The organism is Klebsiella sp. TF21-TM (genome assembly GCF_019753495.1).
Lineage (GTDB): Bacteria > Pseudomonadota > Gammaproteobacteria > Enterobacterales > Enterobacteriaceae > Klebsiella > Klebsiella quasipneumoniae.
The window spans coordinates 1-57151 of record NZ_JAIJYL010000014.1 but is presented as its reverse complement, the minus strand read 5'-3'; the positions used below and the strand labels follow the sequence as shown (position 1 = coordinate 57151).

General features: G+C 58.8%; 52 protein-coding genes, 1 tRNA gene, 1 other RNA gene and 1 pseudogene (1 of these 55 cut by a window edge). 28 read left to right on the top strand and 27 right to left on the bottom strand.

The features are described 5' to 3' along the window. The 3 genes from secB to cysE all read left to right on the top strand — a co-directional run. A protein-coding gene (gene secB / locus K5R89_RS14900) for a protein-export chaperone SecB (protein ID WP_002922428.1) crosses the window boundary here: on the top strand, window positions 1-341 show its 3' portion. It extends 127 nt beyond the left edge of the window; 341 of the gene's 468 nt are visible here — the last part of the coding sequence; its start codon lies beyond the left edge, outside the window; the stop codon is at window positions 339-341. Further along, on the top strand, window positions 341-1360 hold the full coding sequence (gene gpsA, locus K5R89_RS14895; protein WP_004205045.1) for an NAD(P)H-dependent glycerol-3-phosphate dehydrogenase: 1020 nt from the start codon (window positions 341-343) through the stop codon (window positions 1358-1360). Before secB ends, gpsA begins: the two co-directional genes overlap by 1 nt. A 73-nt stretch (window positions 1361-1433) precedes the next feature. Next, the gene (gene cysE, locus K5R89_RS14890; RefSeq protein WP_002922426.1) at window positions 1434-2255 is read left to right on the top strand and encodes a serine O-acetyltransferase; all 822 of its coding nucleotides are present in this window, start codon (window positions 1434-1436) and stop codon (window positions 2253-2255) included. A 101-nt stretch (window positions 2256-2356) separates the two neighbouring features. Here cysE and trmL read toward each other — a convergent pair whose 3' ends face one another. The 5 genes from trmL to K5R89_RS14865 all read right to left on the bottom strand — a co-directional run bounded on the left by trmL (window position 2357) and on the right by K5R89_RS14865 (window position 7189). Continuing rightward, a complete protein-coding gene (gene trmL, locus K5R89_RS14885; RefSeq protein WP_023291348.1) occupies window positions 2357-2830 on the bottom strand; it encodes a tRNA (uridine(34)/cytosine(34)/5-carboxymethylaminomethyluridine(34)-2'-O)-methyltransferase TrmL in 474 nt (157 codons plus the stop codon). 104 nt (window positions 2831-2934) lie between these two features. Beyond that, complete coding sequence (gene lldD / locus K5R89_RS14880) at window positions 2935-4119, bottom strand: FMN-dependent L-lactate dehydrogenase LldD (RefSeq protein WP_032454357.1); 1185 nt, start codon at window positions 4117-4119, stop codon at window positions 2935-2937. Then, the gene (lldR, locus tag K5R89_RS14875; protein WP_004205041.1) at window positions 4119-4892 is read right to left on the bottom strand and encodes a transcriptional regulator LldR; all 774 of its coding nucleotides are present in this window, start codon (window positions 4890-4892) and stop codon (window positions 4119-4121) included. Before lldR ends, lldD begins: the two co-directional genes overlap by 1 nt. Then, window positions 4889-6544, bottom strand: a complete 1656-nt coding sequence (gene lldP, locus K5R89_RS14870; RefSeq protein ID WP_023291347.1) for an L-lactate permease — start codon at window positions 6542-6544, stop codon at window positions 4889-4891. The genes lldR and lldP overlap by 4 nt, the downstream gene beginning before the upstream one ends. 282 nt (window positions 6545-6826) lie before the next feature. Then, entirely contained in the window at window positions 6827-7189 is a 363-nt protein-coding gene (locus K5R89_RS14865; protein ID WP_002922410.1) for a YibL family ribosome-associated protein, read from the bottom strand. Between the two features lie 272 nt (window positions 7190-7461). Between K5R89_RS14865 and K5R89_RS14860 the strand changes: the two genes are divergently transcribed. Further along, complete coding sequence (locus K5R89_RS14860) at window positions 7462-7686, top strand: hypothetical protein (protein ID WP_044525039.1); 225 nt, start codon at window positions 7462-7464, stop codon at window positions 7684-7686. Here K5R89_RS14860 and mtlR read toward each other — a convergent pair. The 3 genes from mtlR to mtlA form a co-directional block, all read right to left on the bottom strand. Further along, window positions 7675-8271, bottom strand: a complete 597-nt coding sequence (gene mtlR, locus K5R89_RS14855) for a mannitol operon repressor MtlR (protein ID WP_002922401.1) — start codon at window positions 8269-8271, stop codon at window positions 7675-7677. The two genes, K5R89_RS14860 and mtlR, sit on opposite strands and share 12 nt — an antisense overlap. Then, window positions 8271-9419 carry a mannitol-1-phosphate 5-dehydrogenase gene (mtlD, locus tag K5R89_RS14850; RefSeq protein ID WP_023291346.1) on the bottom strand — a complete coding sequence of 383 codons (1149 nt, stop codon included), beginning with the start codon at window positions 9417-9419 and terminating at the stop codon, window positions 8271-8273. The genes mtlR and mtlD overlap by 1 nt, the downstream gene beginning before the upstream one ends. Before the next feature lie 100 nt (window positions 9420-9519). After that, window positions 9520-11427: a PTS mannitol transporter subunit IICBA gene (mtlA, locus tag K5R89_RS14845; RefSeq protein WP_217259437.1), complete on the bottom strand. Its 1908-nt coding sequence runs from the start codon at window positions 11425-11427 to the stop codon at window positions 9520-9522. 538 nt (window positions 11428-11965) lie between these two features. Here mtlA and K5R89_RS14840 point away from each other — a divergent pair. The 7 genes and pseudogenes from K5R89_RS14840 to K5R89_RS14815 all read left to right on the top strand — a co-directional run bounded on the left by K5R89_RS14840 (window position 11966) and on the right by K5R89_RS14815 (window position 18231). Further along, the gene (locus K5R89_RS14840) at window positions 11966-12334 is read left to right on the top strand and encodes a DUF3302 domain-containing protein (protein WP_032454354.1); all 369 of its coding nucleotides are present in this window, start codon (window positions 11966-11968) and stop codon (window positions 12332-12334) included. Window positions 12335-12337: 3 nt separating this feature from the next. After that, the gene (locus tag K5R89_RS14835; RefSeq protein WP_023291343.1) at window positions 12338-13474 is read left to right on the top strand and encodes an HlyD family secretion protein; all 1137 of its coding nucleotides are present in this window, start codon (window positions 12338-12340) and stop codon (window positions 13472-13474) included. Window positions 13475-13566: 92 nt separating this feature from the next. After that, the gene (locus K5R89_RS14830) at window positions 13567-14175 is read left to right on the top strand and encodes a glutathione S-transferase (RefSeq protein WP_044525035.1); all 609 of its coding nucleotides are present in this window, start codon (window positions 13567-13569) and stop codon (window positions 14173-14175) included. A 105-nt stretch (window positions 14176-14280) separates the two neighbouring features. Continuing rightward, window positions 14281-15669 (top strand): L-seryl-tRNA(Sec) selenium transferase, encoded by a 1389-nt coding sequence (gene selA, locus K5R89_RS14825; RefSeq protein ID WP_023291342.1) that lies wholly within the window; start codon window positions 14281-14283, stop codon window positions 15667-15669. Beyond that, a complete protein-coding gene (gene selB, locus K5R89_RS14820; RefSeq protein WP_087827805.1) occupies window positions 15666-17507 on the top strand; it encodes a selenocysteine-specific translation elongation factor in 1842 nt (613 codons plus the stop codon). Before selA ends, selB begins: the two co-directional genes overlap by 4 nt. 33 nt (window positions 17508-17540) lie before the next feature. After that, window positions 17541-17636 (top strand): annotated as a pseudogene (locus tag K5R89_RS27445) (IclR family transcriptional regulator); the annotation flags it as partial. A gap of 109 nt (window positions 17637-17745) precedes the next feature. Next, entirely contained in the window at window positions 17746-18231 is a 486-nt protein-coding gene (locus K5R89_RS14815; protein WP_217259438.1) for a 4Fe-4S dicluster domain-containing protein, read from the top strand. Window positions 18232-18273: 42 nt separating this feature from the next. On the opposite strand, the gene avtA is transcribed toward K5R89_RS14815, so the two are convergent. Together avtA and K5R89_RS14805 are read right to left on the bottom strand one after the other, a co-directional pair. After that, window positions 18274-19530, bottom strand: coding sequence for a valine--pyruvate transaminase (avtA, locus tag K5R89_RS14810; RefSeq protein WP_023291339.1), 1257 nt, complete (start codon window positions 19528-19530; stop codon window positions 18274-18276). 167 nt (window positions 19531-19697) lie between these two features. Further along, window positions 19698-21731, bottom strand: coding sequence for an alpha-amylase (locus K5R89_RS14805; protein WP_044525030.1), 2034 nt, complete (start codon window positions 21729-21731; stop codon window positions 19698-19700). A 313-nt stretch (window positions 21732-22044) separates the two neighbouring features. Between K5R89_RS14805 and K5R89_RS14800 the strand changes: the two genes are divergently transcribed. Beyond that, complete coding sequence (locus K5R89_RS14800; protein WP_060589859.1) at window positions 22045-22863, top strand: protein bax; 819 nt, start codon at window positions 22045-22047, stop codon at window positions 22861-22863. Window positions 22864-22924: 61 nt separating this feature from the next. Here the strand turns inward: K5R89_RS14800 and xylR are convergent, their stop codons facing one another. From xylR to xylF, 4 genes are all read right to left on the bottom strand, one after another. Beyond that, window positions 22925-24103, bottom strand: a complete 1179-nt coding sequence (gene xylR / locus K5R89_RS14795) for a D-xylose utilization transcriptional activator XylR (protein WP_023291336.1) — start codon at window positions 24101-24103, stop codon at window positions 22925-22927. A 233-nt stretch (window positions 24104-24336) separates the two neighbouring features. Beyond that, complete coding sequence (gene xylH, locus K5R89_RS14790) at window positions 24337-25518, bottom strand: xylose ABC transporter permease XylH (protein WP_023291335.1); 1182 nt, start codon at window positions 25516-25518, stop codon at window positions 24337-24339. Next, the gene (locus K5R89_RS14785) at window positions 25496-27037 is read right to left on the bottom strand and encodes a xylose ABC transporter ATP-binding protein (protein WP_044525029.1); all 1542 of its coding nucleotides are present in this window, start codon (window positions 27035-27037) and stop codon (window positions 25496-25498) included. The genes xylH and K5R89_RS14785 overlap by 23 nt, the downstream gene beginning before the upstream one ends. A gap of 64 nt (window positions 27038-27101) precedes the next feature. Further along, window positions 27102-28097 (bottom strand): D-xylose ABC transporter substrate-binding protein, encoded by a 996-nt coding sequence (gene xylF, locus K5R89_RS14780; RefSeq protein ID WP_023291333.1) that lies wholly within the window; start codon window positions 28095-28097, stop codon window positions 27102-27104. Between the two features lie 496 nt (window positions 28098-28593). Here xylF and xylA point away from each other — a divergent pair, with 496 nt between their 5' ends. The 4 genes from xylA (at window position 28594) to yiaA (ending at window position 32480) form a co-directional block, all read left to right on the top strand. Next, on the top strand, window positions 28594-29916 hold the full coding sequence (gene xylA, locus K5R89_RS14775) for a xylose isomerase (protein WP_023291332.1): 1323 nt from the start codon (window positions 28594-28596) through the stop codon (window positions 29914-29916). A 92-nt stretch (window positions 29917-30008) separates the two neighbouring features. Continuing rightward, the gene (xylB, locus tag K5R89_RS14770; protein WP_087827804.1) at window positions 30009-31463 is read left to right on the top strand and encodes a xylulokinase; all 1455 of its coding nucleotides are present in this window, start codon (window positions 30009-30011) and stop codon (window positions 31461-31463) included. Window positions 31464-31631: 168 nt separating this feature from the next. Continuing rightward, a complete protein-coding gene (gene yiaB / locus K5R89_RS14765) occupies window positions 31632-32003 on the top strand; it encodes an inner membrane protein YiaB (protein WP_032454341.1) in 372 nt (123 codons plus the stop codon). Between the two features lie 33 nt (window positions 32004-32036). Beyond that, window positions 32037-32480, top strand: a complete 444-nt coding sequence (gene yiaA / locus K5R89_RS14760; RefSeq protein WP_044525027.1) for an inner membrane protein YiaA — start codon at window positions 32037-32039, stop codon at window positions 32478-32480. Window positions 32481-32507: 27 nt separating this feature from the next. Here yiaA and K5R89_RS14755 read toward each other — a convergent pair whose 3' ends face one another. After that, the gene (locus K5R89_RS14755) at window positions 32508-33503 is read right to left on the bottom strand and encodes an acyltransferase (RefSeq protein WP_101989343.1); all 996 of its coding nucleotides are present in this window, start codon (window positions 33501-33503) and stop codon (window positions 32508-32510) included. A 179-nt stretch (window positions 33504-33682) separates the two neighbouring features. On the opposite strand from K5R89_RS14755, the gene K5R89_RS14750 reads away from it, so the two are divergent. From K5R89_RS14750 to K5R89_RS14730, 5 genes are all read left to right on the top strand, one after another. Beyond that, a complete protein-coding gene (locus K5R89_RS14750; protein WP_072096573.1) occupies window positions 33683-33982 on the top strand; it encodes a YsaB family lipoprotein in 300 nt (99 codons plus the stop codon). A gap of 127 nt (window positions 33983-34109) precedes the next feature. Next, a complete protein-coding gene (glyQ, locus tag K5R89_RS14745) occupies window positions 34110-35021 on the top strand; it encodes a glycine--tRNA ligase subunit alpha (RefSeq protein WP_217259439.1) in 912 nt (303 codons plus the stop codon). Between the two features lie 9 nt (window positions 35022-35030). Continuing rightward, window positions 35031-37100, top strand: coding sequence for a glycine--tRNA ligase subunit beta (gene glyS / locus K5R89_RS14740; protein WP_087827802.1), 2070 nt, complete (start codon window positions 35031-35033; stop codon window positions 37098-37100). Window positions 37101-37427: 327 nt separating this feature from the next. Then, a complete protein-coding gene (gene hokA, locus K5R89_RS14735; RefSeq protein ID WP_032454338.1) occupies window positions 37428-37580 on the top strand; it encodes a type I toxin-antitoxin system toxin HokA in 153 nt (50 codons plus the stop codon). Between the two features lie 301 nt (window positions 37581-37881). After that, the gene (locus tag K5R89_RS14730; protein ID WP_217259440.1) at window positions 37882-39501 is read left to right on the top strand and encodes an ATP-binding cassette domain-containing protein; all 1620 of its coding nucleotides are present in this window, start codon (window positions 37882-37884) and stop codon (window positions 39499-39501) included. A gap of 98 nt (window positions 39502-39599) precedes the next feature. Here the strand turns inward: K5R89_RS14730 and cspA are convergent, their stop codons facing one another. The 4 genes from cspA to K5R89_RS14710 all read right to left on the bottom strand — a co-directional run bounded on the left by cspA (window position 39600) and on the right by K5R89_RS14710 (window position 42235). Then, window positions 39600-39812 carry an RNA chaperone/antiterminator CspA gene (gene cspA / locus K5R89_RS14725; RefSeq protein ID WP_000014594.1) on the bottom strand — a complete coding sequence of 71 codons (213 nt, stop codon included), beginning with the start codon at window positions 39810-39812 and terminating at the stop codon, window positions 39600-39602. 252 nt (window positions 39813-40064) lie between these two features. After that, the gene (locus tag K5R89_RS14720; RefSeq protein WP_004205010.1) at window positions 40065-40355 is read right to left on the bottom strand and encodes an HTH-type transcriptional regulator; all 291 of its coding nucleotides are present in this window, start codon (window positions 40353-40355) and stop codon (window positions 40065-40067) included. A 244-nt stretch (window positions 40356-40599) separates the two neighbouring features. Then, window positions 40600-41955, bottom strand: a complete 1356-nt coding sequence (locus tag K5R89_RS14715) for an MFS transporter (protein ID WP_023291321.1) — start codon at window positions 41953-41955, stop codon at window positions 40600-40602. Next, on the bottom strand, window positions 41948-42235 hold the full coding sequence (locus tag K5R89_RS14710) for a hypothetical protein (RefSeq protein WP_217259443.1): 288 nt from the start codon (window positions 42233-42235) through the stop codon (window positions 41948-41950). Before K5R89_RS14710 ends, K5R89_RS14715 begins: the two co-directional genes overlap by 8 nt. Before the next feature lie 160 nt (window positions 42236-42395). Here K5R89_RS14710 and K5R89_RS14705 point away from each other — a divergent pair, with 160 nt between their 5' ends. Beyond that, complete coding sequence (locus K5R89_RS14705) at window positions 42396-43106, top strand: DUF3053 domain-containing protein (RefSeq protein WP_002921929.1); 711 nt, start codon at window positions 42396-42398, stop codon at window positions 43104-43106. A gap of 107 nt (window positions 43107-43213) precedes the next feature. On the opposite strand, the gene ghrB is transcribed toward K5R89_RS14705, so the two are convergent. The 6 genes from ghrB to K5R89_RS14675 form a co-directional block, all read right to left on the bottom strand. Beyond that, the gene (gene ghrB, locus K5R89_RS14700) at window positions 43214-44185 is read right to left on the bottom strand and encodes a glyoxylate/hydroxypyruvate reductase GhrB (RefSeq protein WP_023291320.1); all 972 of its coding nucleotides are present in this window, start codon (window positions 44183-44185) and stop codon (window positions 43214-43216) included. 24 nt (window positions 44186-44209) lie between these two features. Beyond that, a complete protein-coding gene (locus K5R89_RS14695; RefSeq protein WP_004205006.1) occupies window positions 44210-45490 on the bottom strand; it encodes an MFS transporter in 1281 nt (426 codons plus the stop codon). 104 nt (window positions 45491-45594) lie between these two features. Beyond that, window positions 45595-46530, bottom strand: a complete 936-nt coding sequence (locus K5R89_RS14690; protein WP_008806889.1) for a sugar kinase — start codon at window positions 46528-46530, stop codon at window positions 45595-45597. Window positions 46531-46533: 3 nt separating this feature from the next. Beyond that, complete coding sequence (locus K5R89_RS14685) at window positions 46534-47283, bottom strand: sugar phosphate isomerase/epimerase (RefSeq protein ID WP_049013063.1); 750 nt, start codon at window positions 47281-47283, stop codon at window positions 46534-46536. 111 nt (window positions 47284-47394) lie between these two features. Beyond that, a complete protein-coding gene (locus K5R89_RS14680) occupies window positions 47395-48411 on the bottom strand; it encodes a LacI family DNA-binding transcriptional regulator (protein WP_023291318.1) in 1017 nt (338 codons plus the stop codon). Between the two features lie 103 nt (window positions 48412-48514). Continuing rightward, entirely contained in the window at window positions 48515-49177 is a 663-nt protein-coding gene (locus K5R89_RS14675; protein WP_044525021.1) for an OmpA family lipoprotein, read from the bottom strand. Between the two features lie 167 nt (window positions 49178-49344). Between K5R89_RS14675 and K5R89_RS14670 the strand changes: the two genes are divergently transcribed. Further along, window positions 49345-51675, top strand: a complete 2331-nt coding sequence (locus K5R89_RS14670) for a molybdopterin guanine dinucleotide-containing S/N-oxide reductase (RefSeq protein WP_217259441.1) — start codon at window positions 49345-49347, stop codon at window positions 51673-51675. Here the strand turns inward: K5R89_RS14670 and K5R89_RS14665 are convergent. Both K5R89_RS14665 and tag read right to left on the bottom strand, forming a co-directional pair. Then, window positions 51644-52084 carry an N-acetyltransferase gene (locus K5R89_RS14665; protein ID WP_032454332.1) on the bottom strand — a complete coding sequence of 147 codons (441 nt, stop codon included), beginning with the start codon at window positions 52082-52084 and terminating at the stop codon, window positions 51644-51646. The two genes, K5R89_RS14670 and K5R89_RS14665, sit on opposite strands and share 32 nt — an antisense overlap. Then, complete coding sequence (gene tag / locus K5R89_RS14660; protein WP_044525019.1) at window positions 52062-52643, bottom strand: DNA-3-methyladenine glycosylase I; 582 nt, start codon at window positions 52641-52643, stop codon at window positions 52062-52064. The genes K5R89_RS14665 and tag overlap by 23 nt, the downstream gene beginning before the upstream one ends. A gap of 142 nt (window positions 52644-52785) precedes the next feature. Between tag and K5R89_RS14655 the strand changes: the two genes are divergently transcribed. The 5 genes from K5R89_RS14655 (at window position 52786) to K5R89_RS14635 (ending at window position 57149) form a co-directional block, all read left to right on the top strand. Then, window positions 52786-53430 carry an autotransporter outer membrane beta-barrel domain-containing protein gene (locus K5R89_RS14655; RefSeq protein WP_254242827.1) on the top strand — a complete coding sequence of 215 codons (645 nt, stop codon included), beginning with the start codon at window positions 52786-52788 and terminating at the stop codon, window positions 53428-53430. A gap of 241 nt (window positions 53431-53671) precedes the next feature. After that, window positions 53672-54877 (top strand): MFS transporter, encoded by a 1206-nt coding sequence (locus K5R89_RS14650; protein ID WP_023291312.1) that lies wholly within the window; start codon window positions 53672-53674, stop codon window positions 54875-54877. 242 nt (window positions 54878-55119) lie between these two features. Then, window positions 55120-56814: a kdo(2)-lipid A phosphoethanolamine 7''-transferase gene (eptB, locus tag K5R89_RS14645; protein ID WP_023291311.1), complete on the top strand. Its 1695-nt coding sequence runs from the start codon at window positions 55120-55122 to the stop codon at window positions 56812-56814. 91 nt (window positions 56815-56905) lie between these two features. Beyond that, a tRNA-Pro gene (locus K5R89_RS14640) sits at window positions 56906-56982 on the top strand. 34 nt (window positions 56983-57016) lie between these two features. Continuing rightward, a non-coding RNA gene (locus tag K5R89_RS14635) (RtT sRNA) lies at window positions 57017-57149 on the top strand. Window positions 57150-57151 lie beyond the last annotated feature (2 nt).

The following is a 57151-nucleotide window of genomic DNA, read 5'->3' as shown; positions in this document are numbered from 1 at the left end:
ATCTGGATACCGCCTCCACCCAGCTGGCTGAAGGCGTTTATGAAGTGGTGCTGCGTGTAACCGTGACCGCCGCGCTGGGCGAAGAGACCGCGTTCCTCTGCGAAGTACAGCAGGGCGGTATTTTCTCCATCGACGGCATCGAAGGCACCCAGATGGCGCACTGCCTTGGCGCATACTGCCCGAACATTCTGTTCCCGTACGCGCGCGAGTGCATCACCAGCCTGGTTTCCCGCGGTACCTTCCCGCAACTTAACCTTGCGCCAGTGAACTTCGATGCGCTGTTTATGAACTATCTGCAGCAGCAGGCTGGCGAAGGTGCTGAACAACATCAGGATGCCTGATGAACGCACTTAATGCTGCAATGACTGTGATCGGTGCCGGCTCTTACGGCACCGCTCTTGCCATCACCCTGGCAAGAAATGGCCACCACGTTGTGCTCTGGGGCCATGACCCGAAACATATCGCGACGCTGCAACACGATCGCTGCAACGCCGCGTTCCTTCCCGATGTGCCTTTCCCGGATACGCTGCATCTTGAAAGCGACCTGGCCACCGCCCTGGCCGCCAGCCGCGATATTCTGGTGGTGGTGCCAAGCCATGTGTTTGGTCAGGTGTTACGCCAGATTAAACCGCTGATGCGTCCTGACGCGCGTCTGGTATGGGCGACCAAAGGTCTCGAGGCTGAAACCGGTCGTCTGCTGCAGGACGTGGCGCGTGAAGCGCTGGGCGATGATATCCCGCTGGCGGTGATCTCCGGGCCAACCTTCGCCAAAGAGCTGGCCGCCGGCCTGCCGACGGCGATTTCGCTGGCGGCGACGGATCCGCAGTTTGCCGAGGATCTGCAGCACCTGCTGCACTGCGGCAAGAGCTTCCGCGTCTACATCAACCCGGACTTTATCGGCGTCCAGCTCGGCGGCGCGGTGAAAAACGTCATCGCCATCGGGGCGGGGATGTCGGACGGCATCGGCTTCGGCGCCAATGCGCGGACGGCGCTGATTACCCGTGGCCTGGTGGAAATGTCTCGCCTTGGCGCGGCGCTGGGCGCCGACCCGGAAACCTTTATGGGCATGGCCGGTCTCGGTGACCTGGTGCTCACCTGCACCGACAACCAGTCCCGTAACCGTCGCTTCGGCATGATGCTCGGCCAGGGGATGGACGTGCAAAGCGCCCAGGAAAAGATTGGCCAGGTGGTTGAAGGCTACCGCAATACCAAGGAAGTTCGCGTTCTGGCACAGCGTTTAGGTGTCGAAATGCCAATAACCGAGGAAATTTATCAGGTATTGTATTGCGGAAAAATTGCGCGCGAGGCAGCATTGACCTTATTGGGTCGCGCCCGCAAGGACGAGCGCAGCAGCAATTAGCTTTCCTTTGTCACCTGAATGACCCTGCCAGCGTAGAACTGGCAGGTCATTACCATATCGCCTGGAGTATGCAATGCCGTGTGAAGAACTGGATATCGTCTGGAATAATATTAAAGCCGAAGCCCGGGCTCTGGCGGACTGTGAGCCAATGCTCGCCAGTTTTTACCACGCAACGCTACTCAAGCATGAAAATCTGGGCAGCGCGCTGAGCTATATGCTGGCCAACAAGCTGGCTTCCCCGATTATGCCGGCTATCGCCATTCGAGAAGTGGTGGAAGAAGCCTACGCCGCCGACCCGGAAATGATCGCCTCGGCGGCCTGCGATATTCAGGCGGTGCGCACGCGTGACCCGGCGGTGGATAAATACTCGACGCCGTTGCTCTATCTGAAGGGTTTCCATGCCCTGCAGGCCTATCGTATCGGCCACTGGCTGTGGACTCAGGGCCGGCGTGCGCTGGCGATTTTCCTGCAAAACCAGGTGTCCGTCTCTTTCCAGGTGGATATCCACCCGGCGGCGAAAATCGGCCGCGGGATTATGCTCGACCACGCCACCGGTATTGTGGTCGGTGAAACGGCGGTGATTGAGGATGACGTCTCTATTCTGCAGTCGGTCACCCTCGGCGGTACCGGTAAAACCAGCGGCGACCGTCACCCGAAAATTCGCGAAGGCGTGATGATTGGCGCCGGGGCGAAAATCCTCGGCAATATCGAAGTCGGGCGTGGGGCGAAGATTGGCGCCGGTTCGGTGGTATTGCAGCCGGTTCCGCCGCACACCACCGCCGCAGGCGTGCCGGCGCGTATCGTCGGCAAGCCGGAGAGCGACAAGCCGGCGATGGATATGGATCAGCATTTCAACGGCATCCACCACACTTTCGAGTACGGCGACGGGATTTAACGTCTTGCCCGGTGGCGCTGCGCTTACCGGGCCTACGATCTCTGCCCGCCAGCATGTCGCCCGGATAAGGCGCGGTGCGCCGCCATCCGGGAAGGGGTCAGTTAGCTGCGCAGCACGGCGCCTGGATACCCCAGCTGCCGCCAGGCCTCGTACACCACCACCGACACCGCGTTTGACAGGTTCATGCTGCGGCTGTCCGGCATCATCGGAATCCGAATTTTCTGCTCCGGCGGCAGGGCATCAAGGATGCTGGCCGGCAGACCGCGGGTTTCCGGACCAAACATCAAGAAATCGCCATCCTGATAGCTCACCGCGCTGTGCGCCGGCGTACCTTTGGTGGTCAGGGCGAACAGACGCTGCGGCTGCGCGCTGGCGATAAACGCCGCGTAATCGGCGTGGCGCTGCACGGCGGTGAACTCGTGATAGTCCAGTCCGGCGCGTCTCAGGCGCTTATCGTCCCAGGTGAAGCCCATGGGCTCAATGATATGCAGACTGAAGCCCGTGTTGGCGCACAGGCGGATAATATTCCCGGTGTTCGGCGGGATCTCTGGTTCGAATAACACGATGTTCAGCATACTGCCCCCTTAATTGCGGGGGGCAGAATAGCAGATATTTGGTCAACCCTCACCCCGGCCCTCTCCCTGAGGGTGAGGGCCGGGGGAGAGCAAAACGGCGCAGCTTATGCCGCGTTATGCTGCTTCAGCGCATCGAAGGTCTGCAGCGCCTCCGTGTTCTGCACCAGCGAATCACGGCTAATGTCCGCGATGGTTTTTGCGCCGGTCAGGGTCATCGCCACCTTCATCTCTTTCTCGATCAGATTCAGCAGATTCGCCACCCCCTGCTTGCCATGGGTCGCCAGGGCGTACAGGTAAGCGCGGCCCAGCAGTACGCTGTCGGCGCCCAGGGCGATCATTCGCACGACGTCGAGACCGTTGCGGATGCCGCTGTCGGCGAGAATGGTAATGTCGCCTTTCACTGCGTCGGCAATCGCCGGCAGGGCGCGGGCGGAGGAGAGCACGCCGTCAAGCTGGCGGCCGCCGTGGTTGGAGACCACAATGCCGTCGGCGCCGAAGCGCACCGCGTCGCGGGCGTCCTCCGGGTCGAGGATCCCTTTGATCACCATCGGTCCGTCCCAGAAATCACGGATCCACTCGAGGTCTTTCCATGAAATCGACGGATCGAAGTTATTCGCCAGCCAGCCGATGTAATCCTCCAGGCCGGTCGGCTGGCCGAGATAGGCGGAGATATTCCCCAGATCGTGCGGACGGCCGTTGAGGCCAACGTCCCATGCCCACTGCGGATGGGTGACCGCCTGCCAGTAGCGGCGCAGGGCGGCGTTCGGGCCGCTCATGCCGGAATGGGCGTCGCGGTAGCGGGCGCCGGGAGTCGGCATATCGACGGTAAAGACCAGCGTTGAACAACCCGCCGCCTTCGCGCGCTCCAGCGCATTACGCATAAAGCCGCGGTCGCGCAGAACATACAGCTGGAACCACATCGGCCGCTTGATGGTCGGGGCGACCTCTTCGATCGGACAGACGGAAACGGTGGAGAGGGTAAACGGAATGCCTTTGTCATCCGCTGCGCCGGCGGCCTGCACTTCGCCGCGGCGGGCGTACATTCCGCACAGCCCCACCGGCGCCAGCGCCGTCGGCATCGCCAGCTTCTCGTTGAAGAGGGTGGTCTCGAGGCTCAGATCCGACATATTGCGCAGAATACGCTGGCGCAGCGCCACGTCGGAAAGGTCCTCGACGTTGCGGCGCAGGGTATGTTCGGCGTAAGCCCCGCCGTCGATATAGTGGAACAGGAACGGCGGCAGGATACGCTGGGCGGCGGCGCGATAGTCGCTGGCGGCGGAAATAATCATCACGAATTCTCCCTGGAATTATCAATAGCATCGCCGGGCAGGCGGGTAATTCGCGCCTGGCGGGCCTGGTCTTCATCAAAACGTTTAATGGTGGCGTGGACAAAACCTAAGTGGGCCATCATCGCCTGGCGCGCCGCCTCGGCGTCGCCGGCGACAATCGCCTCCATGACGGCCTGGTGCTGTTCGGTCAGGCGGGCAAAAACCGGCGGCACCAGATACATCCGCTGACGGCTCTGCTTGACGGAGGAGTGCAGCAGGTCGAAAAAGCCGCGCATGGTTTGCAGGAGCACCACGTTATGCGAGGCTTCGGCGATGGCCAGATGAAAGCGGACGTCCGCCTGCGAGGCGATATCCGGGTCTTCGCTCTGGGTCGCTTCAAAGCACAGGCGAATTTTTTCTTTATCGGCGTCGGTGGCCCGCATCGCCGCGTGCCACGCGGTGCTGGCCTCGATGGCGTGGCGGGCCTCGAGGATGTCGAAGCTGTAGTCAGGGTCATCGGCCAGCAGCGTCTTCAGCGGCTGGACGATGTTTTGCTCCGACCACGGCTCATGCTGAAAGCGGACGAAAGTGCCGCCGCCGCGACGGCTCAGCAGCACCCCTTCATTGACCAGCATCGCCAGCGCTTCGCGCAGGGAATTGCGCGAGACGCCGAGCTGAGCGGCGAGCTGGCGCTCGGCGGGCAGTCGCATGCCCGCCTCCAGCTGTTGTTCTTCAATCAGCGCCCGGACGCGACGCGCCACGTCGTCGGCCAGGCGTTTAGGCATCACTATCACGGTATCATCCAGGTTAAAACGTAGGCCTGCAGCGTAGTGATCAGACCCACCATGCAGGTGAAGATCAGGCTGTGTTTGACGGTAAAGCGGAACAGATCCGACTCTTTACCCACCAGGCCTACCGCGGCGCAGGCGATGGCGATCGACTGCGGGGAAATCATCTTGCCGGTGACGCCGCCGGTGGTATTGGCCGCGACCAGCAGGATATCGGAGACGCCAATCTGCTGCGCCGCCGTTGCCTGCAGCGCGGCGAACAGGGCGTTAGACGAGGTGTCCGAACCTGTCAGGAATACCCCCAGCCAGCCCAGGAACGGCGAGAAGAAGGTAAACGCATGGCCGGTATGGGCCAGCGCCAGGGCCAGGGTCGACGACAGCCCGGAGTAGTTGGAGATAAAGGCGAACGCCAGCACCATGCCGATAGAGTAGATCGGCAGCGCCAGGTCCTTCAGCGTTCCGGCGAAGGTGGTCAGCGCGTCTTTCGGCTTCATGCGCAGCCAGACGATGGACAGCAGGGCGGCGAACAGAATGGCGGTGCCGGTTGCCGACAGCCAGTCAAACTTATAGATGGCGGCGTAAGGCGTCGCGGCGCTGACCACCGGCGGCATGCGGGCGACCATTTTGTCGAGGAACGGCACCGAAATATTGATGACGAAGTCATACATCGCGCCGCCCGGTGCGAACAGCGCTTTGAACGGCGGCACGCTCCACAGGGTCACGGTGGCGGTCAGGAACAGGAACGGCGACCAGGCGCGGATCACTTGTCCCGCGGTGTAGCGCGTGCGGGCCAGCGTCATATCCACCTGCGAGGCGCCGATATCGCCAAAGCGGAAGATGCGTGCCGGCTGCCAGCGTTTGAGGAACAGGGTCAGGCAGACCAGGGAGACCAGCGATGAGATGATGTCCGGCAGCTCCGGGCCAAGGAAGTTAGAGCTGAGGTACTGGGCGATAGCGAACGAGCCGCCTGCGACCATCACCGCCGGCCAGGTCTCTTTGATACCCCGCCAGCCGTCCATAATCGCCATGATCCAGAACAGCACGATAATGGTCAGGAACGGCAGCTGGCGGCCCACCATCTGGCCGATGGCGAAGCTGTCGATACCGGTCACCTGACCGGCCACCAGGATCGGGATGCCCATCGCGCCGAAGGCCACCGGCGCGGTGTTGACGATCAGGCACAGGCCTGCGGCATACAGCGGGTTAAACCCGAGGCCGACCAGCAGCGCCGCGGTAATCGCCACCGGCGCGCCAAATCCCGCCGCCCCTTCGAGAAAGGCGCCGAACGAGAAGCCGACGATCAGCATCTGCAGGCGCTGGTCAGGCGTAATCGACAGGATCGACGAGCGGATAATGTCGAACTGTCCGGTCTTCACCGAGATTTTATAGACGAAGACTGCGGCAATAATAATCCAGGCGATGGGCCACAGCCCGTAGAAGAAGCCATACACCACCGAGGCCAGGGCGCGATCCACCGGCATTTTATAGAACAGCAATGCGACGGCCAGGGCGATCGCAACGGTCCAGGTAGCGGCGAGATAGCCTTTCAGTTTGAGCTTTATCAGCGCAAAAAAGAAAAACAGAATCGGTAGCGATGCGATAAGACTGGATAACCAGATATTACCGGCGGGATCGTAGTTTTGTTGCCAGAGATTCATGCAGGGTCTCCATCGGGCCGCCAGGACGGGTGGGCTGAGTCTGCGCTCTTTGCCGACCCGTCGTAGGTAAAATTGGCCCGGCCAATTAGGGATAGCAGGGTTGATGACAACGAATGGTTAACCAGATGTTACTCTTAGGCAACGGGTTTGTGATGTATTTTGATGGATTTGTGAACTGTCGGGGGTAGATAAAATTATTGGTTGGACCAATCGGCCGGACAGGGAACGAAAAAGGGGGGGGGTAGGACAGAATAGCCCTCTCCGAACGGAGAGGGCTGGGGATCAGAATTCGCTGCGGGCGAAACCGGTCATCTCTTTCAGGCCCATTTCCCGGCCCAGGGCGGTCATCGGATGGACGACCACCAGGCCGCGGACGCTTTTCTTCAGCTTGCCCATATCGGCCTGCTCTTTTTTGGTAATCGCGCGGCGGAACGGCAGGCTCATCAGCTTCTGCGCCTCTTTGCTCAGCTTCTGGCTCTGGACGGAACGCAGACGTTCAATCTCCGTTTCCAGAGTGGCTTTTTCTTTCTCCAGCTCCGCGTATTTATCGGCAGCTTCCACCAGCGACAGCTCGGCCTGCTGGTGGCGGATGGCGTCGAGACGATCGCTCAGACGTTTGATTTCATTCTTTTCGACTTCTTTCATGGTGATTTGATCTGTTAATAAAGGGGCTTCATTCGCCTATAGTATGTGCCGTGACCGCTATTGTTGATAGCTATTTATCAAAAATTCGCCGTTTATCGCCGTCAGAATACAATACCTTAATCTGCTAATAATTTGAATTTTATAATTATTCCTTCCGATACCCGCGCTAATTTCATTTCTGTGAAGCCTGTCGGCAGATAAGCACGTTTTCCTTAACCCACGCCGGTGAATTGGCTAATGCTTAATCAGATTATTCCCAAAAGGAGGACGTGATGGCAAAGATCGGCGACGGCGTACCACGTTTAATCGACAAAGCGGTTGATTTTATGGCTTCCAGTCAGGCGTTTATGGAGTATTTGAAAAAGTCTCCGCGGCTGCAGCATGTACCGCGAGATATCCCTCAGGATAAGGAAGCGTTGTTTCTGCAGCGTCTGGAATATTATCGTCAGCTTTACCGGCCGACCTGCGACCAGACGGCGCCGGAATCAGAGCGTTGATTTCTGGAAGGCTTTTTTTAAGCTGATTCGTGAAATCAGCTCAGTCAGGGACAACACCATCGTTGAACGCACCATCTGCTGGTAACGCAGTTTCTGCATTGCCAGCAGTTCGGCGTCGCTGTCATCAAACTGCGGCGTTGGCGGCAGGGCGGCGACGCAGTGCAGTTCGCCGAACGGACCGATAATTTCGTCGTCGGTAAAGCTGTACTCATTGCCGTCGTGATTAAGCTCTTCGCGCAGGGCCATCAGCAGCTCGGCGTCTTCATATTCGGCACGACTTATCACCCCAAGGCCATAAATCAGCTTCAGGCGTACTGAGAGATCGCCGAGCGGCCCGCTGCCCTCCAGCAAGGGCTCGACGGCGTATTTCACCGCGTAGTCGTCTTTACGGAACACCTGAAGCACCAGAATATTGACCGCTTCCGTTAACAGCTCGACGGTGGCGATCAGGAAGCTTCGTACGGTTTTGCCAGCATTCAGACGCTCAAGCACACGGTTTTCAAATGCTTGTGTTTCTTCCATCATTGCCTGCATATCTGACAGGAGTCGTAATGGGCGCGACGTCGGCCGCGCCAGGTTGTGCATCATTTTACCGCGTTATAGTCGTTAACGGCCTCCGCGACGACATCGCTTGCCGCGTCAAGGCCGGAAATCTGCGCCAGCGCGGCCTGCGGCCCTTTGTCGGCGATCAGTGTCGCCAGCTCCTGCGCCTGCGGATCGTCTTCGCTACGGAAATGCATCGCCGCCGCAATCCCTTTCACCAGATTGCGGTGCGGCAGGCCGTATTCCAGCGTACCCAGCAGCGGCTTAATTAAACGGTCGCCGGCGCTCAGTTTGCGCAGCGGCTGACGGCCTACGCGCTCGACATCGTCTTTCAGGTACGGGTTCTCGAAACGGCCAAGAATTTTCTGGATATAAGCCGCGTGCTTCTGCGGGTCAAAGGCGTAGCGTTTGATCAACACCGCGCCGCTCTCCTCCATCGCGCCCTGCACGACGGCCCGAATTTTCTCGTCGAGTATCGCGTCGCGAATCGTCTGGTGGCCCGCCAGTTTTCCGAGGTAGGCGGTTATAGCATGCCCGGTGTTCAAGGTGAAGAGCTTGCGTTCGACAAATGCCATCAGGTTATCAGTTAATTCCATTCCCGGGATGGTCGGCAGTTCGCCCTTGAACTGGGTTTTATCGACGATCCATTCGCTGAAGGTTTCCACGGTGACTTCCAGCGGGTCATGGGTAGCGGACGCTGAGGGCGGCACAATACGGTCAACGGCGGAGTCGACGAAGCCGATATGGGTTTCCACCCAGGCCTTATCTTCCTCCGCCAGGGCGTTAAATACGTGGCCTTTTAACTGCGTGGTGCCGCGCACCATGTTTTCGCAGGCGATAATGTTCAGCGGGCGTTCGGTGCCCTGCGCCTTGCGCTTCGCCAGCCCTTTGGCGATGGCCGGGGCGATGCGCTCAAGAACGACGGGACCGACGGCGGTGGTCACCAGGTCGACGCTGGCGATCAACTCCACTACCTCGTCGCCAATGCTGCTGACGGCATTCACGCCGGAGACGGTATCCACCTGCTCATTTTCGCCAACGACGTGAACCTGGTAGCTATGACGGGCATTCAGGGCATCAAGTACGGTCTGATTGACATCGGCAAACGTCAGGTCGATGCCCGCGTCGGCCAGCAGTTTACCGATAAAGCCACGTCCGATATTACCTGCGCCAAAATGTAATGCTTTCATAGTATTAACCTTCAATTAATGTTTTTACCTGAGAGGGCTGGGGTGAGGCTTTTTCCCTCACCCCAACCCTCTCCCAAAGGAGAGGGTTGGATAGCGCTGATTATTTATTCAGCAGCGCCAGTACGTCTTCGACGCTGGTGGTTTTCGCCAGGCGCTCAATCACCGTTTCGTCATCCAGCGCATTGGTCAGGCTGGTAATCACCTGAATGTGCTCGTTGTTGCGGGCGGCGATGCCGATCACCAGGCGGGCAACATCGTCTTCATCTTCCCCAAAGCGCACCCCTTCCGGGTACTGGCAGAAGACGACGCCGGTTTTCAGCACGCGGTCTTTCGCTTCGATGGTGCCGTGCGGCACCGCGATGGACTCGCCGAGATAGGTCGAGGTCAGTTTTTCGCGGTCCAGCATCGCCTGCACATATTCCGGCTCGACGTAGCCGCCTTTCACCAGCTGCTCGCCGGCGAAGCGAATGGCTTCTTCTTTGGTGGCCGCTTTGCGACCGAGGAAGATGTTATCCGCACCCAGCTTGAACAGGTTTTTGTCAGTATCATCAAAGCTGTCTTTCAGGCTATCGGTGACTTTAACTTCGTTGTCGATGTGGCGCTGGGCCGCCACCAGACGCTCGGTCAGGCTGGTGTACAGACCGCTGTCGAGGAAGTTGGTCAGCGAAATATGCTGCGCCTGCGGTACCTGGCGCATGGCGCGCTCGGTCAGGTCGCGGTGGGTGATCACCAGGTCAACATCCGGCGGCAGATTATTGATGGCGCTGTTGGTGACCGAGATGTTGCTCAGGCCGGCATCCTGCACTTTCTTGCGCAGTACCCCGGCGCCCATGGCGCTGGAGCCCATCCCGGCGTCGCAGGCGACGATGATTTTACGCACATGGCTCAGGTCGTTGGTGACATTGCCAGCCGCCAGCGGGTTGGCGCCTTTGGATTCCGCTTTCATGTCATGCATACGACGGGTCGCGGCTTCGATATCGTCTTCTTCTTTGACTTTACTGGTCTTGAGCAGAACCGCAGAGACGACGAAGGAGACCGCCATCGCGGCGATAATGGCTGCGATGTTCGCGAAGTAGGCCCCTTTCGGCGTCATCGCCAGCACCGCCAGGATAGAGCCCGGGGAAGCCGGAGAGACCAGACCGCCGTTGAGGATGGTCAGGGTGAAGACACCGGTCATCCCGCCGAGGATAACGGCCAGGATCAGACGTGGGTTCATCAGCACGTACGGGAAGTAGATTTCATGGATACCCCCCAGGAAGTGGATGATAGCCGCCCCGCCTGCAGACTGTTTAGCGCTGCCGCGGCCAAAGAACATGTACGCCAGCAGAACGCCCATCCCCGGACCTGGGTTAGCTTCAATCAGGAAGAAGATGGATTTACCCAGCTCGTGGGACTGCTGAATACCCAGCGGCGAGAAGATACCGTGGTTGATGGCGTTATTGAGGAACAGGATTTTTGCCGGTTCCACGAAGATAGACGCCAGCGGCAGCATGTCGTGCGCCACCATGAAGTTAACGCCAGCCGCCAGAATTTTCGACAGAACTTCTACCGCCGGGCCGATGCCGAGGAAGGCGAGAATGGCGAGGATCATCCCGATGATGCCGGCGGAGAAGTTATTCACCAGCATTTCAAAACCGGATTTGATCTTACCGTCTACCCAGTTATCGAATTTCTTGATGCAGTAGCCGCCCAGCGGGCCGGCGATCATGGAGCCGAGGAACATCGGCATATCCGCGCCGACGATAACGCCCATGGTGGTGATCGCCCCGACCACGCCGCCACGTTCGCCGCCGACTAATTTACCGCCGGTGTAACCGATCAGCAGCGGCAGCAGGTAGGTGATCATCGGACCGACCAGCTTCGCCAGCGTTTCGTTTGGCAACCACCCTGTCGGAATGAAAAGCGCGGTGATGATACCCCACGCGATAAACGCGCCGATATTCGGCATCACCATATTGCTGAGAAAACGACCAAAGCTTTGCACTTTGATCTTGATATCGGATGACATAAAACACCCCTTCTTCTGTTTTGCGTATCGCGCAGGCTAAAAGCCCGAGGTTTGTTGTTAATGTGGCGGCAGAGGTAGCCGGGCCCTGATTGATAGTGCGAAATCTGGCACTGAATCGTTTAGCTGTCCAGCCAGCGCCCTTAAGTGTGATTTAGATCACATGAATATAGGGGGCTGAGAGGGTTTTGTAGTGATTGCGATCACATAATAGCTGTGTAAAAAAACAACAGACCGCCGTTTTTGCCGCTAATCTGCGTTTTTGTGTGATATTTGTCACAATTTTGTTTCGTGTTTTTGTTGTTTGTTTGTGATTTTGATCACAAAGAATTTCACGGTGGATTTTTACCGCTGTGATCTCGGCCCGGTTTTGCGGCCAGGGCGAGGCGGCGCTGTAACTAAGCAACCATGTTTGTTAAATAACTTTTTTCCGCCGGATGGCAAAAATGAAAGGGGTGAATTATGCTCAAATCAGCGGTCCGGATATCAGTGGGCCGTGATTAAAATTCATATAAATTATTAGCGTAAAGCCGAGGGAATTATGTTTCTCAATTATTTTGCGCTGGGCGTTCTGATCTTCGTTTTTCTGGTCATTTTTTATGGAATTATCATTATTCACGATATTCCTTATTTGATTGCCAAAAAACGCAACCACCCCCATTCCGATGCTATTCATGTCGCCGGATGGGTCAGTCTTTTTACGCTCCACGTCATCTGGCCGTTTTTATGGATATGGGCCACGCTGTACCAGCCTGAGCGCGGTTGGGGCATGCAGCATAAGGCGAATACGGACCCCGACGAACCTGAAAAAGAGACGGATATACAACAGCTTCGCCAACGACTGAGCGACCTTGAACATCAGGTGGCGGCCATCCAGCGGCCACAGTCCACCGCTGCGGCGGAGAAATAAACTATGGATCTGTTGATCATTTTGACCTACGTGGCCATCGCCTGGTCGATATTTAAAATCTTCAAAATACCGGTTAATAAATGGACGGTTCCCACCGCGGCGCTGGGGGGCGTATTTATTGTTAGCGCGCTTATTTTATTAATGAACTATAACCACCCTTACACCTTTCTGGCGCAAAAGGCGGTAATATCTATTCCTATTACGCCGCAGGTGACCGGGGTTGTCAGCAGCGTCACCGACAAAGCGAATCAGCGCGTCGAAAAGGGCGAGGTGTTATTTACCATTGACCCGGCGCGCTACCAGGCGCGGGTCGATCGCCTGCAGGCCGACCTGGTGACAGCGCTGCACAGTATTAACACCCTCAAGGCGCAGCTCTCTGAAGCCCAGGCCAACACCACCCGCGTGTCGGCGGAACGCGATCGCTTATACAAGGACTATCAGCGCTACCTGAAAGGCAGCCAGGCGCGGGTGAATCCGTTCTCGGAAAGCGACATCGATAACGCCAGGCAGAATTATCTGGCCCAGGACGCGCTGGTCAAGGCGTCGGTGGCGGAGCAGGCGCAGATCCAGAGCCAGCTGGATAGCATGATCAACGGCGAACAGTCGCAAGTGGCCAGCCTGCGCGCCCAGCTGGCGGAGGCGAAATATAATCTCGATCAGACCACCGTGCGGGCGCCCAGCGATGGGTATATCACTCAGGTGTTGATCCGTCCGGGGACCTACGCCGCCTCGCTGCCGCTGCGGCCGGTGATGGTGTTTATCCCTGAGCAAAAACGGCTGATCGTCGCCCAGTTCAGGCAAAATTCGCTGTTAAGGCTGGAGAAGGGCGACGACGCGGAAGCGGTGTTTAATGCCCTGCCCGGACAGGTGTTCCACGGTAAACTGGTGAGCATTTTACCGGTGGTGCCCGGGGGGACCTATCAGGCGCAGGGGGCGTTGCAGTCGCTGACCGTGACGCCGGGCAGCGATGGCGTGCTGGCGACCATCGAGCTCGATCCGAATGCCGAAATTGATGCGCTACCCGATGGCATCTACGCTCAGGTGGCGGTCTACTCCGACCATTTCGCTCACGTTTCGGTGATGCGTAAAGTGCTGCTGCGCATGACCAGCTGGATGCACTACCTCTATCTCGACCATTAATGCGATCGGCGGCAGGTTGAGCGGGAGGCTCACCTGCCTTTTACCTCGCCCTGAGCCATACTCATATCTTTGTTGGCGATAAGGAGCAGGCTATGAAACTGATCGGCAGCTACACCAGTCCCTTTGTGCGCAAAATATCGGTGATCCTGCTGGAAAAGCGCATCCCTTTTGAGTTTGTCAACGAATCCCCCTACAGCGAAAGCAACGGCGTGGCGCGCTATAACCCGCTGGGCAAAGTGCCGGCGCTGGTGACGGATGACGGCGAATGCTGGTTTGACTCCCCGGTTATCGCCCAGTATCTCGAGCTGCTGGGCGTGGCGCCGCCGATGATCCCCGCCGATCCCAGAGCCGCTCTCAGGATGCGCCAGCTAGAGGCGCTGGCGGATGGGGTGATGGAGGCCGCCCAGGCGCTGGTGCGCGAAAAGGCTCGCCCCGCGGCCCAACAGTCAGAGCAAGAGCTGCTCCGCCAGCGGGAGAAAGTGGCGCGCGGCCTCGACAGGCTGGAAGCCTGCGCGGCGGACGGGACGCTGCGCGGCGACGAGGTCAATCTGGCGACCATCGCCACGGCCTGCGCCATCGCCTACCTGAACTTTCGCCGGGTGGCGCCGGGCTGGTGCGCCACCCGGCCGCAGCTGGTGAAGCTGGTGGATGCGCTGTTCCAGCGCGCCAGCTTTGCGCGCACCGAACCGCCGCGGACTTGACCCAGACAGGTAACAGTTTGCGCAAGGAGGCGTTACAATCGCCGCTGATTGTTGACTCCCTCTCCCGTCGGGAGGGGGGAAAATAACTAACCGCCAGGCCCATTGATGACTACCGAAATTCGTGCGCTTTATACCCGGCTTCCGGCCATTGACCGCTTACTCCGCGACCCCGCTTTTTCCTCCCTGCTGACGCAGCACGGCCATTCGCAGGTGGTGACGCAGCTGCGCCAGATGCTGGACGAGGCGCGGGAACAGATCCGCCAGTGTCAGACACTGCCTGACTGGAGCCATGACTGGCTGAGCGCCTGCGCGCAGCGGCTGACCGCCAGAAGGCAGAGCGCCCTGCGTCCGGTGTTTAATCTCACCGGTACGGTGCTGCACACCAATCTCGGGCGCGCCATCCAGGCTGAGGCGGCGGTGGAGGCGGTCGCCAGCGCGATGCGCGCACCGGTGACGCTCGAATATGATCTCGACGACGCCGGGCGCGGCCATCGCGATCGCGCCATTGCCGATCTGCTGTGCCAGATCACCGGCGCGGAAGATGCCTGTATCGTGAACAACAACGCGGCGGCCGTTCTGCTGATGCTGGCGGCTACCGCCAGCGGCAGGGAGGTGGTGGTCTCCCGCGGCGAGCTGGTGGAGATCGGCGGGGCGTTCCGCATCCCCGACGTGATGCGCCAGGCGGGTTGTCAGCTGCACGAAGTGGGCACCACCAACCGCACCCATGCCAAAGACTATCGCCAGGCGGTGAATGACAATACCGCCCTGCTGATGAAGGTCCACACCAGCAACTACAGCATTGAAGGCTTTACCAAAGCCGTCGACGAAGCGGAGCTGGCGGTCATCGGCCGCGAGCTGGACGTCCCGGTGGTGGCCGACCTGGGGAGCGGGTCGCTGGTGGATCTCAGTCAGTATGGCCTGCCCAAGGAGCCGATGCCGCAGGAGATGATCGCCGCCGGGGTGAGCCTGGTCAGTTTCTCCGGCGACAAACTGCTTGGCGGCCCGCAGGCCGGAATTATCGTCGGCAAACGCGCGCTGATTGCCCGCCTGCAAAGCCATCCGCTGAAGCGGGCCCTGCGCGCGGATAAAATGACCCTCGCGGCGCTGGAAGCCACGCTGCGCCTCTATCAGCATCCGGAAGCGCTGCGGGACACCTTACCGACGCTGCGCCTGCTCACCCGCCCGGCGGACGAAATCCGCCGGCAGGCCGAACGTCTGCAGCCTGCCCTGGCGGCACACTATGCTGATTTTGCCGTCAACGTGGCAGCCTGCCAGTCGCAGATTGGCAGCGGCTCGTTACCTGTCGACCGTCTGCCTGGCGCGGCGTTGACCTTTACCCCGCATGACGGCCGCGGCAGCCGGCTGGAGGCGCTGGCGGCCCGCTGGCGCGCGCTGCCGTGCCCGGTGATTGGCCGCATTTATGACGGTCGGCTCTGGCTGGACCTGCGCTGTCTGGAAGATGAAACCCGGTTTATGGAGATGTTGTTACGATGATTATTGCCACCGCTGGACATGTTGACCACGGCAAAACGACGCTGCTGCAGGCGATAACCGGCGTAAATGCCGATCGTCTGCCGGAAGAGAAAGCGCGGGGAATGACGATCGATCTCGGCTATGCCTACTGGCCGCAGCCGGACGGGCGGGTGCTGGGATTTATTGACGTGCCCGGGCACGAAAAGTTTTTGTCCAACATGCTGGCGGGGGTGGGAGGGATCGACCATGCGCTGCTGGTGGTGGCCTGCGATGACGGCGTGATGGCGCAAACCCGCGAACACCTGGCGATCCTGCAGCTGACCGGAAAGCCGACGCTGACGGTAGCGCTCACCAAGACGGACCGCGTGGCGGCCGCCAGGGTGGCGGAGGTTCAGGCGGAGGTCGAGCAGACCCTGCGCGAACTGGGCTTTGACGCCGCCGCTTTCTTCCCCACCGCGGCGGTGGATAACATCGGTATTGCCGAACTGCGCAGCCATCTGCTGCAGCTTGCGGAGCGCCCCCATCCACAGCAGCGGCGTTTTCGCCTGGCGCTGGATCGCGCCTTTACCGTCAAAGGGGCGGGGCTGGTGGTCACCGGGACGGCGCTCTCCGGTGAAGTTCGGGTCGGGGATACTTTGTGGCTCACCGGCGTCAACACGCCGATGCGCGTCCGCGGCCTGCATGCCCAGAATCAAGCGGTTGAGCAGGCGCACGCCGGGCAGCGCATTGCGCTGAATATTGTCGGCGATGCGCAGAAAGAGGCATTGCACCGCGGCGACTGGCTGCTCTCCTCACCGCCGCCGGAGCCTGCAGAGCGGGTGATTGTCGAACTGCAGTGCCATACGCCGCTCAGCCAGTGGCAGCCGCTGCATATTCACCACGCTGCCAGCCACATCACCGGCCGGGTGTCGCTCCTGGAGGGCGGCCTGGCGGAGCTGGTGCTGGATACTCCGCTGTGGCTGGCGGATAACGACCGGCTGGTGCTCCGCGATATCTCCGCTCGCTTGACGCTGGCCGGCGCACGGGTGGTGACGCTGGATCCCCCGCGCCGCGGCAAGCGTAAACCGGAGTATCTGCAGTGGCTTCACGCCCTGGCGGCGGTCGGCGCTGACGATGCGCAGGCCCTGGAGCTGCATCTGCAGCGGGACGCCGTCCGGCTTGAGCGCTTCGCCTGGGCGCGGCAGCTGAGTGAAGCCGGAATGGCGGCCTTGATCCAGCGACCGGACTATCTGCAGGCCGGACAGCGCCTGCTTAGTGCGCCGCTTGCCGCCCGCTGGCAGCGAAAATTGCTGGATGCCCTGGTGCGCTACCATGAGCAGCATCGCGACGAGCCGGGCCCTGGCCGGGAGCGCCTGCGCCGCATTGCGCTGCCGATGGAAGAGGAAGCGCTGGTGCTGCTGCTGATTGAGCAGATGCGCGAGAGCGGATTAGTCCACAGCCATCACGGCTGGCTGCATCTGCCCGAGCATAAAGCCGGGTTTACCGACGAGCAGCAGGCGGTCTGGCGGAAGGTGGAGACCCTGTTCGGCGATGATCCCTGGTGGGTGCGCGATCTCGCGCGCGAAGTCCATGTTGAAGAGTCCCTGATGCGCGCGGTGCTGCGCCAGGCGGCGCAGCAGGGGATGATTACCGCGATCGTCAAAGATCGTTACTACCGCAACGATCGCATTGTGCAGTTCGCCCAGCGGGTGCGCGAGCTGGATCAGCTGCGCGGCTCAACCTGCGCGGCGGATTTTCGCGATACCTTAAACGTAGGGCGGAAGCTGGCGATCCAGATCCTCGAGTATTTCGATCGGATTGGCTACACCCGCCGTCGCGGCAACGATCATATCCTGCGCGATAAGGCATTGTTTCTCTAATCGTTAACGCCTGCTCCCCGGCGGGCTTCGTGCCGGAGAGCAGGCGAAAAGAACGTGCCGCTGCGTGAAACCGCGGAGGCGATCTCGCGTGAGCTGGGTTTCCCGGTGCGTGAAGCGTCAGGCAAATGACCACATCCTGCATGCCATCTGACTAAAAACAGCGCTGATTCCATTCAGGATCAAAGCGCGGGCAGGGATTATTCTGGCACCCTGCGGTTTTATCCCCAGGGAGCAGAGGATGAACCGGTTTCTTATTGCCAATGCCCAGCAGTGTATTGGCTGTCGTACCTGTGAAGTGGCCTGCGCGGTGGCGCACCAGCAGGCGCAGGATGTCTCCATGCTGTCGACAGGCCATTTCACGCCGCGTATCCGGGTGGTGAAAAGCGGCGAGATATCAACGGCGACGGCCTGTCGGCAGTGCGAGGATGCGCCTTGCGCCAGCGTCTGCCCGCAGGGGGCGATTCGTCGGGAGGAGGACGTTTGGTGGGTCGATCAGCGCCGCTGCATCGGCTGTAAAAGCTGCATGGTGGCCTGCCCGTACGGCGCAATGACCGTCACGGTGGTGAACCAGCAGGCGCAGGCGCTGAAATGCGATTTATGTCACCACCGCGCCGAGGGGCCGGCCTGCGTAGCCGCCTGCCCGACGCAGGCGCTGCGGGTGATGGCTCCCGCGGAGCTGGAGGCGCTATGCGCGCAAAAATGCCAGCGGCTGGCGCTGGCGTGAGCGGGTCCGCTAACGGGCGTTTCCCGTCAGCGGCGTCAGGGATTAGGCTTCCTGTTCGCGCCAGGCGAATTCAACCTCTTCGGCGAGAATTTTCACCCCGGCCTCGATTTTTTGCGGGTCCGGCACATAGTTCATGCGCATGCACTGGTGAGTATGCGGCCACGGTTTATCGAGTCCCGGGAAGAAGAAATCCCCCGGCACCATCAGCACGCCGCGCTTTTTCAGCCGCTGATACAGCAGCTCGGTGGAGATCGGCAGATCCTTAAACCACAGCCAGAGGAAGATCGCCCCCTCCGGTTTGTGAATAAGGCAGCGCTCCTCCGGCAGATAGCGGCGAATAATGGCGATGGTCTCCTGCACCCGCTGGTAATAGAAGGGTTTGATCACTGTCTCTGACAGGCGCAGCAGATCCTGACGTTTAATCATTTCACACATCATTGCCGGCCCGATACCGCCGGGCGCGAGGCTGATAATGCCGTTCATGTTGCTGATGGCGGTGATGATTTTCTCGTTGGCGATGATAATCCCGCAGCGGCTGCCCGGCAGGCCCAGCTTGGACAGGCTCATACACAGCACGATGTTCGGATTCCACAGCGGTCGGGCGTCGCTGAAAATAATGCCCGGGAACGGCACGCCGTAGGCGTTATCAATCACCAGCGGGACCCCATGCTGATTCGCCAGCGCATCCAGTTTGATCAGCTCTTCATCAGTGATGACGTTGCCGGTCGGGTTGGTGGGACGCGAGACGCAGATCATCCCGGTCTCTTCCGTCACCTGCAGATGCTCAAAATCAACGTGGTACTTGAACTGGCCTTCCGGCAGCAGTTCGATATTCGGCCGGGTGGCAACGAACAGATCCTCTTCCAGGCCGGCATCGGCATAGCCGATATATTCCGGCGTCAGCGGGAACAGCACCTTACGGGTGGTGCCATCTGCCCGACGGCCTGCGAACAGATTAAACAAGTAGAAAAATGCGCTCTGACTGCCGTTTGTTAGCGCAATATTCTGTGGTTCGATCTCCCAGCCCAGCTCGTCGCGCAGCATCTTCGCCAGCAGGCTCAGCAGCTCGCTTTTGCCCTGCGGACCATCATAATTACAAAGCGCATCAAGGGCTTTGCCATTATCCAGCATGTCGGAGAGCAGCTGCTGGAAGTAGTCATTCATCTCCGGGATCTGAGCGGGGTTGCCGCCGCCCAGCATAATAGCGCCCGGCGTGCGCAGACCGTCATTAAGGTCTTCCATCAGGCGGGTAATGCCTGAATGACGGGTGAATTTGTCGCCGAAAAGGGAAAATGTCATCGCGAATCGTCTGTCGGTGGTTCTGGAAAGTGGCTAACCATAACGCCAGCGCCAGCGTGGTGCAAATCGAAGGGAAGGGGGATGTTTTTGTTTTTATCCTGTGAATCGATATTTTATCAGCGTATTGTGCTGACTGGCTCCCCGCCGGGCAGGGAGCCACTCCTGCTTTACTGCTGTTGTCCGGCCCAGATGACCATCACTTTGTCTTCACCGCTCTCGCGCACGAATCCGTAACCCCGCGGCATTGACAGCGTTGTCTGTTTGCCCATGCCGATCGCCGGATGGCGCGCGCGGAACTGGCCGATCTTCTGCCAGTGGGTAACGCTGCGGGCCGCTTTACCGTTGACATCCTGCCAGTTCATCTCTGAACGGGTGCCCTGCAGCGGGTCCGAGCCGGTGGGGCCGAACGGGCGCGACGACTCGTCACCATAGAAGATCTGCACGGCGCCAGGGGCCAGCAGCAACAGCTCTGCCGCCGTGGTGCCGCCTTCGCGGAACAGGCGCGTATCGTGCGAGGAGAGGTAGCTCAGGACGTTAAAGCTCTGCAGCTTGTCCGCCATTTGCTGCCAGGTGAGGTCAATGTTGGCCATGCAGTTAGCCGCTTTCGCCGCCTGGTCCTGGTAGTCGAAATTGATCATCGCATCAAAACCGTGGCGATAGTAATCGCTCTCCATCACCCCGTGTCCCCAGGCTTCGCCGGTCATCCAGAACGGCGCCGCATCCAGCGCTTTATCCGGATTAGCTTTCTTCCACTCCGCCAGCGCGGCGGTGGCCTGGGTTTTTAACTGCTGCCAGGCGTCCATCTCCACATGTTTAGCGGTATCGACGCGGAAGCCGTCGATGCCGTAGTCGCGCACCCACTGGCTCAGCCAGTGCGTCAGGTAGTCGCGCGGCGTATAGCCCGGGATCGCTTTCGCCGCAGTGTCCGGTTTATGGCTGTAGAAGTTCGGCAGGCCCGATGCCTCCTTCGATTCGGTTTTCAGATCCGGCAGGAAGGCCAGCGACATGGTGAGATCGTCATAGCCCGGGTTGTCGTAATCGCCGATATCGGTGCGGATCCACTTCTTGCCCCACCATTTCTCCCACCCGGCTTTATCGCTGAAGTTGATATAGTCGTTAAAGCTGTGCCAGGTCTGGCCCGCGCCGGGCTTCCAGTCCGTCCAGCGCTCGCCGAGGGTTTTTTTCAGCTCATCCCCTTGCAGATACAGAGAGCCGAACTGGAACTCCTGCATGTCGGCCAGGGTGGCGTAACCGGTATGGTTCATCACCACGTCGAACAGAATACGTATTCCGCGCTTATGCGCTTCATCCACCAGCCGACGGAGATCGGCTTCGGTCCCCATATTGGCGTCCAGTTTCGACCAGTCCTGGGTGTAATAGCCGTGGTAGGCGTAGTGTGGAAAATCGCCTTTCGTCCCGCCGCCGACCCAGCCGTGGATCTGCTCGAGCGGGGAGCTGATCCACAGGGCATTGACCCCCATCTGCTGCAGATAATCCAGCTTGCTGGTTAATCCCTGCAGGTCGCCGCCGTGGAAGGTGCCGATCTCCTGCATGCCGTCTTTGTGTCGGCCATAGCTATTGTCGTTGGCCGGATTACCGTTCACGAAGCGGTCGGTCAGGACGAAGTAGACGGTGGCGTTGTGCCAGTCGAACGGCGCCGGCGCGGCCGTCTCGGCGCGCTCGAGCAGCAGCAGACCATTGCTGCCGAAGGCGGGCTGCAGCGTGATTTTGCCGCCGCTGACGGTCGCGACATTGCCGCTGTAGAAATCGCGAACTTTGCTGCCCTCGGGGAAGGTTTTACTGACGTCGAGGGTGAGAGGTTTTCCATCCCACTTCGGACACTGGCGGATCTGCGGCGCCGCGGCGCTGGCCTCTTTTTCTTCCAGCGAAATCATCATCGTCGGCGTGCCGGAGCGGGTATCCACTTCCAGGGTATACAGACCCTGGCGGAAGATGCGCCATTGCGGCGGCGTGCCGCGACAGGGTTCCATGGAGAGCATCTGGTTGAGCTTAATGCCGCCGGAAGGCTGCCAGCACTGTTGGTCAAAATTTAGCTGCAGGGGACGTGTACCCTTCTCAACCACTTTCTGGCTGATGAAGCGACCCGTCCCTTCTTCGGTAAAAGCAGGGAAGTCAGCGGTAGTCCAGGCGGCAAAGGCCATCCCAGGCACGAATAACGTGGCAAGCGCAGCGAGTTTCATTGCGGGATCCTTGAGCGGTTTTTAGCTAGTGTGCCTTGTTGCCGCGCGAGTGAACTCCTCCCGGCGGACGTTTTACCAGGAGGATGAAAAGGGGTGAGTGACACCGCTCAAAAAATAGGCTAAAAATGAGACGAAGCTAGCATTTTCGCGCTAGCGATGCGGCGCAGAAACCGATTTCAGATGACAGCAATTCGGAATTGGACTATTTCTGTTGATGCTCTCAGTGCGTATTTTTGATACTATTAGCGATTCAGCTATCGTTTTTTTGTGAAAAACAAGGTGTTGGAATGCATATATCCGACCAGGAGACCTGATGATATCGAATCCCATACGACGATATGGGGCCGCCATACTTATGTTACTAACCTGCGTCTTTTCAGGTAGTGTGTTGGCAACAACGCACACAGCAACAAAGAGTCATAAAGCCCCAACGGTTAAGAAGATAAGTAGTACTAAGGTAAGCAGTAAACAAGAGTATTCTCGCAATAGTGTAAAGAGCAGTTCACTTCCTGACTTGCGAAAATACCCTTCCGGAACACCAAGGAAAAAAGCGTTTCTCCGGACGGTCATGCCTTATATTACCAAGCAGAATCAGGCGATTACTGCGGATCGTAACTGGCTTGTATCCAAGCAGTACGATGCTCGCTGGTCGCCGAGTGAAAAGGCGCGCCTGAAAGACATCGCGACACGTTATAAGGTGAAGTGGTCAGGCAATACGCGTCATGTGCCCTGGAACACGCTGCTTGAGCGTGTCGACATTATTCCGAACAGCATGGTCGCGACCATGGCGGCGGCGGAAAGTGGCTGGGGTACTTCCAAGCTGGCGCGTGAGAACAACAATCTGTTCGGCATGAAGTGCGGCGCTGGTCGCTGCCGCGGCGCGATGAAAGGCTACTCGCAGTTTGAGTCGGTGGAGCAGTCGGTGCAGGCTTACGTCACAAACCTGAACACCCACCCGGCCTATTCCTCTTTCCGCAAATCGCGCCTGCAGCTGCGCAAGGCGGATCAGGAAGTAACGGCCAGTACCATGATTCATAAGCTGAAGGGCTATTCGACCAGAGGGTCGAGCTACAACAACTATCTCTTCGCGATGTATCAGGATAACCAGCGGTTAATTGCCGCGCACATGTAATGTGCTTATCTACGTGATTATTCATGCCCGGCGCGCAAGCCCGGGCATTTTTCTTTGCTCTCTACATCATGACTTCGCTGTGCCGGTCACGGTACTCCTTCGGCGTCACGTCGTACTCTTTCTTAAACACCGAATAGAAATATTGCAGCGACGGGTAGCCGCACATCTGTGAAATTTCATTGATCGACAGGCTGGTGGACACCAGCAGGCTGCGCGCCTTTTCCAGTTTCTCGCTGTGGATCACCGTGTGGATGGTCTCTCCGACCTCCTCTTTGAAGCGTTTCTCCAGGTTGGAGCGTGAAATGCCGACGGCGTCGAGCACCTGCTCCACCTTGATGCCTTTGCAGGCATTGTTGCGAATGTAATGCATCGCCTGAATCACGGACGGATCGTTTAACGACCGGTAGTCGGTGGAACGTCGTTCAACGACGCGCATCGGCGGGATCAGCTGGCGCTGCAGCGGGAGCGCCTCGTTATTCAGCAGCCGGTGGAGCAATTTTGCCGCCTGATAACCCATCTGGCGGGTGCCCTGGGCGACGGAGGAGAGGGCGACGCGCGAGAGGTAGCGGGTCAGCTCCTCATTATCGATGCCAATAACGCACAGTTTCTCGGGCACCGGGATATGCAGCAGCTCGCAGGCCTGCAGGACGTGGCGGGCGCGCGCGTCGGTGACGGCGATAATGCCGGTTTGCGGCGGCAGCGTTTGCAGCCAGTCGGCGAGCCGGTTTTGCGCGTGCTGCCAGTTTTCCGGCGCCGTCTCCAGCCCCTGGTAGACCACGCCGCGGTACTTCTCCTTCGCCACCAGCTGGCAGAAGGCATACTCGCGCTCTACCGCCCAGCGTTTACCGCTGGAGGTGGGCAGTCCGTAAAACGCGAAGCGGTGTACCCCTTTTTCCTTCAGATGAAGAAAGGCGCTTTCCACCAGCGCGGTGTTGTCCGTGGCGATATAGTGGACCGGCGGGTACTGCTCTGGCTGATGATAAGAGCCGCCGACGCCGACGATGGGGACGTTGACATCGGCCAGTAGCTTTTCGATTTCGGGATCGTCATAGTCGGCGATAACGCCATCGCCTAGCCACTCTTTGATGTTTTCGATTCGTGCCCGAAAATCCTCTTCAATAAAGATATCCCACTCCAGCTGAGAGGCCTGCAGATACTCGCCGACACCCTCAACCACCTGGCGGTCATAAGCTTTGTTGGCGTTAAATAACAGCGTAATACGGTGACGCTTTTCAAACATAGATTATGTTCCTGCTCTAACCCCGGTCATACCCCTTCATTCATGATGTTGCCGATGGCCTGGCTTTCTCATTCACCCCAGCCACGTACGTGATACGCGGCTGGGATGCGCCGTCTGCAACCCGAATGCTGTTGGGTATACACTACCGGCTAATGCCCGAGATATTTCAAGCGCCTTATGGCGAAGTTTGGTGGTAGCGCAAAGAATTCAGACATTCTTCAGAGAGCGCTTCCTTACGCGCGCCGCTTGGTGGCGGAGTCCATCCACACCGCCAGCAGCAAAATGGCGCCTTTGACGATATATTGCCAGAAGGTGGCGACGTCCATCATGCTCATGCCGTTATCCAGGGCCGACATAATAAACGCCCCCATTACCGCCCCGGCGACACTGCCTATACCGCCCGCCAGGCTGGTACCGCCGATGACGCAGGCGGCGATGGCGTCCAGTTCGGCGATGTTGCCCGCCGAGGGGGAGCCCGCGCCAAGGCGCGAGCTGAGGATCAGTCCGGCAATGGCGACCATCAGGCCGTTAATGGCAAACACCGCCAGCTTGGTACGCTCGACGTTAATCCCGGACAGACGTGCCGCCTCCAGGTTGCCGCCGATGGCGTAGATGCGGCGGCCAAAGGCGGTGCGAGTGGCCATGAACAGGCCTGCCAGCAGTAGGGCGGCGAGGATCAGTACCGGCGTCGGCACGCCGCGATAGTCATTGAGCAGCCAGATTGCGCCCAGCACAATCACCGCGGTAATGGCCTGGCGGCCAACGGTCGCGGTGGAGGACGCGGTCGCCAGACCTAACGCCTGACGGCGCATCCGTCCGCGCCACTGCCAGATAATGAACGCCGCCATGCCGACAACGCCGATGCCAAAGCCAATGCCATCTGGCAGGTAGCTTTGGCCGATCTGCGCCATCGCCGGACTGGTGGGCGAGACGGTGGTCCCGTTGGTGATGCCGATCAGAATGCCGCGAAACGCCAGCATCCCGGCGAGGGTGACGATAAACGAGGGGACCTTGCGATAGGCCACCCACCATCCGTTCCATGCGCCGAGCAGCAGCCCCATCACCAGCGTCACCAGAATGGTGAGCGGCAGCGGCCAGCCGAGCCAGACGTCAAAGATCGCCGCGGCGCCGCCCAACAGCCCCATCATCGAGCCGACGGACAGGTCGATTTCTGCCGAAATAATCACAAACACCATGCCGACGGCGAGAATGCCGGTGATGGCCGTCTGGCGCAGCAGGTTGGAAATATTACGCGCGCTCAGGTAGGCGCCATCGGTAACCCAGGTGAAAAACAGCATAATGACGACGATCGCGGCGATCATCACGAAGACCTGGAGGTTCAGCCCCTTCAGCGCCGGCAGGGCGGTGGGGGCGGTTGGGGTAAGTTTGATTTCAGACGACGTGTTCTTCGACATGGCGTTCGCTCCTCAGCGCGGCTTCCATCACCTGTTCCTGGGTCAGATGTTGATTAACCAAATTGGCTTTTAGCCTGCCTTCGTGCATGACCAGCACCCGATCGCTAAGACCAAGCACCTCGGGCAGTTCGGATGAAATGACAATGACCGCGATGCCCTGCTGCACCAGCTGGTTAATCAGTTTATAAATTTCATACTTCGCCCCGATATCGATGCCGCGGGTGGGTTCGTCGAGGATCAGAATGCGTGGATTCAGCAGCAGACAGCGGGCCAGAATCGCCTTTTGCTGGTTGCCGCCGCTCAGGCGGCCAATCGCCAGCTCCGGCGAGGAGGTTTTAATTTTCAATCGCTGAATGGACTGCTCAATACAGTGCTGCTCGGCGGCGTCGTCCAGGCTGCTCATCGCGCCGGTGAACTGGCTGAGCGCCGCCAGGGTAATGTTCTTACCCACCGCCATCACCGGCACGATGCCGTCTTTTTTGCGGTCTTCCGGCACCATGGCGATGCCGTGGCCAATGGCCTGCTGACAGTTAGTGATGCTGACCGGCTGGCCATCAATGAAGATCTCCCCCTGCCAGCGCCCCGGCCAGACGCCGAACAGGCACTGCACCGCCTCGGTCCGTCCGGCGCCGACCAGCCCGGCGATGCCGAGGATCTCCCCGCGATGCAGGGAAAACGAGACGTCGTTGACCCGTTTAATATGACGGTTTACCGGGTGCCAGGCGGTTAAATGTTCGACCCGCAGGATCTCCTCGCCGTGGGCGTGCGGTTCGCTGGGATAGAGCGCGGTGAGCTCCCGGCCAACCATCATGGTGATGATGTCGTCTTCGCTCATGCCGCTGGCGTCGCGGGTGCCGATATGCTGGCCATCGCGGATCACGCAGATCGTATCGGAGATCGCTTTGACCTCATTGAGCTTGTGCGAAATATAGATGCAGGCGATATCGTGGTTTTGCAGATCGCGAACGATCGCCAGCAGCGTCGCGGTCTCTTGTTCGGTTAAGGAGGCGGTTGGTTCGTCGAGGATCAGCAGGCGCACCTGTTTATTCAGCGCCTTGGCGATCTCCACCAGCTGCTGCTGACCGAGGCCGAGGTCGCCGACGCGGGTGTCGGGCGAAATGGGCAGATTGACCTGCGCCAGCAGCTTCTGGCAGCGCAGCGTCATGGTTTCATAATCCAGCAGGCCGTGGCGGGATATTTCGGCGCCGAGGAAAATGTTCTCCAGCACGGTGAGATGTTTCACCAGCGCCAGCTCCTGATGAATAATGGCGATGCCTTTACGTTCGGTATCGCGAATATGGTTTGCCTGCAGCGTTTCGCCGGCAAAAATAATCTCGCCCTCATAGCTTCCGTGCGGATAGATACCGCACAGCACCTTCATCAGCGTCGATTTTCCCGAACCATTTTCACCGCATAACGAGACCACCTCGCCAGCGTTCAGGCGCAGGCTGACATTATCCACGGCCTTAACGGCGCCGAAGGTTTTGGTGATGTTCTTCATTTCGAGTAGCCAGGCCATAAAGACTCCGCAAAAGTGATATCCGGCGGGATGAAAATGACGCCCCGTAGCGGGGCGTCAGCCATTACAGTTCACTCTTTTTATGGAAACCGTCTTTAATCACCGTGGCGTCGATATTCTCTTTATTCACTTCAATTGGCGTTAACAGGCGCGAAGGGACATCTTTTAAGCCGTTATTTAGCGTGGTGTCAGACTTCGGCTGCTTATCGTTGCCCAGCTCAACGGCGATTTCGGCGGCGTTGGTGGCCAGGGTGGTAATCGGTTTATAGACGGTCATCGTCTGGGTACCGGAAATAATGCGCTTCACGCCCGCCAGGTCAGCATCCTGACCGGAGATCGCCACTTTGCCTGCCAGCCCCTGGGCGGTTAAGGCCTGGATGGCGCCGCCGGCGGTTGCGTCATTGGAGGCCACCACGGCATCGATTTTGTTATTATTCGCCGTCAGCGCGTTTTCCATTATTTTCAGCGCGTTTTCCGGCAGCCAGCCGTCAACCCACTGATCGCCGACAATCTTAATTTTGCCCTCATCGACATACGGCTTGAGGATCTTCATCTGGCCGGCGCGGAACAGCTTGGCGTTATTATCCACCGGCGAGCCGCCCATCAGAAAATAATTACCCTGCGGCACTTTGTCGACCAGGCTTTGCGCCTGCATTTCGCCGACTTTTTCATTGTCGAAAGAAATATAGAAATCAATATCGGCATTATTAATCATGCGATCATAGGCCAGCACTTTAATACCTTCCTGCTTGGCCTCTTTAATAACGTTACTGAGCACCTGACCGTTATAAGGAATAATAACCAAGACATCGACGCCGCGGTTGATCATGTTTTCAATTTGCGACATCTGCGTTTCTTCATTGCCATTGGCGGACTGGACAAAAACTTTGGCGCCTAAGGATTCCGCTTTATTGACGAAAATATCGCGGTCTTTCTGCCAGCGTTCCAGACGCAGATCGTCGATGGCCATGCCAATCTTCACTTCTTTCGCCATCCCCGCCATGCTGGCGAGCAGGAGGGAGCTGGCGCAAAGCGTAAGGCAAAGGTTCTTTATCTTCATAATAACGATACCTTTTTTGTAAGGGTAGGTAAGACGAACGGAAAAATAATGTTTGATACATGAGGTTGCGGATACGTTACAGATTCTTAACGCGGAAAGCAGGGCTGGCAATTACCGGTTCTTATTTTGCAGTTATGAAATTTCGTTTAATGCGCAAATTATGACGGCGATCGTATTTTATTCATGCACACTCTTATTATTGCACTGGACCTCTCTGACAGGACGGCAGAAGAACGCGCCGATATTATTTTTTGCGAGCTGGCGCACGTTTGTGGATTCTCTCAATGGCGGTGTGAAATAACGTAATTGAGGAAAATGAAAGCGAAATTCTATATTGGCTTAAACCCGTCATACTTCAAGTTGTAGGTGTGTTGGTGACATTCGTTGCTTCGCCCCCTGGTTATCGGGGACTCGCGCTCCTGCCGCCTTCCTGCAACTCGAATTATTTAGGGTACCTGATTGGTTATTCGCCGCATCTCTGAATATGGAGTTCTCTATGCAGACCTATTTCGATCAACTCGATCGCGTTCGTTACGAAGGCCCGAAATCCGCTAACCCGCTGGCTTTCCGTCATTACAACCCGGATGAACTGGTGCTGGGCAAACGGATGGAAGATCATCTGCGTTTTGCGGCCTGTTACTGGCACACCTTCTGCTGGAATGGCGCCGATATGTTTGGCGTGGGCTCCTTCGACCGCCCATGGCAGCAGCCTGGCGACGCCCTGGAGATGGCCAAACGCAAAGCCGATGTGGCGTTCGAATTTTTCCATAAACTCAACGTGCCTTACTACTGCTTCCACGACGTTGACGTCTCGCCGGAAGGGAGTTCGCTCAAGGAGTACAGCAATAACTTCGCCCGGATGGTCGAGGTGCTGGCGGAGAAGCAGCAGCAGAGCGGCGTCAAGCTCCTGTGGGGGACCGCAAACTGCTTCACCAACCCGCGCTACGGCGCCGGCGCGGCCACCAACCCGGACCCGGAAGTGTTTAGCTGGGCGGCCACCCAGGTGGTTACCGCCATGAATGCCACCCATCAGCTGGGCGGCGAAAACTATGTCCTGTGGGGCGGTCGCGAGGGCTATGAAACCCTGCTGAATACCGACCTGCGCCAGGAGCGTGAACAGATTGGCCGCTTTATGCAGCTGGTGGTGGAGCATAAGCATAAAATCGGCTTTAAAGGCACGCTGCTGATCGAGCCCAAACCGCAGGAGCCTACCAAGCATCAGTATGATTATGACGCCTCTACCGTGTACGGCTTCCTCAAGCAGTTTGGTCTGGAAAAAGAGATTAAACTGAACATTGAAGCCAACCATGCGACCCTTGCCGGCCACTCGTTCCATCATGAGATCGCGACGGCCATCGCGCTGGGGCTGTTCGGTTCCGTCGACGCCAACCGCGGCGATCCGCAGCTGGGCTGGGATACCGACCAGTTCCCGAACAGCGTCGAAGAGAACGCGCTGGTGATGTATGAAATTCTCAAAGCGGGCGGCTTCACCACCGGCGGCCTCAATTTTGATGCGAAAGTGCGCCGTCAGAGCACCGACAAATACGATCTGTTCTACGGCCATATCGGCGCGATGGATACCATGGCGCTGTCGCTGAAGGTCGCGGCGCGGATGATCGAAGACGGTGAGCTGGATAAACGCGTGGCCAAACGCTACGCCGGCTGGAACGGCGAGCTGGGGCAGCAGATCCTTAACGGGCAGATGACCCTCAGCGACATTGCCCAGTACGCCGCTCAGCATCAGCTGGCGCCGCAGCATCGCAGCGGCCAGCAGGAACAACTGGAAAACCTGGTCAACCATTATCTGTTTGACAAGTAATCATGCGGCGGCGCCCGGCGTGACCGGGACCGCCACCAGGATGCTCTGTTCGCGCCACGCTCAGCCGTGGCGCGCGTTTAAGGAGAGGTAGTATGTATATCGGCATCGATCTGGGGACATCGGGCGTCAAAGCCATTCTGCTCAATGAGCAGGGTGATGTGGTGGCATCGCATACCGAAAAACTCACCGTCTCGCGTCCGCATCCGCTGTGGTCGGAACAAGATCCCGAGCAGTGGTGGCAGGCTACGGACACGGCGATGAAAGCCCTGGGCGCGCAGCATAGTCTGCGCGACGTGAAGGCGCTGGGGATCGCCGGGCAGATGCACGGCGCCACCCTGCTGGATAAATCGCTACGGGTGCTGCGTCCTGCCATTTTATGGAATGACGGCCGCTGCGGCGAAGAGTGCCAGCTGCTGGAGGAAAAAGTCAGCGCTTCCCGGCAAATCACAGGCAACCTGATGATGCCGGGCTTTACGGCGCCGAAGCTCTTGTGGGTGCAGCGCCACGAGGCGGCGGTGTTCAGCCAGGTCGATAAAGTGCTGTTGCCGAAGGATTATCTGCGTCTGCGGATGACCGGCGAGCTTGCCAGCGATATGTCTGACGCCGCCGGTACCCTGTGGATGGATGTCGCCCGACGCGACTGGAGCGATGAGATGCTCGCCGCCTGCGATCTCAGCCGGGACGCGATGCCGGCGCTGTTTGAAGGCAGCGACGTCACCGGGCAGCTGCGTCCGGAGGTGGCGCAGGCGTGGAATATGCCACAGGCGCTGGTGGTGGGGGGCGGCGGCGACAACGCCGCCGGCGCGGTCGGGGTCGGCATGGCCGATGCCGGTCAGGCGATGCTGTCGCTGGGCACTTCTGGTGTGTATTTCGCGGTCAGCGAAGGGTTCCTCAGTAAGCCTGAAAGCGCAGTGCATAGCTTTTGCCATGCGCTGCCGGGCCGCTGGCATCTGATGTCGGTGATGCTCAGCGCGGCCTCCTGTCTGGACTGGGCGGCGAAATTAACCGGTCTCGCCAGCGTGCCGGCGCTGATTGCGGCGGCGCAGTCAGCCGACGAGAGCGCCGGTCCGGTGTGGTTCCTGCCCTATCTGTCGGGCGAACGCACGCCGCACAACAACCCGCAGGCCAAGGGCGTCTTCTTCGGCCTGACGCATCAGCATGGGCCGTCAGAGCTGGCGCGGGCGGTGCTGGAGGGGGTGGGCTATGCGCTGGCGGACGGCATGGACGTGGTTCACGCCTGCGGCATCAAGCCGCAGAGCATCACCCTTATCGGCGGCGGGGCGCGTAGCGCTTACTGGCGACAAATGCTGGCGGATATCAGCGGCCAGCAGCTCGATTACCGTACCGGGGGCGACGTCGGCCCGGCGCTGGGGGCGGCCAGGCTGGCGCAGCTGGCGGTGCACGGCGAAGCCGACCGCGCCGGGCTGTTGACGCCGCTGCCGCTTGAACAAGCGCATCGCCCGGACGATCGCCGAGTGGCCCACTATGCGCCACAGCGGGAAACCTTCCGCCAGATTTATCAGCAGCTGAAACCGCTGATGTCATAGCCTCAGTCCGTCCGGCAACGCCGGGCGGATTACTTCCCTGAATGTCCCGGCTACATCCATCCAAAAAAGCGTATTTGTTTATTCCGAAATCTCCGTTTGACCGTGCGTAACCTGAGGCATCGCCAGGGGAGTCGGTCATAATCAGCCCCTGTCGACCAGGGAGGTGAGATGAACACAAAACGCAATATTGCCAGGGTGATGATGGCAGCAGGATCGCTGGTTTATCTGCTCGGTATCTGGCGAACCTGCCCGTTGTTTAGCGGTAAAGGTTATTTTCTCGGCGTACTGGTGATGGGGATGTTTGCCGTCCTCGCCCATCAGCGCGCCAGACGGTGGCAGGAACAGGACGACGGTTTTATTGCCTTATGCCGGTTGGTGCTGCTGCTATCGGTCGGCCTGCTGCTGGTGGGCGCCTGGTATGTGCCGGCAGGCTGGCATGAAAAAGCCGTCTATATCGCGGCATGGTTTGTCTGCTTATATGGCGCATCGGCAACCCCCGAACGGATCCGCGTCGCCTGCGCGATGCAAAAAACGGAATAAGCGCCATCCGTGGGCGCGTAAGAGGTAAAAGTAATGGAAAACAAGCACGCGACGTATTCTCCGGCCTTTCATTTAATCTCCTGGATTGCCCTGATCGGCGGCATCGCCACCTATCTGGTCGGCCTGTGGAATGCGGATATGCAGTTGAATGAAAAAGGCTATTATTTTGCTGTCCTGGTGCTGGGGTTGTTTGCCGCAGCGTCTTATCAGAAGACGGTGCGCGATAAATATGAAGCCATTCCGACCACCGCGCTGTACTACACCACCTGTCTGGTGGCCTTCGTCATCGCCGTTGGCCTGCTGGTTATCGGGTTGTGGAACGCCAGTCTGCTGCTCAGCGAGAAAGGGTTCTATGGACTGGCGTACTTTTTGAGCCTGTTTGGCGCCGTTGCGGTGCAGAAAAACGTGCGTGATGCCTGGGACCCGACCCGTGTAAGAGAGCCTCTCAGCGTGCAGGAAGAGGGGCCTGAACTGTGAGTCGGGCCCGCTCTCGGCGGCAGGTCGTTAACTGACCAGCCGCCGGCTATCAACCCGCTGCACCAGGCCGGACAGCAGCAGGCTGCAGAGCAGGGCGGCGCTGAAAATCCACACAATATCCAGCAGCGGCCAGCGGCTCAGTTCCAGATGGCTGGCGCGCAGCGCATGCACAATCAGGGCATGGAAGCCGTAAATTCCCAGAGAATGACGTGCAATACATTCGATACCGGGCAGGGGACGCGCGTTCAGCCAATTTTTGGCGAGCGTCAGCAGGGCGACCGCGCAAACGAACACCGCCGGCCCGCAGTAGAGATACCAGGTGTCGCCGAAGTCCCCGCGCCAGCGTAGCTCATGCAGCGTGCCGCGGGAGATGACCCACACGGCGGCGAGGAACAGCGCGGCGCAGAGCGGGGTCAGCCATTTTTTATCGGTATCCAGGGTGCCAATGGCCCTGCCCAACACGCCGTAGAGCACGTAATAAAAGGTGTCGCCATTGATATAGAGGTTGACCGGCAGCCACTCAATCCCGGCGGCTTTGACGCCAACCATGTTGGGGTTGGCCAGAATGCCGAGGATCGCCATCAGCGCCAGCAGCATTTTGCCGTTGACGGATTTAACCTGAATAAGCGGCGAGAGCAGATAGATAACGGTGATAGCAAAGAAAAACCACAGGTGGTAGAAGACGGGCTTCTGCAGCAAATTCTTTAAGGACAGCTCGACGTTGATATGGGTAAACAGCGCGATATATAGCAGAGACAGCGCGCTATAGAACGCAATGCACAGGCCAATCCGCCAGAAATGGCGCGGCTGAGCGCTGCGTTCCCCAAAAAACAGATACCCCGAGATCATAAAAAACAGCGGCACGCTGACGCGGGAGGCGGAATTGAGCAGATTGGCGATATCCCATTGCAGCAGGGTAATCGTATGCGGATGAGTGATATACCAGCTGGTACTGTGGATCATCACCACCATCATGCAGGCAATGCCGCGCAGGTTGGTGATCCAGTGTATCTTTTCTTGCATCAGTCCCTCAAAGTCTACTGGCGATATAAGGTCTGACCCGCCTTATGCCCCGGTGTCGCACGAGATTAGTCTGAGTTTTTGATCACAGACTTGTCGCTGTTTCATGATATTCGCAAAATACCTGTAATACTGGATCTTTGCGATAACAACTTGCTGACAAGGCGGTGGAGGAGAACGTGGTGAAAGGTGTCGTTTCCATAATGCTGGCGCTGCTCCTTGCGGGCTGCAGCGAGACCGTTTCCCCGCCGGCGCAAAAGGCGCAGCGCGCGCATATTACACCGCAAACTACGCTCAATATGGCGCAGCTTTGCAAGGATCAGGCCGCTATCCGCTATAACACGCAAACGCAGTTAGTTGACGTGAACCATCTTGAACAATTCCAGGCGAGCTATGAGCTGTCGGGTCGTACCGGCAAGAATGAACGTTTCATCTGTTCCTTTGACCCCGACGGCCAGTTTATGCATCTTTCGATGCGCTGAATCGACCCCGCCTGGCGTAAATTTCGTCCGTTTTCCTGAAACTACGCCGTTTCGTACTGTATATCTCGCAGCCAGCGGGTATACTGACTCCTTCCTTTAAATCCACACGTATCCAGCACGAAATCATATGCAAAAGTTTGATACCAGGACCTTCCAGGGCCTGATCCTGACCTTACAGGATTACTGGGCTCGTCAGGGCTGCACCATTGTTCAACCACTGGACATGGAAGTCGGCGCCGGCACCTCTCACCCGATGACCTGCCTGCGCGCGTTAGGGCCGGAGCCGATGGCGACCGCCTACGTACAGCCTTCCCGTCGTCCAACCGATGGCCGCTATGGCGAAAACCCGAACCGTTTACAGCATTACTATCAGTTCCAGGTGGTGATTAAGCCTTCTCCGGACAACATCCAGGAGCTGTACCTCGGGTCGCTGAAAGAGCTGGGTATGGACCCGACCATTCACGACATTCGCTTCGTCGAAGACAACTGGGAAAACCCGACGCTGGGGGCCTGGGGTCTGGGTTGGGAAGTGTGGCTCAACGGCATGGAAGTGACGCAGTTCACCTACTTCCAGCAGGTGGGCGGCCTGGAGTGTAAGCCGGTGACCGGCGAGATCACCTACGGCCTGGAGCGTCTGGCGATGTACATCCAGGGCGTCGACAGCGTCTACGACCTGGTCTGGAGCGATGGCCCGCTGGGTAAAACCACTTACGGCGACGTGTTCCACCAGAACGAAGTGGAGCAGTCCACCTATAACTTCGAATACGCCGACGTCGATTTCCTCTTCTCCTGCTTCGAGCAGTATGAGAAAGAGGCCCAGTATCTGCTGGCGCTGGAGACCCCGCTGCCGCTGCCGGCCTACGAGCGTATTCTGAAAGCGGCTCACAGCTTCAACCTGCTGGATGCGCGTAAAGCCATCTCCGTCACCGAGCGTCAGCGCTATATCCTGCGCATTCGCACCCTGACGAAAGCAGTGGCGGAAGCGTACTACGCTTCCCGTGAAGCGCTCGGCTTCCCGATGTGCAACAAGAATAAATAAGAGGCGGCCATGTCTGAGAATACTTTTCTGGTGGAAATCGGCACTGAAGAGCTGCCACCAAAAGCGCTGCGCAGCCTGGCGGAATCTTTTGCTGCGAACGTGACCGCGGAGCTGGATAACGCCGGCCTCGCGCACGGTAAAGTGGAATGGTTTGCCGCCCCGCGTCGTCTGGCGCTGAAGGTGGCCAACCTGGCGGCGGCGCAAGCCGATCGCGAAGTGGAAAAACGCGGCCCGGCCGTTGCCCAGGCGTTCGATGCCGAAGGCAAGCCAAGCAAAGCGGCCGAAGGCTGGGCGCGCGGCTGCGGTATTACCGTCGATCAGGCCGAACGTCTGACTACGGACAAAGGCGAGTGGCTGCTGTATCGCGCCCATGTGAAGGGCGAAAGCACCGAAGCGCTGCTGCCGAACATGATTGCCAGCTCGCTGGCGAAGCTGCCGATCCCGAAACTGATGCGCTGGGGCGCGTCTGACGTCCACTTCGTGCGCCCGGTTCACACCGTCACGCTGCTGCTGGGCGACAAGGTAATCCCGGCTACTATCCTCGGTATCCCGTCCGATCGCGTGATCCGCGGCCATCGCTTTATGGGCGAGCCGGAATTCACCATCGACCATGCCGACCAGTACCCGCAGATCCTGCTTGAGCGCGGTAAAGTCATCGCCGATTACGAACAGCGTAAAGCCAAAATCAAAGCCGATGCGGAAGAGGCGGCGCGTAAGATTGGCGGTCAAGCCGATCTGAGCGAAAGCCTGCTGGAAGAAGTCACCTCGCTGGTGGAATGGCCGGTGGTGCTGACGGCGAAGTTCGAAGAAAAATTCCTCGCGGTGCCGTCTGAAGCGCTGGTTTACACCATGAAGGGCGACCAGAAGTACTTCCCGGTTTACGACAACGCCGGTAAGCTGCTGCCGAACTTTATCTTCGTCGCCAACATCGAGTCGAAAGATCCGCAGCAGATCATCTCCGGTAACGAGAAGGTGGTCCGTCCGCGTCTGGCCGACGCCGAGTTCTTCTTCAACACCGACCGTAAAAAACGTCTGGAAGACAACCTGCCGCGTCTGGAAACCGTGCTGTTCCAGCAGCAGCTGGGTACGCTGCGCGACAAGACCGATCGCATTCAGGCGCTGGCGGGCTGGATTGCCGAGCAGATTGGCGCTGACGTGAACCACGCGACCCGCGCGGGCCTGCTGTCCAAGTGCGACCTGATGACCAACATGGTCTTCGAGTTCACCGACACCCAGGGCGTGATGGGGATGCACTACGCGCGCCACGATGGCGAAGCGGAAGATGTGGCCGTGGCGCTGAACGAACAGTATCAGCCGCGCTTTGCCGGCGACGCGCTGCCGTCTAACCCGGTGGCCTGCGCGGTGGCGATTGCCGATAAGATGGACACCCTGGCGGGTATCTTCGGTATCGGCCAGCACCCGAAAGGCGATAAAGACCCGTTTGCGCTGCGCCGCGCCGCGCTGGGCGTCCTGCGTATCATCGTCGAGAAGAACCTGAACCTCGATCTGCAAACGCTGACCGAAGAAGCGGTGCGTCTGTACGGTGAGAAGCTGACCAACGCCACCGTGGTTGATGACGTGATCGACTTTATGCTGGGCCGCTTCCGCGCCTGGTATCAGGACGAAGGCTACGGCGTCGACACTATCCAGGCGGTACTGGCGCGTCGTCCAACCCGCCCGGCGGATTTCGATGCGCGCATGAAAGCCGTATCGCACTTCCGTACCCTGGAAGAGTCCTCCGCGCTGGCGGCGGCGAACAAACGTGTCTCCAACATCCTCGCGAAATCCGACGAGACGCTGAACGATATCGTTCACGCTTCCGTGCTGAAAGAAGCGGCGGAAATTAAGCTGGCGGGCAATCTGGTGGTGCTGCGCGACAAGCTGCAGCCGTACTTCGCCGCAGGCCGCTATCAGGATGCGCTGATCGAGCTGGCCGCCCTGCGCGAGCCGGTGGATGAGTTCTTCGAAAACGTGATGGTCAACGCCGAAGACAAAGATGTCCGCATCAACCGTCTGACGCTGCTGTCCAAACTGCGTGAACTGTTCCTGCAGGTGGCGGATATTTCTCTGCTGCAGTAAGCGTAGCGGTAATAATAAAAAACCTGCCTCAGGGCAGGTTTTTTTATACCTGAAATATAAGTAGTCGAACCGCTAATAATTCAGTCATTGATATTTTAATTATTTACATTGATCAATAAAAAATATTTTAAGAATATATAAACATAATTCCGCAAGTTATTTACGCTAGAATGGCGGCGGGTGCTTGAGACTGTGTGTCTCAGGTGTTCAGCGGGAGACAGACAGAGAAAAGCCCCACCTGATAGTCATCAAAGTGAGGCTCCCCTAATGCATGAACACCATAAGCGAAGCCTCTTACTTGTTGAAAATCAACATGGTAGGCGAGGAGTGTCGCGAAAGTATCTGTTGTTTGGCTTAATAGTGATTTGCTTCACTGTTTTATTATTGACCTGGATGGTTCGTGATTCGCTATGTGAATTACAGCTCAGGCAGGGAAATAGTGAGCTGGTGGCATTCTTAGCCTGTGATAGTAAACAGTAAGAGCATCTGGTGGGGATCTATCCCCACTATGCTTGCAGTGTCAGGCATTCTCAATGCACCCTTTCATTGTTCACCAAATAAATCATTTGCCTCCTGATATCAGGAGGCCTTTTTATTTTTAAACGATTGTTGAATTAAACGGGCTTGAAATTCATAGCGGAGTGTGGCTATCCTATGCCCCGACGAATCCCTCGTCTCACTGGAGCGCGCCCTACAAATGAACAAACACGACTGATGAACTTCACGCCTTACCTCGCAGACGTTGCGGGTAGGGGAGTATTGATTTCATTCAGGAGTGCTTATGGCTCATTGCGCCCACATCCCCGCTTTTGTTTTACATCAGGTCACCTGTCAGTTTGCGACGGGGCAGACCCTGTTTGGTCCTCTCAACGTCTCGCTGGAACCGTCCCTTTGCGGTTTGGTCGGCCGGAACGGCGTCGGTAAGTCGCGTCTGTTGCGCCTGCTGGCGGGCCTTGATTCTCCTGCCGGTGGCCATATCGAGCGCGCGGCTTCCATTGCCTGGGTGGCGCAGCAGCCGACGCTTACACCGGAGACCACCCTCGCTACGCTGCTGGGCTATGCGCCGGTCTTTGACGCCTTGTACCGCCTTGAACAGGGTCATGGACTGGCCGACGATTTCGAGCTATTGGATGGCCACTGGGATCTCCCCGATCGGCTGAGTTTAGCTTTCCGTGATGCCGGTCTCCCGCCGTTCTCTGCCGATCGTCCCGCTTTTTCACTCAGCGGCGGCGAGCGGATGAAGGCCCTGCTGTGCGGCGCCTTCGTCTCGGGCGCCGATTATCTGCTGCTGGATGAGCCCACCAACCATCTGGACAGTGAGGGGCGAGAGTGGCTCTATCAGCAACTGGAAAACTGGCACGGCGGAGCTTTGATCGCCAGCCACGATCGTCAACTGCTGGCGCGGATGCCGAGAATCATCGAGCTGACGCCGACGGCGCTGCGCAGCTACGGCGGCAACTATGACGAATATCAGCGGCAGCGCGAGGCGGAGCAGCAGGCGGCGCGCGCGGCGCTGGACCATGCGACGACCGAGCGGCGACGCACCCGCGCGCGAATGCAAAAAGAGCATGATGCTGCCCAGCGGCGCTCGGCGCAGACACTGCGTACCGTTGATACCCTGAATATCGCCTCTTTCGAACGCGTGAAGTACAAAGGCGCGGCAAAAGAGCGTACGGGAACGCTGCGCCGTCAGCATCGTGAACAGAACAGCAGTCTGAATGGCGCTGTGCAGCAGGCGCGAGAGCGGGTGGAAGAGGATACGCCGGTGATGTTCACCCTGCCAGGCAGCGAAGTGGCGGCGGGCAAGCAGGTGCTGGTCGTGGAAGCATTGCAGCTCGCGTATTCCCCCGCTGCGCCGCTGGACTGGCGCATGGATGGTCCGATGCGCGTCGCGCTGCGAGGGCCGAACGGCTGTGGCAAAACTACCTTGCTGAAAACGCTGCTGGGGCTGGAGCAGGCCGCCTCAGGCGATGTCCGGCTGTCGGTGAGCGCCGCTTATCTGGATCAACATCTGACGCAGCTGGATCTGTCGTTATCGGTGATAACGCATCTGAGCCTGGAAGATACTCCGCTGGATGAGGGGCTGCTGCGGACCCGTCTGGCGCAGCTGCAGCTGGGCGCCGATAAGGTCAACCTGCCGCTGGCGGCGCTCAGCGGCGGCGAACGCCTGAAAGCGGCCCTGGCCTGCGTGCTCTGGCGACGCGATCCGGCCCAGCTGCTGTTGCTCGATGAGCCGACCAACCATCTCGATTTAGCGTCGACACAGGCCATTGAGTGTGCGCTGGCGACGTTTCCCGGCGCGTTGGTGGTGGTGTCGCATGACGAGGCGTTTCTGCAGGGGTTGAAACTCACCCACAGCCTGACGTGGGGGGAAACGGGCTGGCACGATACCCGACTCTGAATGCCCGGCAGCCGCCATCGTATGCTGGCGGCGGCTGGCGACAGATAAAAAAAATCCCCGCCATCAGGCAGGGATTCTCGATTCTTAGCGGCTTGAACTTACAGAGAAGTTACGTTGCCAGCTGCCGGGCCTTTAGCGCCGCTTTCGATGGTGAAGGAGACTTTCTGACCTTCGTCCAGGGATTTGTAGCCATCGTTCTGGATAGCAGAGAAGTGTACGAACACGTCTTTAGAGCCATCGTCAGGAGTGATGAAGCCGAAGCCTTTGTCAGCGTTGAACCATTTTACGATACCAGTCATTTTACCGGACATAGTGAATTACCTTTAAAAAAATAAGTGAGCCTTGCGGCGTAGCGGTCTGGACTACAGATTTAAAGCGATAAAGGGAAAGTTCACTACGGGGGTATCTTTGGATAACCTTAGAAGGACTGCTCTATTCGACTGCTCTGTGGTCTGTACATCAAACCTGCGAGCATTAACGCACGTTCAGCACCTGATAGCAAACTTTTTTTTACGGCGCAGCGGCAAAAGCTCCCTTACTGGCCCTTGCCGCTGCGCGCTGGATTAATCGAGTAACTGTCTTGAAAGCTGCGGATTGGCCTGAATCAGGCGCATTAATTTCAGCTCTGTGGGGGACGGTCTTACCCGTCTCGACTCCCACTCTCTTACCATGGCGACGCTCACGCCCATGGCGTTGGCGAAGTCGTCAATCTTAAGTCCAGTGCCTTTACGCAGCTGTTCAAATTCACTAAACACAGTGGACTTACGGTTTGAGGTAAGTGTCTGATTATCGTCCTTAAAAACGATGTGTTCCAGGCTGCTCAGCAGTTCAAACACGGGATCTTTATATTCCATTGAGAACTCCTTTTATCACACAGCGGAAGAGATTTTTCTAAAGCTCTTTAAGAATAGTCAGAAAAAGGCGTAAAGGATGGTAACGTCCGTGATTATTTGCCAGCAGGTTATCGAATCGGCCCCGTCAGCCAAACGGCAACGGGGCCTAAGAGAATGATTACTAACGCGATGGCGTGGCTTCGAAAATTTTTGTAAACGGATAAGAAAAAAGCGGCAAAGCCGGCGCGGGCCGCCGGCTTATCGATCAGGCTTTCTGCAGACCTCGCGCGTCCTCTGTCGCCACGGGCGCTGATTTACTGACCCGGTATTTAATCAGCAGCGCGATGGCTGACAGGAACGCCGGGATGGCCAGCAGGGTGAAAATGGTCTCAAAAGAGAGCTGGGCCTGCATCAGGAAGGCGCCGCTGAACGCACCGAGGATCCCGCCGAAGCGGCCGATACCCAGCATCCAGGCGACGCCGGTGGCGCGCCCTTGCGTCGGGTAGAAGCCTGCCGCCAGCGCCGGCATCGACGACTGCGCGCCGTTCATAATACTGCCGGCGATAAACACCATCACTCCCATCAGCGCCAGGCTGCTGGTGGAGAAGCCGACCAGACAGACGAAAACGCCGGTCAGCAGCCAGCCGACGGCCACTACCTTATTGGGGTTGATCTTGTCCATCAGGGCGCCGAGGATCAGCACGCCAATTCCGCCGCCGAGCGGGAACAGAGCGGTGATAATTGAGGCCTGACTCATCGATGCGCCGGTTTCACGGATCAGCAGCGGCAGCCAGCTGGTCAGGAGATAGAAGATCAGCAGACCCATGAAGTAGGTCAGGCACAGCATCACGGTACCCACTGCGTAGCGCGGGGAGAAAATGACGCCGATAGCCGACTTCTCTTTCACCTGGCCTGCTTCGCGCAGCTCAAATTCCACCGCCTCCGGCAGCGGCGCGATACGCCGCAGAATGGCGGCAATGCGCTGCGCCGGCTGACGCTTCACCACCAGATAGCGGGCGGACTCCGGCAGCAGGAAAATTAAAGCCACCGCCAGCAGGAGAGGCATCACGCCGCCCAGCACCAGCACGCTCTGCCAGCCATAGTGCGGGATCATCCAGGCGGATAAAAAGCCGCCCAGCGACGATCCCATCGGAAAGCCGACGAACATCAGGTTCACCAGCAGCGCCCGACGGCGCTCCGGCGCATATTCGCTCATTAACGTGGCGGCATTGGGCATCGCTGCGCCAAGGCCCAGGCCGGTCAGAAAACGCAGCAGCGTCAGCTGGTTAAGGCTGGTGGCAAAGGCGGTGAGCAGGCTGAATCCGCCGAACACCACGATCGACATAATCAGCACTTTCTTGCGGCCGATACGATCAGCCAGCGGTCCCGCGGTTAACGCGCCGACGGCCAGGCCCACCAGCGCGGCGCTCATCACCGGGCCGAGGGCGGATTTTTCCACGCCCCACTCCTGGACCAGGTCGGAGGCGATGAATCCGATGATCGCGGTGTCGAACCCGTCCATCGCGACGGTGATGAAGCAGAGCGCGAGGATCATCCACTGGTAGCGGGTGAAGGGGTGCTCGTTGATAAAGGCCTGAATGTCGATGGTTGTCTTAGTCATACGGCTTTCCTGGCAGACTGAGCGAGGGACAGAGGTTTGTTATTATCGTCGCCTTCGCGTCATTGAGTTTGATTTGTGCGATAATCGAACGCATCGCCGTTAATCGCTCATTCATCAAATCATTGAAGCGCTGACCAGGCAATCCGGGCGCGCGCCAAAGCGTGCGATTATCGTCCGCTTCCGGGCGAGGCGCCGGTTGATGGATTTTTTGTTTAAAGAATATCAATAAGTTACGTGATGGGCGTCGGCCTGATTTAAAGCGCATATTTGTGATGCGCATAACAGACGCGCCAGGCGGCGATAGCGGCGTATGGAATGGCGTTTTTCCTGCGTAAGATTAGCAGTAAAGGGTATCCTGCGAGGCCGAGCTGGACTATCCTTGTCAGCGTCTGGCACGTGTGTGTCTTTGTGCGCTTTTTTTGGCTGAAAGGAGTAAAAAAATGGCGACAGGAAAGTCCTGCTCTCGCTGGTTTGCGGCTATGGCGGCCTTATTAATGGTGGTTAGCCTGAGTGGGTGTTTTGATAAAGAGGGCGATCAGCGCAAAGCGTTTATCGACTTCCTGCAGAATACGGCGATGCGTAGCGGTGAACGACTGCCGACGCTGACCGCCGATCAGAAAAAACAGTTTGGGCCGTTTGTCTCTGACTACGCGGTGATCTACGGCTACTCGCAGCAGGTGAGCCAGGCGATGGACGCTGGTCTGCGCCCGGTGGTTGATAGCGTCAATGCGATCCGCGTTCCGCAGGACTATATGACCCAGCGCGAGCCGCTGCGTCAGGCGAACGGCGCGCTGGGCGTGCTCAGCCAGCAGCTGCAGAATGCCAAAATGCAGGCTGATGCCGCGCATGGCGCTCTGAAGCAGGCTGACGATCTCAAGCCGGTCTTCGATCAGGTATACGCCAAGGTCGTCACCGCGCCAGCCGACGCGCTGCAGCCGCTGATCCCGGCCGCGCAGATCTTTACCCAGCAGCTGGTTCAGGTGGGGGATTTTGTCGCTCAGCAGGGGACCCAGGTGAGCTTTGTGGCCAACGGCATTCAGTTCCCGACCTCGCAGCAGGCCAGCCAGTATAATGCGCTGATTGGGCCGCTGGCGGCGCAGCATCAGGCGTTTAATCAGGCATGGACGGCGGCGGTGAACGCCACCCGCTAATGCCCCGTCTGGCTGACGTGAGCTGCGGCGAACGGGCTGGATGACGGACAGAATGCAAAAAGAACCCGGGGAGGGCGATGGCCGCCGCTACCCGGGTTTTTTATGGCTTATTTTACCTGCGGATTGACGCAGTTTTTCTCGACCTTGCCGTTCAGGGCATCGATCAGGTTATCCACCGCGCAGGCCGCCATGTTGTAGCGCGTCTCATGGGTGGCGGAGCCGATATGCGGCAGCGCGACGACGTTCGGCAGGCTCAGCAGCGGCGAATCTTTAGCCAGCGGCTCGTGCTCGAAGACATCAAGGCCGGCAGCGTGAATCTCCCCCGCCTGCAGGGCGGCGATCAGCGCCTGCTCATCGACCACCGGGCCGCGCCCGGCGTTAATAAAGATGGCGGAAGACTTCATTTTGGCGAACTGCGCCTGACCGAACAGATGGTGGGTCTCTTCGCTCAGGGGCAGGATCAGGCAGACAAAATCGGCTTCCTGCAGCAGAGTATCGAGATCGCAATAGCGGGCGTTGAAGCGCTCTTCTGCCTGCGGATGCTGGCGGCGCGCGTTGTACAGGATCGGCATGCCGAACCCGAAGTGGGCGCGCTGCGCCAGCGCCATGCCGATGCGGCCCATGCCGACGATACCTAAGGTTTTATGGTGTACGTCGGTGCCGAACCAGTCTGGCCCAATGCTCTTCGTCCACTCGCCCGCTTTGACGCGCTCCGCCACTTCCACCACCCGGCGGGCGGTGCTCAGCACCAGCGCCATGATCGTGTCGGCGACGGTCTCGGTCAGCACGGTCGGGGTATGCATCAGCAGCACCCGGCGGGCGTTCAGCGCCTCGACGTCGAAGTTGTCATAGCCAACGGACACGGTGGAGGTCGCACGCAGCTTCGGCATCTTCTCCAGCAGCGCGGCGTCAACCTTTTCGCTGGAGCCCAGCAGGCCCTCAGCCTGGGCGAAGGCCTCAGCGTGCTGCGAAACGGTCTCCGGCCGCAGGTTTTTCACCTGAGTGACGGAAAAGTGCTCCTCCAGACGCTGTAGCAGGTCGTCGGGAAGCGTTTTATAGAGAATGACAGACGGCTTCATGCGAATCTCCGTAGTGTGAGTCGTTCAGGCGTGATGAGCGCCAAGTGGAAGGTTTTGATTATTAGCAGGCTTAACAATCAAAGTCAGCCATACTGAGGCGAAAAGCGCCACCCCCATAAAAATATAGGAAGCTGCGGGGCTGCCGGTGGCGCCGTTCAGGTAGCCGACAAACCACGAGCCGCAGAAGGAGCCCAGGGCGCCCATGCTGTTGATCAGCGCCATCGCGCCACCGGCGACGTTGCGTGGCAGCATTTCCGGAATAATGGCGAAGAAGGGGCCGTAAGGCGCATACATTGCCGCACCAGCCACCACCAGCAGGGTGTAAGAGACCCAGAAGTGGTTGGCGCCGACCGCCCAGGAGCCGATGAAGGCCAGTCCGCCAATCAGCAGCAGCGGCCAGACGAACAGCTTACGGTTCTGCATTTTATCGGAGGCCCAGGAGACCACGATCATGGCGATAGTCGCCGCCAGGTACGGAACCGAAGAGAGCCAGCCCACTTCCACCATCCCCATATTTTCGCCGCCGCTGCGGATAATCGACGGCAGCCACAGTACAAAGCCGTACACGCCGATGCTCCAGGCAAAGTACTGAGCGCAGAGCAGGATCACGTTGCGGGAGCGGAAGGCCTCGCCATAGTTACGCACCGCTTTGATGCCCTGCTGTTCACGATCCAGTTGTTCCTGCAGCGCGGCTTTTTCACTCTCCGCCAGCCAGGATACCTGCGACGGTTTATCTTTCACCAGCACCCACCAGCAGAAGGCCCAGATCACCGCCGGCACCCCTTCGATGATGAACATTTCCCGCCAGCCGAAGGCCTGAATCAGGTAGCCGGAGACCACCGACATCCACAGGACCGTCACCGGGTTGCCGAGGATCAGGAAGGTATTGGCCCGCGAGCGCTCGGATTTGGTGAACCAGTTGCTGATATAGATCAGCATCGCCGGCATCACCGCCGCTTCGACGACGCCGAGGATAAAGCGAATGGCCGCCAGCGCCGGGATATTATGCACAATCCCGGTCAGGGAGGCGCAGCCGCCCCACAGGATCAGGCAGATAAAGATCAGTTTGCGAACGCTGCGGCGCTCCGCATAGATAGCGCCGGGGATCTGGAAGAAGAAGTAGCCGAGGAAGAACAGGGCCCCCAGCAGGGAGGAGATCCCCTTGGTGATGCCCAGGTCTTCGGTAATGCCTGCCGCGGAGGCGAAGCTGAAGTTGGCGCGGTCGAGGTACGCCAGGCTATACGTGATAAACACGATAGGCATGATGTACCACCAGCGTTTCGTTGCATTTGTTGAGCTATTCATAGGCTTGCCTCTGTCAATGAGGTGACATACGCCCGTCGAAACGGACGCTGCTGTGCCGCGCTGCAGGTAGGGTACAGGACGGCTGTTATGGTTGCGTATAAATGTTATTCGCCCAGCGCGTCGCGGGTGGGCAGCCCCTCGCTGTCGCCCTGGACCTGAATGGCCAGCGAACCGATTTTATTGCCGCGGTTCACCGCCTGAAGCAGGGTTTTGCCTTCCAGCAGGGCGCTAATCACCCCGACGGCAAAGCCGTCGCCGGCGCCGACGGTATCGACGACGTTTTCGACTTTAATGGCATCAACCGTTCCCTGTTCGCCGCTGGCGCTCTTGAACCAGGCGCCGTCGCAGCCGGTTTTAATGACCACCGCCTTGACGCCGCGCGAGAGATAGAAATCGGCGATCCCCTCCGGGGTCTGCTGGCCGGTGAGGATGACGCCCTCTTTTAAGCCTGGCAAAACCCAGTCAGCCTGGAAGGCGAGACGGTTGAGTTTCTCCACCATCTCGGCTTCGCTTTTCCACAGCACCGGCCGCAGATTGGGGTCGAAAGAGAGGGTTTTGCCCTCGGCTTTCATGACCTTCGCCGCATGCTCCAGCAGCGCATATGAGCTTTCAGAGAGCGCGGCGGCCACGCCGCTCAGGTGCAGATGACGGGCGCTGGTGAAGTAGTCGGCGCGAAAATCGTCCGGCGACAGATGGCTGGCGGCAGAACCTTTACGGAAATATTCCACAATGGGATCGGTTCCATTTTCGACTTTCGATTTCATCTGGAAACCGGTAGCGAAGCGGTTGTCGATGGCGACAGCGTGGCTATCGATCCCCTCTTTCGCCAGCGATTGCAGTACGAAGCGGCCAAAGCTGTCGTTGCCGACGCGGCTGACCCAGCCGACCTTCAGACCCAGGCGCGCCAGGCCGGTGGCGACGTTCAGCTCAGCGCCGGCGACACGTTTCATAAAATGCTCCACCTCGGCCAGATCGCCGGTTTCGGTGGCGACAAACATGGCCATAGCTTCGCCGATGGTGATGACATCTAAATTTTCCACGGCTTATTCCTCGCGTAACAGGTTGACGTAGCGGCGGGTCACGGCCGTCAGGTCATGGCCAGTCAGCGGAAACTCGATTCCACGCGGCGCGTCGGCGGGAAGATTATCGAGCAGGGCCAGCCAGCGGTCGGCGGCCTGATCCGGCGGCACAGCGCGGAATTTCTCCTGATGAGGCTCCGCCGCTTTTACATGAATATAGCTGACCGCCGGCGCAAGATGGCGGGCGGCCTCTTCCGGCGAATCGCCGACCCACAGCCAGTTGCCCATATCAAACGTTAAGGTGATCGGCAGCTGATGGACCCGACAGGCGGCTTTGAAGCGCTGCATCGGCGCCAGCTGGCCGCAGTCGGTCTGGTCATTCTCCACCACCAGCGCCATGCCGCTGTCGCTGAGGATATCGCGCAGTTCGTCGAGCTGCTGGTTGTGGCGGAAATGGCCAAGGGAGAGCTTCAGCCACAGGGCGTTAAGAGTCTGCGCTTCCGCGAGCAGCGTCGGGAGATGCGGGTTAAGCTCGCCGTTGTCGGCGAACAGCGCCTGGGGCGCGGAGTAGCAGGCCAGCAGGCCGTGGCGCTCAATGGTGGCGGCCAGCGTCGGCAGGGCGTTGAGCTCTTCGGCGCTGAACAGCTCGCGGCGGATTTCGACGCCGTCCGCGCCGGCATCGGCGATAAACGGCAGGACGGCGGCCTGGCCGCCTAAGGATTTAACATGGTCATTACCATACGCAGCGGTAACGACAATAATTTTTCTGGCCATCGCGCTCTTACTCCCGGCGTTTGTTGCTTAATCTCCTTATTACGCTAGATGGTATCGGTTCCATAAGAAAGGGCGAGATGTTTAATTTATGATCGGCATCACGAAGGATCGTTAACGGGAAGTTGATCCGCGGACGATAAGCTCGCCGGAGAAGACCCGCTCGCAGATGGGGTCGTTACTGCCAGCAATGCGCCGAATCACCTGTTCCACCGCCGCGTAGCCGATCTGCCACGTCGGCTGTTTGAGGGTGGTGATGCCGACGCCAGCCAGCTCCGCCCACTCCAGTTCGTCGAAGCCCAGCAGGCCGATATCGCTGCCCCAGATCAGGCCGACGCGCTTCAGGGCGCGGGCTACCTGCAGCGTCAGCGCGCCGTTGGCGGAGATCACCGCTTTGCGCATCCCGCGGTGGCGGGCGTGGAACTGGCGCAGGACGTTGTCCATCATCGCGCCGTCGTTGAGCTGCACTTCGGCGTTTTCGGCCACCACGCCGTGGTGGCGGGTGAGCGTGGCGCGGAAGGCGCTCAGGCGCTCGCGGCGGGTATTGACCGACCCCAGCGGTTCGCTAAGAAACAGGATGGCCTCAAAGCCTTTCTCCACCAGGTGTTCGGTGGCGGTGGTGGCGGCCTGGGCGTTATCAAGCCCGACCACATCGCAGGCGAAATCGGGGATTTTACGGTCAATCAGCACCATCGGCAGGGCCGACTGCTGCAGACGGTTCAGGCCATCCTCCCGCATGCCGACCGCGTTGACGACGATGCCTTCCACCTGGTAGCTGCGCAGCAGGTCGAGGTAGTGTAGCTCCTGATCCAGCTCGTTATTGGTGTTACACACCAGCAGAGTGAAGCCCTTTTCCCGGCAGGCTGCTTCAATGCCGCTCATGACGTTGACCGAATAGGGATTGGTGATATCGGCGATGATCAGGCCGATGAGGCGGGTTCGGCCGTGCTTGAGGCCGCGGGCCATCAGGCTGGGGCGGTAGTCGAGTTCGGCAATGGCTTGTTCAATACGTGATAACAGATCGTCGGAAAGCAGATGCTTCTCGCCGTTAAGATACCGTGAAATACTGGTTTTGCCGGTCTTTGCGGCTTTCGCCACATCGCTAATGGTTGCACGCGCCGCTTTCGCCATGGTGGCTTCCTTTGCTGAAAATCTGCCAACACCTTAGCGCGAAAAATAGCGATATCAAGCATTTTGCCCGGCAGAGGCGCGGCCGGGCAACATGAGGATGCGCTTATTGCAGCGGGCTGAGGGTGATTTCCACGCGACGGTTCTGCGCCTTGCCTTCCGCCGTGCTGTTGCTGGCGATGGGGTTCGCCGGGCCCATGCCGGTGGTGCGAATGCGGTTGGCCGCCACGCCCTGGGTGATCAGCGCGCTGGCGACGCTGTCAGCACGCTGCTGCGACAGACGCATATTCAGGTCCTTACTGCCGGTGCTGTCGGTGTAGCCGACGACGTTAACGGCGGTTTTCTCATACTCTTTCAGCACCATGGCCACGCCGGTCAGGGTGTTGGCGCCGGCCGGTTTCAGGTTGGCGCTGTTGCTGTCGAAAGTGACGTTATTCGGCATGTTCAGCACGATGTTGTCACCATTTCGCGTCACGCTGACCCCGGTTCCCTGCATTTTGTCGCGCAGCTTCGCTTCCTGCACGTCCATGTAGTAGCCAATGCCGCCGCCCAGCGCCGCGCCTGCCGCTGCGCCAATCAGCGCGCCTTTGCCGCGGTCGTGTTTGGAGGAGGAAAGCGCGCCGACGCCAGCGCCCACTAAGGAGCCAATACCTGCGCCAATACCGGATTTGCCTGCTTCACGCTCACCGGTATAGGGGTTGGTGGTGCAGCCGGAAACGGCCAGGGCGCCGCTGACCAGAGCCGCAATCATAAGTACGCGTTTTTTCATTTAATGTCCTTAATCCTTTTTATTCTTTGCCACAGCGAACGTGACGGTTGATTATGACGCGCGAATACGTAGAAAATTCCCCGCATACCATCTCATTTTGTAAATAACATTGAACGGCGCCGATTCGCGCCGTCACCACACCTGCCTTCGCTGACCAGGAGCCGCCTTTGCCAACCTCATCTGCAACCAAAACCATTTTAACCGCCGCCCACTGGGGACCGATGCTGGTGGAAACGGACGGGGAAAACGTCCTCTCCTCCCGCGGCGCGCTGGCGACGCCGTTTGCCAATTCGCTGCAAACGGCGGTGCGCGACCAGGTGCACAGCAAAACCCGCGTGCGCTACCCGATGGTGCGCAAAGGCTTTCTCGCCTCTCCGGACAAGCCCCAGGGGATCCGCGGTCAGGATGAATTTGTGCGGGTGAGCTGGGAGCAGGCGCTGGATCTGATCGATGCCCAGCATCGTCGGATCCGCGAAAGCTATGGACCGGCCTCCATTTTTGCCGGCTCCTACGGCTGGCGTTCTAACGGCGTCCTGCATAAGGCGGCCACCCTGCTGCAGCGCTATATGAGCCTGGCGGGCGGCTACACCGGCCATCTCGGGGATTACTCCACCGGCGCGGCGCAGGCGATCATGCCTTACGTCGTGGGGGGCAATGAGGTGTATCAGCAGCAGACCAGCTGGCCGCTGGTGCTGGAGCACAGCGAGGTAGTGGTGCTGTGGAGCGCCAACCCGCTGAACACGCTGAAAATTGCCTGGAACGCCTCCGACGAGCAGGGTATCCCGTGGTTCGACCGGCTGCGCCAGAGCGGCAAGCGCTTGATCTGCATCGATCCGATGCGATCGGAAACGGTCGATTTCTTTGGCGATTCGATGGAGTGGATCGCGCCGCATATGGGCACCGACGTCGCGTTGATGCTGGGTATCGCCCATACGCTGCTGGAGAATGGCTGGCAGGACGACGAGTTTCTTGCCCGCTGCGCCAGCGGCTACGAGATTTTTGCCCGCTATCTGACCGGCGAAAGCGACGGCGTGGCGAAAACCGCCGACTGGGCGGCGGCTATTTGCGGCGTCTCAGCTGATAAGATCCGCGAACTGGCGAAACTTTTCCACGAAAACACCACCATGCTGATGTCTGGCTGGGGCATGCAGCGCCAGCAGTATGGCGAGCAGAAACACTGGATGTTGGTCACCCTGGCCGCGATGCTGGGGCAGATTGGCACCCCGGGGGGCGGGTTTGGGCTTTCCTACCATTTCGCCAACGGCGGCAACCCGACCCGCCGCGCGGCGGTGCTGGGCTCGATGCAAGGGAGCGTGGCCGGAGGCGTGGACGCCGTGGAGAAGATCCCGGTCGCGCGGATTGTCGAGGCGCTGGAGCATCCGGGTGCGGAGTATCAGCACAACGGCATGGCGCGGCGCTTCCCCGATATTCGCTTTATCTGGTGGGCCGGCGGCGCCAACTTTACTCATCACCAGGATACCAATCGCCTGATTCAGGCCTGGCAGAAACCAGAGCTTATCGTCATCTCCGAATGCTTCTGGACCGCCGCCGCGCGTCATGCCGATATCGTTCTGCCGGCGACCACCTCTTTTGAGCGCAACGATCTGACGATGACCGGGGACTACAGCAATCAGCATCTGGTGCCGATGAAACAGGTGGTCGCCCCGCGGGGTGAAGCGCGCGATGATTTCGCGGTCTTTGCCGACCTCAGCGAACGTTGGGAGGCGGGCGGCCGCGAGCGCTTTACCGAAGGGAAGAGCGATCTGCAGTGGCTGGAGACCTTTTATCAGATGGCCGCCCGGCGCGGCGCCCAGCAGCAGGTGACGCTGCCGCCGTTTGCCGAATTCTGGCAGGCTAACCAGCTGATTGAGATGCCGGAGGCGCCGGAGAATGCCCGTTTCATCCGCTTCGCCGCCTTCCGCGACGATCCCCTGGCCAACCCGCTGAAAACGGCGAGCGGTAAAATTGAGATCCACTCGCCGACCATCGCCGCCTTTGGCTACGCCGACTGCCCGCCGCACCCGATGTGGCTGGAGCCCGACGAGTGGCATGGCAACGCCGAGGCGGGGCAGCTGCAGCTGCTGTCGGCCCATCCGGCACACCGTCTGCACAGTCAACTGAACTACTCCGCGCTGCGCGAACGCTATGCCGTCGCCGGACGCGAACCGTTGACTATTCATCCGCAGGATGCCCGGGCGCGGGGGATTGCCGATGGCGATCTGGTGCGGGTGTGGAACGCCCGCGGTCAGGTGCTGGCCGGCGCGGTGGTGACGGAGGGGATCCGCCCGGGGGTGATATGCCTGCATGAAGGGGCGTGGCCCGACCTGGATCCGGTGGCGGGCATCTGCAAAAACGGGGCGGTGAACGTCTTAACCAAAGATATCCCGACATCCCGGCTGGGCAACGGCTGTGCCGGGAACACCGCCCTGGCGTGGCTGGAGAAATATACCGGCCCGGCGCTGCCGCTTACAGCATTTGATCCGCCGGCCAGCGCATAATCCAGGTGGGGTGCTGAGTATCGTCCTGCCATGCGCAATCTTCAATGCGGAAGCCTTGCGCATGGTAGAAACTGACCGCTGATTCGTTTTTCTGATAAACCTCAAGGCTAAGCCAGGCGTAGTGCTGCTTGACTTCATCCAGCAGCGCCCGGCCAATGCCCTGGCGGATGGCGTCCGGCGCGACGAACAGCGCGCCGACGAAGCGGGACTCCAGCACGCTGACAAAGCCTTTTAGCTCTCCGTCGCGCTCCCAGACCCAGGTGCTGGCGGCGGGAAGATAGACGTCCCGTACCACCGCGACGCTGTCGCGCCAGTAGCTTTCGCTGATAAAGGGATGGGCATGGATCGTACTATCCAGCCACAGGGCCAGCAGCGGTGTATTATCTTTAGCGACCCACTTGCGGATCATCCTGACCTCCCGGGTGACAGAAGCAGCCGGTGACATGGTCGTTGACCAGCCCGCAGGCCTGCATAAAAGAGTAACAGATCGTCGAACCGACAAACTTAAAGCCGCGTTTTTTCAACGCTTTAGAAAGCGCATCAGAGGCCGGCGTCGTGGTCGGGATCTCCGCCAGCGTCGCCGCGCGGGTGACCTGCGGCGCATTGTCGACGAAAGACCAGACAAAATCAGTGAACGACTCGCCATTTTCCTCCATCGCCAGATACGCCCGGGCGTTGCCGATAATGGCCTGGATTTTTCCCCGATGGCGGATAATCCCGGCATCCTGCAGCAGCCGCTCGACATCATCGTCCCCCATCGCCGCCACGCGCACCGGATCGAACTGGTGAAAAGCCTGGCGATAGTTCTGCCGTTTTTTTAACACCGTGATCCACGACAACCCGGCCTGCTGGCCTTCAAGGCAGATCATTTCAAACAGCCGCTGGGACGCTTTTTGCGCGACACCCCATTCGGTATCGTGATACTCGATATATAACGGATCCTGACTCACCCATCCGCAACGCTGCATAGCTATTTCTCCCTCTGCGCTAAAAAAGTGGACGCCCCGGCTTGACGACTGAAAGATAAAGATAATAGTTAATACAGGGAAATCGTATCCCCAAAAAAACACAGCAATAATGCCGATTCGGCTCTTTTCTGGAGTCGCATTAATGATAATAAAGAAATGCAATGGCCTCCGGGGGTTCTTGTTCCCGGTGTGCGTATCCGTCTGGGTATTGTGTGTCTCTGGAGCGAATGCCTGGCAACAGGAATATATCGCTATCGATACAAAAAGTAATACGTCGGAACGTTATACATGGGATAGCGATCACCAACCACGCTATGAAGATATCCTCGCCGAGCGGATGAAGTCGTCTGAAACGCCGGGCGGACTGGCGTTAAACCAGGGGGTGGCGCCGCCGGACAGCAGCCGTGGGATGAGCGTCGGCTGGAATTATCTGCTGGCAAACGGCATGACCTCCGGGCCGGTGGCCAGCCTGCGCAGCGACTACAGCGCGCCGGCGACGAAAAGCGTTGGCGAGACGGGATATGTCAACACGCTCGGCTGGCGTATGGATTATCAGTCGCTGTGGGGTGTGCATCCCTGGGCTCAGGTGAGCTATAACCAGTCGCTCGCCAGCGATGCCTGGTCGCCGACCACTCGCGCCAGAGAGGGCGGCTGGAGTGATGTCACCCTGGGCGCCGATATGCCGCTGGGATCGCATGTGGCGGCATGGGCCACCCTGTCGCAGGCGGATAATGTCCCGTCGGGGGAAAATACGCTCTATCTGATGGGGGTCAGCGCCAACTTTTGAGCGGGGATTGTTACGCGTTTGAAACGATGCGGTTATTGTTAAATCTCAGTAATGGCGCATTTCTGTGAGATAGCGCACACTAACTTTTTTGCTGATATTCGCGGAATGAATGTCATGCAATGCCATTCATTCCGCCATTAATGCATTTCATTCCCTGCTGATGGCAGTTCATGCCTTTTTCCCCCACTGGATGAGGGGCCTTCGCTATTGTGGCGGCAGTTAATTTATCAGGACAACTGCTATGAACGCTGCAAACCGTCAATCGACCCGCTGGCTTACGCTTATCGGCACCATCATCACCCAATTCGCTCTCGGTTCGGTTTATACCTGGAGCCTGTTTAACAGTTCACTGTCTGACAAACTGGGCGAACCGGTCAGCCAGGTCGCCTTCTCCTTTGGCCTGCTGAGCCTCGGGCTGGCGCTCTCCTCGTCGGTCGCCGGCAAGCTGCAGGAGCGTTTCGGCGTGAAGCGCGTCACCATGGCCTCCGGGATCCTGCTCGGACTGGGCTTCTTCCTGACCGCGCATTCCAACAGCCTGATGATGCTGTGGCTGAGCGCGGGCGTGCTGGTGGGGCTGGCGGACGGCGCCGGTTATCTGCTGACCCTGTCGAACTGCGTGAAGTGGTTCCCGGAACGCAAAGGGCTGATTTCCGCCTTCTCCATCGGTTCCTATGGTCTCGGCAGCCTGGGGTTCAAATTCATTGATACTCATCTGCTGGCCACCGTCGGTCTGGAAAAAACATTCGTCATCTGGGGCGCTATCGTGCTGGTGATGATCGTCTTTGGCGCGACCCTGATGAAAGATGCGCCAAATCATACGGCGACCACCGCGGCCAACGGCGTCGTGGAAAACGACTTTACTCTCGCCGAATCGATGCGTAAACCGCAGTACTGGATGCTGGCGGTGATGTTCCTGACGGCCTGCATGAGCGGTCTGTATGTGATTGGCGTGGCGAAAGATATCGCGCAGGGGATGGTCCATCTGGATGTCGCCACGGCGGCCAATGCGGTAACGGTTATCTCAATCGCTAACCTTAGCGGTCGCCTGGTGTTAGGTATCCTGTCCGATAAAATCTCCCGCATTCGCGTGATCACCCTCGGTCAGGTGGTGTCGCTGGTGGGGATGGCCGCGCTGCTGTTCGCTCCGCTGAATGCCATGACCTTTTTCGCCGCGATTGCCTGCGTCGCCTTTAACTTCGGCGGAACCATCACCGTCTTCCCGTCGCTGGTCAGTGAATTCTTCGGTCTGAACAACCTGGCGAAAAATTATGGCGTCATTTATCTGGGCTTTGGTATCGGCAGCATCTGCGGTTCCCTCATCGCTTCGCTGTTCGGGGGCTTCTACGTCACCTTCTGCGTGATCTTCGCTCTGCTGATTATTTCGCTGGCGCTTTCCACCACCATTCGTCAGCCGAAAGGCAGTGTCTATAGCGAGGCGCACGCCTGAAACCTACAGCGTGAAACGTGCCCCTGATTAATACCCTAAGCAAATAGTGCCAATCCAGCCAAATGTTTTGTAAATGTTTGGCTGGATCACATTCCCTCCTGATACTTTTCCCGTTCCCTGTGGTCTACTTATCGCGCTTTGTAGAGGTTTCTGATAACCAACCCTAACGCACCCTATTAGCCTACTGACTCATGCCACAGCGTCAGGCGGTGTTTTATTCTTCTTTTTCCAGGTTTGCTTGCATGAAATATATTAGAACGATGACGCAGCAGAAGCTTAGTTTTTGGCTGGCGCTGTACATCGGCTGGTTTATGAACGTCGCCGTTTTTTTTCGGCGTTTCGATGGTTATGCTCAAGAGTTCACTTTCTGGAAAGGGCTTTCCGGTGTCGTTGAACTGGTGGCCACGGTCTTTGTCACCTTCTTCCTGCTACGTCTTCTGTCGCTGTTCGGCCGCCGTATCTGGCGCATTCTGGCGACGCTGATTGTTCTGTTTTCCGCCGCCGCCAGTTATTACATGACGTTCCTCAACGTGGTGATTGGCTACGGGATTATCGCCTCGGTGATGACCACCGATATCGACCTGTCGAAAGAGGTCATCGGCTGGCATCTGATCCTCTGGCTGGCGGCGGTGAGCGCCCCGCCGCTGCTGTTTATCTGGAGCAACCGTTGCCGTCATACGCTGCTGCGCCAACTGCGTACCCCGGGTCAGCGGGTTAAAAACGTGCTGATCGTGGTGCTGGCCGGCCTCATCGTCTGGGGCCCCATCCGCCTGCTTGAGCTGCGCCAACACGATGTAGAGCGCCATTCTGAAGTGGATATGCCGAGCTACGGCGGGGTGATCGCCAACTCCTACCTGCCATCGAACTGGCTGTCGGCGCTGGGGCTGTACGCCTGGGCGCAGGTGGATGAATCCTCAGACAACAAATCGCTGATTAACCCGGCGAAGAAATTTACCTACGTCGCCCCGGAAGGGCTCGATGACACCTACGTGGTGTTTATCATTGGCGAAACCACCCGCTGGGATCATATGGGCATCCTCGGCTATAGCCGCAACACCACGCCAGAGCTGGCGAAAGAGAAGAATCTGGTCGCCTTCCGCGGCTACTCGTGCGATACCGCCACCAAGCTGTCGTTACGCTGCATGTTTGTGCGTCAGGGCGGGGCAGAGGATAATCCGCAGCGGACCCTCAAAGAGCAGAACGTCTTTGCGGTGCTGCATCAACTGGGCTTTAGCGGCAATCTGTACGCCATGCAGAGTGAGATGTGGTTCTACAGCAACACGATGGCCAACAATATCGCCTATCGCGAGCAGATTGGCGCCGAACCGCGTAACCGCGGCAAGAGCGTTGACGATATGCTGCTGGTGGATGAGATGAAGCGCGGTATGGCGCAGGGCAACGCCTCCGGTAAGCACCTGATCATCCTGCATACTAAAGGCTCGCACTTTAACTACACCCAACGCTATCCGCGCAGCTTCGCCCAGTGGAAGCCGGAGTGTGTCGGCGTCGACAACAAATGTTCTAAAGCGGAGCTGATTAACTCCTACGACAACAGCGTGACCTATGTCGATCACTTTATCGTCAGCGTCCTCGACCAGCTGCGGGATAAGAAAGCGATTGTGTTCTATGCCGCCGACCATGGCGAGTCGATTAACGAGCGCGAACATCTGCACGGTACGCCGCGCAAAATGGCGCCGCCGGAACAGTTCCGTGTGCCGATGATGGTCTGGATGTCGGATAAATATCTGGAGAATCCCGATCATGCCGCCGCGTTCGCCCATCTGCAGCAGCAGGCCGCGATGAAGGTGCCGCGACGCCACGTCGAGCTGTACGACACCATTATGGGCTGCCTCGGCTATACCTCGCCGGATGGCGGGATCAACGAGAACAACAACTGGTGTCGCGTGCCGGCTTCGAAGAAAGCGGCGAAGGAATAGCAATAGTGGCGAGATTCTCGCCGCTTGATTGATTTTTTGCTAATAAGGCATTGACGGGGGTGCATCCCAGCAGTAAGATGCGCCCCGCATTCGGTGATTGGCGCAGCCTGGTAGCGCACTTCGTTCGGGACGAAGGGGTCGGAGGTTCGAATCCTCTATCACCGACCAAATTCAAAAAGCCTGCTCAATGAGCAGGCTTTTTTGCATCTGTAGCTTGTGAGGATGAGAACCTCCGGGGGCAGGAGGTTCGACTCGAGCGCAGCGAGAGAACGTTGCGTCAGCAACGGCCCGCAGGGCGAGCCACGTAGTGGCGAGTCATCCTCTATCACCGACCAAA

Coding starts and splice junctions, on each gene's coding strand:
- gpsA (WP_004205045.1), top strand. CDS start 341: ATGAACGCACTTAATGCTGCAATGACTGTGATCGGTGCCGGCTCTTAC.
- cysE (WP_002922426.1), top strand. CDS start 1,434: ATGCCGTGTGAAGAACTGGATATCGTCTGGAATAATATTAAAGCCGAA.
- trmL (WP_023291348.1), bottom strand. CDS start 2,830: ATGCTGAACATCGTGTTATTCGAACCAGAGATCCCGCCGAACACCGGG.
- lldD (WP_032454357.1), bottom strand. CDS start 4,119: ATGATTATTTCCGCCGCCAGCGACTATCGCGCCGCCGCCCAGCGTATC.
- lldP (WP_023291347.1), bottom strand. CDS start 6,544: ATGAATCTCTGGCAACAAAACTACGATCCCGCCGGTAATATCTGGTTA.
- K5R89_RS14865 (WP_002922410.1), bottom strand. CDS start 7,189: ATGAAAGAAGTCGAAAAGAATGAAATCAAACGTCTGAGCGATCGTCTC.
- K5R89_RS14860 (WP_044525039.1), top strand. CDS start 7,462: ATGGCAAAGATCGGCGACGGCGTACCACGTTTAATCGACAAAGCGGTT.
- mtlR (WP_002922401.1), bottom strand. CDS start 8,271: ATGCACAACCTGGCGCGGCCGACGTCGCGCCCATTACGACTCCTGTCA.
- mtlD (WP_023291346.1), bottom strand. CDS start 9,419: ATGAAAGCATTACATTTTGGCGCAGGTAATATCGGACGTGGCTTTATC.
- mtlA (WP_217259437.1), bottom strand. CDS start 11,427: ATGTCATCCGATATCAAGATCAAAGTGCAAAGCTTTGGTCGTTTTCTC.
- K5R89_RS14840 (WP_032454354.1), top strand. CDS start 11,966: ATGTTTCTCAATTATTTTGCGCTGGGCGTTCTGATCTTCGTTTTTCTG.
- K5R89_RS14835 (WP_023291343.1), top strand. CDS start 12,338: ATGGATCTGTTGATCATTTTGACCTACGTGGCCATCGCCTGGTCGATA.
- K5R89_RS14830 (WP_044525035.1), top strand. CDS start 13,567: ATGAAACTGATCGGCAGCTACACCAGTCCCTTTGTGCGCAAAATATCG.
- selA (WP_023291342.1), top strand. CDS start 14,281: ATGACTACCGAAATTCGTGCGCTTTATACCCGGCTTCCGGCCATTGAC.
- selB (WP_087827805.1), top strand. CDS start 15,666: ATGATTATTGCCACCGCTGGACATGTTGACCACGGCAAAACGACGCTG.
- K5R89_RS14815 (WP_217259438.1), top strand. CDS start 17,746: ATGAACCGGTTTCTTATTGCCAATGCCCAGCAGTGTATTGGCTGTCGT.
- avtA (WP_023291339.1), bottom strand. CDS start 19,530: ATGACATTTTCCCTTTTCGGCGACAAATTCACCCGTCATTCAGGCATT.
- K5R89_RS14805 (WP_044525030.1), bottom strand. CDS start 21,731: ATGAAACTCGCTGCGCTTGCCACGTTATTCGTGCCTGGGATGGCCTTT.
- K5R89_RS14800 (WP_060589859.1), top strand. CDS start 22,045: ATGATATCGAATCCCATACGACGATATGGGGCCGCCATACTTATGTTA.
- xylR (WP_023291336.1), bottom strand. CDS start 24,103: ATGTTTGAAAAGCGTCACCGTATTACGCTGTTATTTAACGCCAACAAA.
- xylH (WP_023291335.1), bottom strand. CDS start 25,518: ATGTCGAAGAACACGTCGTCTGAAATCAAACTTACCCCAACCGCCCCC.
- K5R89_RS14785 (WP_044525029.1), bottom strand. CDS start 27,037: ATGGCCTGGCTACTCGAAATGAAGAACATCACCAAAACCTTCGGCGCC.
- xylF (WP_023291333.1), bottom strand. CDS start 28,097: ATGAAGATAAAGAACCTTTGCCTTACGCTTTGCGCCAGCTCCCTCCTG.
- xylA (WP_023291332.1), top strand. CDS start 28,594: ATGCAGACCTATTTCGATCAACTCGATCGCGTTCGTTACGAAGGCCCG.
- xylB (WP_087827804.1), top strand. CDS start 30,009: ATGTATATCGGCATCGATCTGGGGACATCGGGCGTCAAAGCCATTCTG.
- yiaB (WP_032454341.1), top strand. CDS start 31,632: ATGAACACAAAACGCAATATTGCCAGGGTGATGATGGCAGCAGGATCG.
- yiaA (WP_044525027.1), top strand. CDS start 32,037: ATGGAAAACAAGCACGCGACGTATTCTCCGGCCTTTCATTTAATCTCC.
- K5R89_RS14755 (WP_101989343.1), bottom strand. CDS start 33,503: ATGCAAGAAAAGATACACTGGATCACCAACCTGCGCGGCATTGCCTGC.
- glyQ (WP_217259439.1), top strand. CDS start 34,110: ATGCAAAAGTTTGATACCAGGACCTTCCAGGGCCTGATCCTGACCTTA.
- glyS (WP_087827802.1), top strand. CDS start 35,031: ATGTCTGAGAATACTTTTCTGGTGGAAATCGGCACTGAAGAGCTGCCA.
- K5R89_RS14730 (WP_217259440.1), top strand. CDS start 37,882: ATGGCTCATTGCGCCCACATCCCCGCTTTTGTTTTACATCAGGTCACC.
- cspA (WP_000014594.1), bottom strand. CDS start 39,812: ATGTCCGGTAAAATGACTGGTATCGTAAAATGGTTCAACGCTGACAAA.
- K5R89_RS14720 (WP_004205010.1), bottom strand. CDS start 40,355: ATGGAATATAAAGATCCCGTGTTTGAACTGCTGAGCAGCCTGGAACAC.
- K5R89_RS14715 (WP_023291321.1), bottom strand. CDS start 41,955: ATGACTAAGACAACCATCGACATTCAGGCCTTTATCAACGAGCACCCC.
- K5R89_RS14710 (WP_217259443.1), bottom strand. CDS start 42,235: ATGCGCATCACAAATATGCGCTTTAAATCAGGCCGACGCCCATCACGT.
- K5R89_RS14705 (WP_002921929.1), top strand. CDS start 42,396: ATGGCGACAGGAAAGTCCTGCTCTCGCTGGTTTGCGGCTATGGCGGCC.
- ghrB (WP_023291320.1), bottom strand. CDS start 44,185: ATGAAGCCGTCTGTCATTCTCTATAAAACGCTTCCCGACGACCTGCTA.
- K5R89_RS14695 (WP_004205006.1), bottom strand. CDS start 45,490: ATGAATAGCTCAACAAATGCAACGAAACGCTGGTGGTACATCATGCCT.
- K5R89_RS14685 (WP_049013063.1), bottom strand. CDS start 47,283: ATGGCCAGAAAAATTATTGTCGTTACCGCTGCGTATGGTAATGACCAT.
- K5R89_RS14680 (WP_023291318.1), bottom strand. CDS start 48,411: ATGGCGAAAGCGGCGCGTGCAACCATTAGCGATGTGGCGAAAGCCGCA.
- K5R89_RS14675 (WP_044525021.1), bottom strand. CDS start 49,177: ATGAAAAAACGCGTACTTATGATTGCGGCTCTGGTCAGCGGCGCCCTG.
- K5R89_RS14665 (WP_032454332.1), bottom strand. CDS start 52,084: ATGATCCGCAAGTGGGTCGCTAAAGATAATACACCGCTGCTGGCCCTG.
- tag (WP_044525019.1), bottom strand. CDS start 52,643: ATGCAGCGTTGCGGATGGGTGAGTCAGGATCCGTTATATATCGAGTAT.
- K5R89_RS14655 (WP_254242827.1), top strand. CDS start 52,786: ATGATAATAAAGAAATGCAATGGCCTCCGGGGGTTCTTGTTCCCGGTG.
- K5R89_RS14650 (WP_023291312.1), top strand. CDS start 53,672: ATGAACGCTGCAAACCGTCAATCGACCCGCTGGCTTACGCTTATCGGC.
- eptB (WP_023291311.1), top strand. CDS start 55,120: ATGAAATATATTAGAACGATGACGCAGCAGAAGCTTAGTTTTTGGCTG.